Origin of the sequence: Paracoccus sp. 228 (assembly GCF_000967825.1) — a bacterium.
Classification (GTDB): domain Bacteria; phylum Pseudomonadota; class Alphaproteobacteria; order Rhodobacterales; family Rhodobacteraceae; genus Paracoccus; species Paracoccus marcusii.
Window position 1 is genome coordinate 1 of the sequence record NZ_JYGY01000009.1, and the last position, 57,129, is coordinate 57,129.

Annotated in this window: 56 protein-coding genes and 1 pseudogene (1 of these 57 only partly in view); 26 read left to right on the plus strand and 31 right to left on the minus strand. The window is 55.9% G+C overall.

The window, feature by feature from the left end:
* The first annotated feature begins 281 nt into the window (after window positions 1–281).
* From SY26_RS18930 to SY26_RS20730, 6 genes are all read left to right on the plus strand, one after another.
* Complete coding sequence (locus SY26_RS18930) at window positions 282–2,156, plus strand: ParB N-terminal domain-containing protein (RefSeq protein ID WP_046001853.1); 1,875 nt, start codon at window positions 282–284, stop codon at window positions 2,154–2,156.
* A 68-nt stretch (window positions 2,157–2,224) separates the two neighbouring features.
* Window positions 2,225–2,404, plus strand: a complete 180-nt coding sequence (locus tag SY26_RS21355; protein ID WP_127899881.1) for a hypothetical protein — start codon at window positions 2,225–2,227, stop codon at window positions 2,402–2,404.
* A gap of 289 nt (window positions 2,405–2,693) precedes the next feature.
* The gene (locus SY26_RS18935; protein WP_046001854.1) at window positions 2,694–2,912 is read left to right on the plus strand and encodes a hypothetical protein; all 219 of its coding nucleotides are present in this window, start codon (window positions 2,694–2,696) and stop codon (window positions 2,910–2,912) included.
* Window positions 2,913–3,867: 955 nt separating this feature from the next.
* Entirely contained in the window at window positions 3,868–4,674 is an 807-nt protein-coding gene (locus tag SY26_RS18940) for a hypothetical protein (RefSeq protein ID WP_157020544.1), read from the plus strand.
* A 251-nt stretch (window positions 4,675–4,925) separates the two neighbouring features.
* Window positions 4,926–6,074 (plus strand): hypothetical protein, encoded by a 1,149-nt coding sequence (locus tag SY26_RS18945; RefSeq protein ID WP_157020545.1) that lies wholly within the window; start codon window positions 4,926–4,928, stop codon window positions 6,072–6,074.
* Between the two features lie 246 nt (window positions 6,075–6,320).
* Window positions 6,321–6,833, plus strand: coding sequence for a GNAT family N-acetyltransferase (locus SY26_RS20730; RefSeq protein WP_084693965.1), 513 nt, complete (start codon window positions 6,321–6,323; stop codon window positions 6,831–6,833).
* Window positions 6,834–6,943: 110 nt separating this feature from the next.
* Here the strand turns inward: SY26_RS20730 and SY26_RS20735 are convergent, their stop codons facing one another.
* The gene (locus tag SY26_RS20735; RefSeq protein WP_198143228.1) at window positions 6,944–7,570 is read right to left on the minus strand and encodes an HAD-IA family hydrolase; all 627 of its coding nucleotides are present in this window, start codon (window positions 7,568–7,570) and stop codon (window positions 6,944–6,946) included.
* A gap of 789 nt (window positions 7,571–8,359) precedes the next feature.
* Here SY26_RS20735 and SY26_RS20740 point away from each other — a divergent pair.
* The gene (locus SY26_RS20740) at window positions 8,360–8,827 is read left to right on the plus strand and encodes a GNAT family N-acetyltransferase (RefSeq protein WP_084693954.1); all 468 of its coding nucleotides are present in this window, start codon (window positions 8,360–8,362) and stop codon (window positions 8,825–8,827) included.
* Between the two features lie 97 nt (window positions 8,828–8,924).
* Here SY26_RS20740 and SY26_RS20745 read toward each other — a convergent pair whose 3' ends face one another.
* On the minus strand, window positions 8,925–9,629 hold the full coding sequence (locus tag SY26_RS20745) for a GNAT family N-acetyltransferase (RefSeq protein WP_198143229.1): 705 nt from the start codon (window positions 9,627–9,629) through the stop codon (window positions 8,925–8,927).
* Window positions 9,630–10,110: 481 nt separating this feature from the next.
* On the opposite strand from SY26_RS20745, the gene SY26_RS18970 reads away from it, so the two are divergent.
* The 4 genes from SY26_RS18970 (at window position 10,111) to SY26_RS18990 (ending at window position 15,087) form a co-directional block, all read left to right on the plus strand.
* A complete protein-coding gene (locus SY26_RS18970; RefSeq protein WP_046001861.1) occupies window positions 10,111–11,448 on the plus strand; it encodes a DUF3560 domain-containing protein in 1,338 nt (445 codons plus the stop codon).
* Entirely contained in the window at window positions 11,445–12,050 is a 606-nt protein-coding gene (locus SY26_RS18975; RefSeq protein ID WP_046001862.1) for a methyltransferase type 11, read from the plus strand. Before SY26_RS18970 ends, SY26_RS18975 begins: the two co-directional genes overlap by 4 nt.
* A gap of 1,568 nt (window positions 12,051–13,618) precedes the next feature.
* Window positions 13,619–13,840: a hypothetical protein gene (locus SY26_RS18980; RefSeq protein ID WP_046001863.1), complete on the plus strand. Its 222-nt coding sequence runs from the start codon at window positions 13,619–13,621 to the stop codon at window positions 13,838–13,840.
* 719 nt (window positions 13,841–14,559) lie between these two features.
* The gene (locus SY26_RS18990; protein ID WP_198143230.1) at window positions 14,560–15,087 is read left to right on the plus strand and encodes a thermonuclease family protein; all 528 of its coding nucleotides are present in this window, start codon (window positions 14,560–14,562) and stop codon (window positions 15,085–15,087) included.
* A 255-nt stretch (window positions 15,088–15,342) separates the two neighbouring features.
* Here SY26_RS18990 and SY26_RS18995 read toward each other — a convergent pair whose 3' ends face one another.
* The 6 genes from SY26_RS18995 to SY26_RS19005 all read right to left on the minus strand — a co-directional run bounded on the left by SY26_RS18995 (window position 15,343) and on the right by SY26_RS19005 (window position 18,900).
* Complete coding sequence (locus tag SY26_RS18995) at window positions 15,343–15,768, minus strand: type II toxin-antitoxin system VapC family toxin (protein ID WP_046001865.1); 426 nt, start codon at window positions 15,766–15,768, stop codon at window positions 15,343–15,345.
* Window positions 15,768–16,016, minus strand: a complete 249-nt coding sequence (locus SY26_RS21725) for a type II toxin-antitoxin system VapB family antitoxin (protein ID WP_046001866.1) — start codon at window positions 16,014–16,016, stop codon at window positions 15,768–15,770. Before SY26_RS21725 ends, SY26_RS18995 begins: the two co-directional genes overlap by 1 nt.
* A gap of 112 nt (window positions 16,017–16,128) precedes the next feature.
* Window positions 16,129–17,016 carry an abortive infection family protein gene (locus SY26_RS20755; protein ID WP_084693957.1) on the minus strand — a complete coding sequence of 296 codons (888 nt, stop codon included), beginning with the start codon at window positions 17,014–17,016 and terminating at the stop codon, window positions 16,129–16,131.
* 12 nt (window positions 17,017–17,028) lie between these two features.
* Window positions 17,029–17,481 carry a hypothetical protein gene (locus SY26_RS21360; protein WP_127899870.1) on the minus strand — a complete coding sequence of 151 codons (453 nt, stop codon included), beginning with the start codon at window positions 17,479–17,481 and terminating at the stop codon, window positions 17,029–17,031.
* Entirely contained in the window at window positions 17,481–18,116 is a 636-nt protein-coding gene (locus tag SY26_RS21365) for a hypothetical protein (RefSeq protein WP_157020546.1), read from the minus strand. Before SY26_RS21365 ends, SY26_RS21360 begins: the two co-directional genes overlap by 1 nt.
* A 64-nt stretch (window positions 18,117–18,180) precedes the next feature.
* Entirely contained in the window at window positions 18,181–18,900 is a 720-nt protein-coding gene (locus SY26_RS19005; protein WP_084693958.1) for a ParA family protein, read from the minus strand.
* Between the two features lie 849 nt (window positions 18,901–19,749).
* Between SY26_RS19005 and mobC the strand changes: the two genes are divergently transcribed.
* From mobC to SY26_RS19020, 3 genes are read left to right on the plus strand one after another with little or no spacing between them, the layout of a single operon-like run.
* Window positions 19,750–20,328, plus strand: coding sequence for a plasmid mobilization relaxosome protein MobC (gene mobC, locus SY26_RS20100; protein ID WP_139599552.1), 579 nt, complete (start codon window positions 19,750–19,752; stop codon window positions 20,326–20,328).
* Complete coding sequence (locus tag SY26_RS19015; protein WP_084693959.1) at window positions 20,328–22,697, plus strand: relaxase/mobilization nuclease domain-containing protein; 2,370 nt, start codon at window positions 20,328–20,330, stop codon at window positions 22,695–22,697. Before mobC ends, SY26_RS19015 begins: the two co-directional genes overlap by 1 nt.
* 11 nt (window positions 22,698–22,708) lie before the next feature.
* A complete protein-coding gene (locus tag SY26_RS19020) occupies window positions 22,709–24,871 on the plus strand; it encodes a type IV secretory system conjugative DNA transfer family protein (RefSeq protein ID WP_052715391.1) in 2,163 nt (720 codons plus the stop codon).
* Between the two features lie 63 nt (window positions 24,872–24,934).
* On the opposite strand, the gene SY26_RS19025 is transcribed toward SY26_RS19020, so the two are convergent.
* The 14 genes from SY26_RS19025 to SY26_RS21375 form a co-directional block, all read right to left on the minus strand.
* Window positions 24,935–25,954: a type IV secretion system protein gene (locus SY26_RS19025; RefSeq protein ID WP_176695189.1), complete on the minus strand. Its 1,020-nt coding sequence runs from the start codon at window positions 25,952–25,954 to the stop codon at window positions 24,935–24,937.
* 20 nt (window positions 25,955–25,974) lie between these two features.
* Window positions 25,975–26,430 (minus strand): hypothetical protein, encoded by a 456-nt coding sequence (locus SY26_RS21370; protein ID WP_127899865.1) that lies wholly within the window; start codon window positions 26,428–26,430, stop codon window positions 25,975–25,977.
* A complete protein-coding gene (locus SY26_RS19030) occupies window positions 26,427–27,413 on the minus strand; it encodes an ATPase, T2SS/T4P/T4SS family (RefSeq protein WP_046001869.1) in 987 nt (328 codons plus the stop codon). The genes SY26_RS21370 and SY26_RS19030 overlap by 4 nt, the downstream gene beginning before the upstream one ends.
* Window positions 27,413–28,849 (minus strand): TrbI/VirB10 family protein, encoded by a 1,437-nt coding sequence (locus SY26_RS20215; RefSeq protein ID WP_046001870.1) that lies wholly within the window; start codon window positions 28,847–28,849, stop codon window positions 27,413–27,415. Before SY26_RS20215 ends, SY26_RS19030 begins: the two co-directional genes overlap by 1 nt.
* Window positions 28,846–29,541 (minus strand): TrbG/VirB9 family P-type conjugative transfer protein, encoded by a 696-nt coding sequence (locus tag SY26_RS19040; protein ID WP_046001871.1) that lies wholly within the window; start codon window positions 29,539–29,541, stop codon window positions 28,846–28,848. The genes SY26_RS20215 and SY26_RS19040 overlap by 4 nt, the downstream gene beginning before the upstream one ends.
* Complete coding sequence (locus tag SY26_RS19045; RefSeq protein WP_046001872.1) at window positions 29,538–30,194, minus strand: virB8 family protein; 657 nt, start codon at window positions 30,192–30,194, stop codon at window positions 29,538–29,540. The genes SY26_RS19040 and SY26_RS19045 overlap by 4 nt, the downstream gene beginning before the upstream one ends.
* On the minus strand, window positions 30,194–31,003 hold the full coding sequence (locus tag SY26_RS19050; protein WP_084693960.1) for a type IV secretion system protein: 810 nt from the start codon (window positions 31,001–31,003) through the stop codon (window positions 30,194–30,196). The genes SY26_RS19045 and SY26_RS19050 overlap by 1 nt, the downstream gene beginning before the upstream one ends.
* A complete protein-coding gene (locus tag SY26_RS19055) occupies window positions 31,000–32,112 on the minus strand; it encodes a lytic transglycosylase domain-containing protein (RefSeq protein ID WP_046001874.1) in 1,113 nt (370 codons plus the stop codon). Before SY26_RS19055 ends, SY26_RS19050 begins: the two co-directional genes overlap by 4 nt.
* Window positions 32,113–32,286: 174 nt before the next feature.
* Entirely contained in the window at window positions 32,287–34,683 is a 2,397-nt protein-coding gene (locus SY26_RS19060) for a VirB4 family type IV secretion system protein (RefSeq protein ID WP_046001875.1), read from the minus strand.
* The gene (locus SY26_RS19065; protein ID WP_046001876.1) at window positions 34,673–34,951 is read right to left on the minus strand and encodes a type IV secretion system protein VirB3; all 279 of its coding nucleotides are present in this window, start codon (window positions 34,949–34,951) and stop codon (window positions 34,673–34,675) included. Before SY26_RS19065 ends, SY26_RS19060 begins: the two co-directional genes overlap by 11 nt.
* A gap of 4 nt (window positions 34,952–34,955) precedes the next feature.
* On the minus strand, window positions 34,956–35,228 hold the full coding sequence (locus SY26_RS19070; protein WP_255352906.1) for a TrbC/VirB2 family protein: 273 nt from the start codon (window positions 35,226–35,228) through the stop codon (window positions 34,956–34,958).
* Between the two features lie 44 nt (window positions 35,229–35,272).
* The gene (locus tag SY26_RS20760; RefSeq protein WP_342775325.1) at window positions 35,273–35,893 is read right to left on the minus strand and encodes a lytic transglycosylase domain-containing protein; all 621 of its coding nucleotides are present in this window, start codon (window positions 35,891–35,893) and stop codon (window positions 35,273–35,275) included.
* A 515-nt stretch (window positions 35,894–36,408) separates the two neighbouring features.
* The gene (locus SY26_RS20110; protein WP_084693962.1) at window positions 36,409–37,038 is read right to left on the minus strand and encodes an acyl-homoserine-lactone synthase; all 630 of its coding nucleotides are present in this window, start codon (window positions 37,036–37,038) and stop codon (window positions 36,409–36,411) included.
* Window positions 37,004–37,258 carry a hypothetical protein gene (locus tag SY26_RS21375; RefSeq protein ID WP_046001878.1) on the minus strand — a complete coding sequence of 85 codons (255 nt, stop codon included), beginning with the start codon at window positions 37,256–37,258 and terminating at the stop codon, window positions 37,004–37,006. Before SY26_RS21375 ends, SY26_RS20110 begins: the two co-directional genes overlap by 35 nt.
* Before the next feature lie 131 nt (window positions 37,259–37,389).
* On the opposite strand from SY26_RS21375, the gene SY26_RS19090 reads away from it, so the two are divergent.
* Together SY26_RS19090 and SY26_RS19095 are read left to right on the plus strand one after the other, a co-directional pair.
* Entirely contained in the window at window positions 37,390–38,016 is a 627-nt protein-coding gene (locus SY26_RS19090; RefSeq protein WP_052715395.1) for an autoinducer binding domain-containing protein, read from the plus strand.
* A gap of 495 nt (window positions 38,017–38,511) precedes the next feature.
* On the plus strand, window positions 38,512–39,555 hold the full coding sequence (locus tag SY26_RS19095) for an IS30 family transposase (protein ID WP_046001879.1): 1,044 nt from the start codon (window positions 38,512–38,514) through the stop codon (window positions 39,553–39,555).
* A gap of 307 nt (window positions 39,556–39,862) precedes the next feature.
* Here SY26_RS19095 and SY26_RS19100 read toward each other — a convergent pair whose 3' ends face one another.
* Window positions 39,863–40,438: a hypothetical protein gene (locus tag SY26_RS19100; RefSeq protein ID WP_157020547.1), complete on the minus strand. Its 576-nt coding sequence runs from the start codon at window positions 40,436–40,438 to the stop codon at window positions 39,863–39,865.
* A gap of 192 nt (window positions 40,439–40,630) precedes the next feature.
* On the opposite strand from SY26_RS19100, the gene SY26_RS19105 reads away from it, so the two are divergent.
* Complete coding sequence (locus SY26_RS19105; RefSeq protein ID WP_046001881.1) at window positions 40,631–41,527, plus strand: GIY-YIG nuclease family protein; 897 nt, start codon at window positions 40,631–40,633, stop codon at window positions 41,525–41,527.
* Window positions 41,528–41,591: 64 nt separating this feature from the next.
* On the opposite strand, the pseudogene SY26_RS19110 reads toward SY26_RS19105, so the two are convergent.
* Window positions 41,592–42,095: pseudogene (locus tag SY26_RS19110) on the minus strand (transposase); the annotation flags it as partial.
* Window positions 42,096–42,212: 117 nt separating this feature from the next.
* Here SY26_RS19110 and SY26_RS20765 point away from each other — a divergent pair.
* Window positions 42,213–44,231 carry a site-specific DNA-methyltransferase gene (locus SY26_RS20765; protein WP_084693963.1) on the plus strand — a complete coding sequence of 673 codons (2,019 nt, stop codon included), beginning with the start codon at window positions 42,213–42,215 and terminating at the stop codon, window positions 44,229–44,231.
* A 5-nt stretch (window positions 44,232–44,236) separates the two neighbouring features.
* Entirely contained in the window at window positions 44,237–46,564 is a 2,328-nt protein-coding gene (locus SY26_RS21380) for a DEAD/DEAH box helicase family protein (RefSeq protein WP_046001882.1), read from the plus strand.
* Window positions 46,565–47,100: 536 nt separating this feature from the next.
* Here the strand turns inward: SY26_RS21380 and SY26_RS21385 are convergent.
* The 5 genes from SY26_RS21385 to SY26_RS19130 all read right to left on the minus strand — a co-directional run bounded on the left by SY26_RS21385 (window position 47,101) and on the right by SY26_RS19130 (window position 51,883).
* Entirely contained in the window at window positions 47,101–47,925 is an 825-nt protein-coding gene (locus SY26_RS21385) for a hypothetical protein (protein ID WP_157020548.1), read from the minus strand.
* Window positions 47,926–47,927: 2 nt separating this feature from the next.
* On the minus strand, window positions 47,928–48,362 hold the full coding sequence (locus SY26_RS21390) for a hypothetical protein (protein WP_157020549.1): 435 nt from the start codon (window positions 48,360–48,362) through the stop codon (window positions 47,928–47,930).
* 408 nt (window positions 48,363–48,770) lie between these two features.
* Window positions 48,771–49,076 carry a single-stranded DNA-binding protein gene (locus SY26_RS20225; RefSeq protein WP_046001883.1) on the minus strand — a complete coding sequence of 102 codons (306 nt, stop codon included), beginning with the start codon at window positions 49,074–49,076 and terminating at the stop codon, window positions 48,771–48,773.
* A gap of 132 nt (window positions 49,077–49,208) precedes the next feature.
* Entirely contained in the window at window positions 49,209–50,243 is a 1,035-nt protein-coding gene (adhP, locus tag SY26_RS19125; RefSeq protein WP_046001884.1) for an alcohol dehydrogenase AdhP, read from the minus strand.
* A gap of 284 nt (window positions 50,244–50,527) precedes the next feature.
* On the minus strand, window positions 50,528–51,883 hold the full coding sequence (locus SY26_RS19130) for an IS1380-like element ISPme1 family transposase (RefSeq protein WP_012112698.1): 1,356 nt from the start codon (window positions 51,881–51,883) through the stop codon (window positions 50,528–50,530).
* Between SY26_RS19130 and SY26_RS21395 the strand changes: the two genes are divergently transcribed.
* From SY26_RS21395 to SY26_RS19145, 3 genes are read left to right on the plus strand one after another with little or no spacing between them, the layout of a single operon-like run.
* The gene (locus tag SY26_RS21395) at window positions 51,882–52,175 is read left to right on the plus strand and encodes a hypothetical protein (RefSeq protein WP_157020550.1); all 294 of its coding nucleotides are present in this window, start codon (window positions 51,882–51,884) and stop codon (window positions 52,173–52,175) included. The genes SY26_RS19130 and SY26_RS21395 overlap by 2 nt on opposite strands.
* 35 nt (window positions 52,176–52,210) lie before the next feature.
* Complete coding sequence (locus SY26_RS19140; RefSeq protein ID WP_157020551.1) at window positions 52,211–52,399, plus strand: transposase; 189 nt, start codon at window positions 52,211–52,213, stop codon at window positions 52,397–52,399.
* 53 nt (window positions 52,400–52,452) lie between these two features.
* Complete coding sequence (locus tag SY26_RS19145; protein WP_198143233.1) at window positions 52,453–52,947, plus strand: transposase; 495 nt, start codon at window positions 52,453–52,455, stop codon at window positions 52,945–52,947.
* Between the two features lie 228 nt (window positions 52,948–53,175).
* On the opposite strand, the gene SY26_RS19150 is transcribed toward SY26_RS19145, so the two are convergent.
* Window positions 53,176–53,823 carry a hypothetical protein gene (locus SY26_RS19150; protein ID WP_232303422.1) on the minus strand — a complete coding sequence of 216 codons (648 nt, stop codon included), beginning with the start codon at window positions 53,821–53,823 and terminating at the stop codon, window positions 53,176–53,178.
* 224 nt (window positions 53,824–54,047) lie between these two features.
* Window positions 54,048–54,614 (minus strand): T4SS efffector SepA family protein, encoded by a 567-nt coding sequence (locus tag SY26_RS20780; RefSeq protein ID WP_084693964.1) that lies wholly within the window; start codon window positions 54,612–54,614, stop codon window positions 54,048–54,050.
* A 670-nt stretch (window positions 54,615–55,284) separates the two neighbouring features.
* On the opposite strand from SY26_RS20780, the gene SY26_RS19160 reads away from it, so the two are divergent.
* The 4 genes from SY26_RS19160 to SY26_RS20785 form a co-directional block, all read left to right on the plus strand.
* Window positions 55,285–55,857, plus strand: a complete 573-nt coding sequence (locus SY26_RS19160) for a recombinase family protein (protein ID WP_198143235.1) — start codon at window positions 55,285–55,287, stop codon at window positions 55,855–55,857.
* Window positions 55,854–56,141, plus strand: a complete 288-nt coding sequence (locus SY26_RS19165; RefSeq protein WP_127899896.1) for a hypothetical protein — start codon at window positions 55,854–55,856, stop codon at window positions 56,139–56,141. Before SY26_RS19160 ends, SY26_RS19165 begins: the two co-directional genes overlap by 4 nt.
* Window positions 56,142–56,208: 67 nt before the next feature.
* Window positions 56,209–56,763 carry a hypothetical protein gene (locus SY26_RS21400; protein WP_139599727.1) on the plus strand — a complete coding sequence of 185 codons (555 nt, stop codon included), beginning with the start codon at window positions 56,209–56,211 and terminating at the stop codon, window positions 56,761–56,763.
* A gap of 279 nt (window positions 56,764–57,042) precedes the next feature.
* On the plus strand, window positions 57,043–57,129 hold the beginning of the coding sequence (locus SY26_RS20785) for a helix-turn-helix domain-containing protein (protein ID WP_198143236.1). 708 nt of this gene lie beyond the right edge of the window; 87 of the gene's 795 nt are visible here — the first part of the coding sequence; it begins with the start codon at window positions 57,043–57,045; its stop codon lies off the right edge, out of view.

Below are 57,129 nucleotides of genomic sequence, written 5' to 3' on the forward strand. Positions count from 1 at the left end.
CATATCCGCCAACAGACCTGATCGGCCCTGTCAAAAGACAAGCGCCGCCTGCGGCGTCGTCTCCACCGGGGGCCGTGTCCTCGCCTTCGGCTGCGGGCCGCACCACCCCCCGGTTCCGATCCTTTGACAGAACCGCCCAGGCCCGTTTGTCGGGCTTCGCCCTCCTCACTCTGTTCCGCCGAATACATGCGTATTCGTCAGACCAGACCGACGAGGCGCAGCCCATCGGCGGAAGGAGGCACCAAGCCCCCACGCCATCGCCACGAAAAGGAAACCAGATCATGAAAACCGAAATCATCACCGCCGCCGCCATCCAGTATTTCCCGCTGGCCCAACTCTATGTGTCCGACATGAACCCCCGTCAGGATGCGGACCCGGAGGGGATCGACCTGCTGGCCGACAGCCTTGCCATGATCGGCCTGATCCAGAACCTGTCCGGCACCGTTGACGCGGATGGCCGCGTCGGCATCGTCGCCGGGGGGCGCAGGCTTCGCGCCATTGCCCGCGCGGTCGAGCGTGATCCGACCGTGACCAAGCGCCACCCGGAACTGGCCTCCGTTCCCGTCCGCATCGCAGCCGACGAGGCCACCGCGCGGGCATGGGCCAGCGCCGAGAACGCCGCCCGTGAGGACTTGGCACCCGCCGATGAAATCCGGGCCTATGGCCGGATGAAGGATGCAGGCGCAGACGTGTCCACCATCGCCCGCAGCTTCGGCAAGACCGAAGCGCATGTTTACCGCCGCCTTGCACTGGCCGCGCTGCCCGCCCCCGTTCTGGACGCGCTGAAAGCAGGCGAAATCAGCTTGGGCATGGCAAAAGCCTTCACTGTCTCGCAAGACGAAGCACTAACCCTGACAGTTCTGGCAGAGGTGAAGGGCCGCGAGACCTCGGAATACCGCATCAAGCAGGCGTTGCAGCCGGAAGCGATCAGCGGCACCGACCGCCGCGCCCTGTTTGTCGGGCTGGACGCCTACACCGCAGCGGGCGGGCGGATGAACCGCGATCTGTTCAGCGACACGACCGCGCTTCACGATGGCGATCTGCTGGCCCGCCTGTTCACCGAGAAGATGGACGAGGCAGCGGCAAAGATCGGAGAAGTCTGGAAATGGGTCGAGGCCATGCCTGACAGCTATGTGCCCTACGGCACTGCCGAGAAGCTGGACCGCATCTATCCTGTTCCGGGCGTCCTGAGCGAAGAACAGAGCGAGCGTTACGACGAACTGGCAGAGCTGGCCGAGGGCGACGTTCTGGACGAGGCGGGCCAAGCCGAATTTGCCGACCTGACGAACATCGTTGAAGGCGGCTTCACCGACGCGCAGCGCGCCGTTGCCGGGGTGTTCATCTATGTCCGCAATGATGGCACCCTGGGCGAAACGGCCGCATGGGTTCGGCCCGAAGATCGCGCCGAGGCAATCGAGGCCGAGGTTCTGACAGGACATGCCGCAATGCGCCACGGCGCGGCCAGCGTCGAGGATGCGCCCAAGTCGCCCTATTCCGGTGCGCTGGTCGAGGACATGAAGGCCGTGCGGCTGGCCGCGATCCAGACCGCGCTGCTGGACAAGCCGGAAATGATCTTTGACCTGCTGGCCTTCGGCATGTCGCTGGCATCGGGTGTCAGCACCCATGTTTTCGACCTGTCGCCGGGACACCCCAACAACTGCCCGAGCAAGCCCGAGGGGTTGGAGTTTTCCGAACGGCTGACCCATGCCCCGGCGGGACATGAGGCATGGAGCCGCCCGGAACTGCGGATTGACGATCTGACGACCGCCTTCCGCACGTTCGTCGCCGCTGGCAAGAAAGCCCGCAACGCGGCGCTGGTCGAGAGCGTGGCGCGGACCCTGCCCTACGGCGCAGGAAGCGCGGAGTTTTTCGGACTGATCGAGGCCGATGCGGGGGCCGGTATCCGCAAGGTCTGGACGCCCACAGCCGAGAACTTTTTCAGCCGCGTCAGCGCCGATTATCTGGACGCGCTGCATCTGGACCTGACGGGCTGCGATCCGCAGGGGAACGGCTTTAAGGCGCACAAGGCGCAGAAGAAGGCTGAAAAAGCGCAGTGCATGGAGCGGCTGTTCAGCGATGCCGAGTATCAGAAGGCATGGAAGATCGACGCGGAGAAGAAAGCCCGCATCGAGGCTTGGACCCCGGACTGCTTCTGATTCATACCGAACCGGAGGGGCGGCGTTAGCCGCCCCATCCCAAGCATTTTCAGACTAGAGAGATTTCAATGTCGCTGTATATCGCAACCCACTGGAACGGCACTGCATGGGTTGATCTGCATGCCGATCCCCTGCCTTTCAAAGACGCGCAGCAAAAACTGCACAGCGCAGCATGGACACATCAGAGTGTCCGCTTGCGGCCAGCCCCGGCAGCCACCGAGTTTCCCGCCGCCGATCCTGTTCAATAGACCGCAGCCATGCCCATCCTTCCGCGGCGAAGGTTCAACTAGCCCCGCATCTAGCGGGGCTTCTTTTTGGCGGGGAGTGATGACCTGGCGGGGCGGCCGTCTGCGCCGACCCCCCCGCCCGGCCCGGCCCTTCGGGCCGAGCTGCACCTGACGGCGCAGCGGAAAGTTGACGCGCGTGTCAAGAAAAAACGTGATACTGTTCTTTTGAACAGTCCTTTTGGTCTACCTCGTGGTACAAGCCGCCAAATCAAATATGTCTTCCAGCGTAGTTATTTAGAAAGGTACTTTTATGCTTTCGACACGCGAGATGGGACAGGACGCCAAGGCGGAAGTGACACGCGATATGGTGGAAAAGATGCTGGCATGTTTCGATAAGCTATCCAGCCCTGACGGCGTGCTGACGGTGGAGTTGCGCGGCAACGGCTTGTTTGTGCTGAACCCGAAAACGGGCACCTATGAGACCGTTGGAATTGCGCGCATGTCACCGGCAATGGATCATTTGCGCTAATCTCCATTTACGAGCAGAACAAATTTTTATCGCGGCGTCCCTTGGGGCGGGTGGTCTAGGGCTTCTCGCCCTAGACCACCCGCCCCAAGGGACCGCGCTCTAGGCTTGGCCGGCAAGGGCCGACCTGCGCCCCGAGCCTATGCCCCTACCCTTCCTTTGCGCCTGTTCCTGCCCGCTTGTCTCGTTCCGAGCCTGCCCGTACAGGGGCGCAATAGTCAGGGCAGCGGCATAGTCTCGGCCCTTCGGGTCACGATCGCTCGCGCAAGGCCGGACCTTCCCACAGGGCGGCTCGCTTCCCTTCGCTCTGTGATGGCGCGTCCAGCTCGCCACCCTGCAAGGCCCGCCGCGAAGCGCGGCAGGCTRDATAGCTCCGGCCAAAGATAGAGGATTRAGAAAGCCCGGCTGGTCGCCGGGCTTGTGTTTGATCCTGCGGACGGGCCGGGGGATCGACGCGGGCCAAGGCCCGCGCTCACCCCCATCCCGACGATCTTTCATTTCATATCCGCCAACAGACCTGATCGGCCCTGTCAAAAGACAAGCGCCGCCTGCGGCGTCGTCTCCACCGGGGGCCGTGTCCTCGCCTTCGGCTGCGGGCCGCACCACCCCCCGGCTCCGATCCTTTGACAGAATGTAGATTCACAGACGGGTTTGCCGCGGCAGTGCTGGAAGGGCAGGCTCACACCGCATCTTTAACCACACATTTTTACCTCGTTCGTCAGGCAATATTACCGCTTTGAGCCCATTAGCGACATTCGTCCTAGCCGAAGCGGATGCAGTTGCATCGAGCCGAACGGCCCATAGTCGTCTGTCGAGGGCGCGCCTACGCTGCGGCGCAGCTCCCCTTGTGGCCGCTCGTAGTCTGGCGCACCAAAATTTCAGTGGGTATCGCGCGAAGCGCAATCCGCGGAAGTGTGATGGCAAGAACATCGCGCGAAGCGCAATCCGAGGAAGTGTGATGGCAAGAACGAAGCGTGCATATCTGCGGGCCGTATGGGACGGCAAAATGTGCGCGCTGTGTGGCGGGCTGCGAAAAGCTGAGTCAGCTGAGCACGCGCCCCCGACCGTCCTTTTCCACGGCAAATCCCGCCCGAGAGGATTGGAGGTGCCGGCCTGTGAGCGTTGTAACGGCGGCAGTAGTGTTTTTGATCAGCTAGTGACAATGGTCGCGATGAGCTCAGATCCTGAGGCGATCATCAATCCTCGTGCCTTGTCTGACTATCAGCTGAAGATTATCGCGGGCACTGCGCACAACGCTCACCTTGTCACAAAAGGCGGATCACCCTTCATCTACCGCAGTTCGGGTCCGATCAGCGTGTTGGATCATGACGGCAGTCCGACGCATACGGCACGCGCCGTTGAACTTGATTCCCTCGTCAGCGAAGGGATCGCTCGTTGGGCCGCTAAGCAAACGCTTGCGCTCTGGTATATCCATACAAAAATGATCGCATCGCATAGATCCACTATCAATGTCGACATACTGACAAACGCCGCGAAGCCGGATGCGCGGTTCGAGGCTATGATTGCCGCTATGGGCTCGGAAATGAGTTTGGGTGTCGGCGCAAAGGCCAAGCACGACGAGTTCAGCTATCGGATCGTCACATATCCTGAGCGCGGCATTGGGGTGGTGTTTGCCCAGTATCACGGCGGCATGGCGTTCATCAGTGTCCTGAACGACAGCAAATCGTCGAAGCTGTCGCGACGGGGGCTCACGTTCAGGTTTGGGACAAATGCACAGAAGGGGATATACCTTTTGAGAGGGTAAGGGCCCCGAGAGTTCCCCTATCTATCCATCACTGTGGCTTATGGGCGGACCTTCCCATGATCGGGGGCATAGATTGGGTCATGGCGGGCAGCCTATCGGCATGGCCGGGCTCTGCTGTGGACGCGCGTTTTATGCTTGTTTGTTGTTCTGGTGGGGTCGAGGGTTAGGGGTGAAATACAAGAACGGTGCGGGCGGATTTGACGACTATCCAGATCAGGACGGAGCCGGGCGAGATTAATGACTTCCGGGAGATGGCGGGTGACGATCATTTCGAGCGCTCGATCATCGATGCGGCAACGGCACATGTTGAAAACGCTTTCCGCAGAGCGTTAGGGAGTCGCCTTCTGGCCTTTAAATTGGCAAGCTCGGGCCGGGTTGGCTGGCAAAAGACGTGGCTGGACAACCACAAGAAAACAGCCCGCACCGCGCTCGATCAGGGTGTCGTTCGCGTCACGGGTATCCGGCCGGTCATCGACGTTCCGCATGACGAGCCGGAGGCCTTCGAGTTTCTGCAAGACCCGGACGTTATGTGTTTACCCGTAACGGCGAAGATCGAGCATAACAATCCAGTTGCTACGCTTTCGATCAAAGCGAAGGTCATGAAAAATTGGAAGCGGCTGACATTCTCCCATCTGGGCGTGACGCTTCCAGTATCAGCGTTCCCATGGGCTGGCATGGATCCGCAAGCCTGCGCGTGTCCGGAATATGCGATTATCCCGCATCTCCACGGCACCGTCCCGACATACGTCTGCGCGATCTGCGGCCGGCGATCGTGGTGCGAGTGCATGTCGGACGTCGTGGAGATCCTTAGGACGCGTGAGAACTACGACACAAAGCCAATCCTTGACCTAATCAAGGCCGCCGATGGGCCACGAGTGAAGGCGTGTCACCTATGCAGAGGTGTTCCAGTGACTTCCACTCCCGACCATGGCGAAAAAGGCATCAAAGGATTGATGCTGCAGTATCGAACGTATCATCACATGGCGGCCATCGCGAATGGCTGGGACTGGAAAGAGGCAGAGAACTCTGTCCGTGAACGTCTTTCGATCCCTCGAATTGGCGAGGGATGGATCGGTGAGGCCATGCTGTTGAAGCGCGTGAGGGCTCTCTTTCCGGATGAGGAAGTCGTTCATCAGGGGGCGCCGGATTGGCTCGGTCGGCAAAGGTTCGACATCTGGATGCCTGTGCGAAAGGTTGCAATCGAATACAATGGGCAGCAGCATTATGAAGCCGTGTCGGCGTTTGGCGGGGAGGAGGCCTTTGAGCGGACTAAAATACGCGACGAATTGAAGCGCAAACTTTGCCTCGATAACGATGCAGCTCTGATTGAGCTTCCTTATTATCAAGTCCCTGAGGATTCAGCCTTATTAGATCTGATTGTCGCCATGACCCGTCCATAAACTTGCCGCACTTTTTTGTTTTTGCCGGTCCAAGGCCGCCACAATGCGGCGTCGCCTTCAGATGGCTTTCCTCATATCGGATGATCTGACCGCTAAGGAGGACGATGAGGCTGCATGCGCTGCGAAAGGGCGAAAGATCCTTCAGAGCAGACGGTCCAGGGTGACGTGCAAGCGTGCGGGACAAAGCTGCCGGTGAGCAATACCCTTGGAAACCACCTAAATCCGCAGAACTCTGGAATCCAAAGTATGAAATTTCGCCTCGCGCGTGTGTCTGATGCCCCTGCCCTTGCCGCCATTTCAATCGAGGTTTGGCTGGGGACCTATATCCGGAAAGGCGTGAATTCCTTCTTCGCAAAATTTGCGCTAAGCGAGTTCACATCGCCCAAGCTTGCGGCTCTGCTAGAAGATCCAAACGAGCATGTAATCGTGTCAGAAAACGAAGACGGCCTTGATGGGTTCATCCGCATTAGCCACGGAAAGTCAGCTCCTGTCGCAGGTTGCTCCACCATGGAGATATCGACCCTTTACGTTCAGCCACGCCATCACGGCAAAGGACTTGGAAGGGCGCTGCTGGAACAAGGGTTGAACTACGCATTAGATGCAGGTGCACCCTCGGTCTGGCTGACAACCAATTCCGAGAACGCCCCCGCCATCGCCTTCTATCTGAGGCAGGGCTTTGAAAAGGTTGGAACCACACACTTCCACATCCATGAACAGGCATACCTGAATGATGTGTTTAGACGTTTGATCTCCCCGTAGATAAAAAGCGCCCGACTGTCCGCGAAGGGATCTCATGCAGCGGCCGTCGCGGCCCGGCGGCGGCAGCTATGCGGGACGAAGCGGTCATCCGCAAAAACTGAGGTATTCCGCTAGCGTGATCGTCTAGATATTTCAGCCTCAAGCATCGACTGCAGGTCGGAGTAGTTCTGAAAATTTAGGCGCGATGCATGGCAGTCATGAGCGGAGCCAAAAAGAAAAGGGGTCATGCCAGCCGCTTCGGCAGCTTGGATACCTACGAAACTATCCTCAATGACAAAGCAATTTTCTGGCGCATAGCCCATGCGCTCTGCGGCATTCAAGAAAAGCCGTGGATCAGGCTTCCAATGACCAACTTCGTAGGAGCTGAACAAATGCGGCCCAAAAACCTCTAATAGCCCAACTGCATGCAGGGCGGTTTCGATCTTACTTTTGGGTGCACTAGAGGCAACGCATTTCGGATAAGTAAGCGCCTGCAATGCCGTTTTTACGCCATCGAAAGCCCGAAGATCGGTAGTAAAAAGCGCTTCAACTGCTGCGTGGTAGTGATCCTGTGCTCCAGGGCGCGCAATTTCTCCAAACCGCTTTTCGATATCCGCAACAATGGTTGCCAACTTCCAACCTCGGTAGTCGCAAACAAGTTCTTCGACTGTAATCGGAAGCTTTTCATAGAGGGCGATCAGAGCTTTGGCATTGATGCTCTCGCTATCGACCAGCGTTCCGTCCAGATCAAATATCAAACATATTTCCTTGGACGACTTCAAATCAAACCTCATCGTGAAAGCTCCACGGTTGGCGATAGCATGGAGATATGCTGAGGGATACGAAGATAGAGGGATTGATGCCCTGCGAACCCCGCACCCATGACCGGCAGCTAAGGGCTCTTCGCGTCGATGCGACCAAGCCCCCAAGAGGCTGCTTTTTCAGAGATATGGTGATCGCGGGCACCGCGATCGCTGATCCAGGAGACAGCCGCGCCTCCGCTTCGCTCTGGCACCGCTGACGATCTTTCATTTCTTTTTCCGCCTGCCATCCGGCCGGCGATCCGAACACGGGCTCTGGTGCCGCTGCGCGTCAGCCTCCACGGAGAAATCCGGTTCCTCCCACGCGCAAGCGCGCGGGTCCCTCCCAATTTCACCGCTCCGGCCCCGTGTGTCAGATCACCGTCCGGCCGCAGGTCGGGCTGCGCCCACCCTGCTTTGCCCTTCGGATGACATGAGGTCATCCAAAGTGAAAAGCAGGGATGGCTTCGCCACTGGCGGAACAGGAAGGAGMGGGCGGAGATGTTGGGTCACCTAAAAGGCAAAGCCGTGACGCAAACGGCAATTTTGCTTGGTGTTCACAAAAAGTGTAGATTCACAGACGGGTTTGCCGCGGCCGTGCTGGAAGTACAGGCTCACACCGCATCTTTCAGCACACATTTTTACCTCGTTCGTCAGGCAATATTGCCGCTTTGAGCCCTTACTTGCCCTTCTAGGATCTGGCCCTAAGAATGGTCTCTAAGCTACCAAGTAAATGCGACCGGACCATTGATCACCATCGTAAAGCTAGCTTTTGCCCCTGAATTTGCGCCAGAGTGTGCCTCTTGGCTTTATAACGAATGGGGTCATCGCTACCCCGCCGCCACGTTGGCTGACGTAACCAAAAGATTTCTCGCCCGCGCAAACATAGATGAAGTGCCTATCGCTTTCGTAGCCCATCAAGGGGGGAAGCCAGTAGGAACAGCAAGTTTGATAGCAAAAGAAGACCTTTCAGACACGTATGGACCGTGGGTAGCAAGCGTGTTTGTGCCTGAAGCGTATAGAGGGATGGGGATTGCTCGCCGGCTTATCGAAATGACGGAGACAGAGGCTGCTAGATTGGGTTTTCCACAGGTCTGGCTCTCTGCGGCTGCCCCGATGATGTATGAAAAGCTTGGCTACCAGCCTACGGACCATGAGAAACATGGCGAGCCGGTCATGGTGAAGCGGCTTTCTATTCCAAAGTTGCAAGACTAACGGCAGCTTAGTCCCGCATAGCGGACAGGCCAACGTGGCGATCGACGGTCTGCTTTGCGAGACAAAGCGGAAGCTCAGGCCGGTTAATTGCCGGAAATCATGCTTTAACCAAAGGGCGAGGCCGTCGAAGGAGAAAACGCGGCCTGTCAGGAAGGTATCGCTCTTCCACAAATCCAGCTTTCTCCAGCACTCGTTTTGAAGCGGGGTTGCTGGGGTGGGCCATAGCCCAGACCTCTGCAAGCTTTAGCCGTTCGTCAGCTTCCACCAGAGCGCGCGCAACCAGCTCGGAAGCGAAGCCACGACCCCAAGCATCAGGGTGGAAGTAGTAGCCAACTTCGTATCCCCACCCTCGTTCAAAAGGGTCTTGATAAAGCCCGCCCCAACCGATGACGCGCCCGTCGGCACGGTTAACGACCACCCAAGGCGCAGCGCCATCTTTGCGGCGGAACCATTCGTGGACGAGCACCCGTTTGCGACAGTCTCTCCATGTCGCATCCCGGTGGGTGTAGGCCATGGCCTCGGCATCACCCAGAAACTCAAACAGATCGTCTATGTCCGACGAGCACGGTTTCCTCAAAGTGAGGTGGTCGGTCTGGATCATGCTGAACACCCTTAAATCAGGGCGCAGGTTCTTTTGGGCAATGTGCCGTGTCAATGTCGGCTGTGGGCTCTTCGCGTCGATGCTGCCTTGGCAGTCGAGAGGCTGCTTTTTCAGAGATATGGTGATCGCGGGCACCGCGATCGCTGATCCAGAAGACAGCCGCGCCTCCGCTTCGCTCTGGCACGGCTGACGATCTTTCATTTCTTTTTCCGCCTGCCATCCGGCCGGCGATCCGAACACGGGCTCTGGTGCCGCTGCGCGTCAGCCTCCACGGAGAAATCCGGTTCCTCCCACGCGCAAGCGCGCGGGCCCCTCCCAATTTCACCGCTGCGGCCCCGTGTGTCAGATCACCGTCCGGCCGCAGGTCGGGCTGCGCCCACCCTGCTTTGCCCTTCGGATGACATGAGGTCATCCAAAGTGAAAAGCAGGGATGGCTTCGCCACTGGCGGAACAGGAAGGAGAGGGCGGAGATGTTGGGTCACCTAAAAGGCAAAGCCGTGACGCAAACGGCAATTTTGCTTGGTGTTCACACAGAACCGCCCAGGCCCGTTTGTCGGGCTTCGCCCTCCTCACTCTGTTCCGCCGAATACATGCGTATTCGTCAGACCAGACCGACGAGGCGCAGCCCATCGGCGGAAGGAGGCACCAAGCCCCCACGCCATCGCCACGAAAAGGAAACGACATGACCACCATTTCCGCGACCTACTCGCCCGAAGACAACAAAATCCGCCTATATCCGTCCACCCGTCTTGATGCCGAAACCTATCAGCGCGTGAAGGCCGCAGGCTTCAAATGGGCACCCAAACAGGAGCTTTTCGTTGCCCCCGCATGGTCCTGCGCCCGTGAGGATTTGGCTCTGGAGCTGACTGGCGAGATTGAGCCGGAGGAAATGACCCTGGCGGAACGGGCGCAGATGAAGGCTGATCGACTGGACGCCATCGCGGACAAACGGGCCACGCAGGCCAGCGCGTATTCCCGCGCGGCTGACGAACTGTCGCGCGCGTTCGAGTTTGGGCAGCCTATCCTTGTCGGCCATCATTCCGAGCGGAAGGCCCGCAAGACGCAGGAGCGGATGCACAACGCAATGGACAAGGCTGTAAAGGCGCACAAAGCCATCGGATACTGGCAGTATCGCGCCGAAGGCGTCGAGCGTCACGCCAACCGCAAGAACGATCCGAAAGTGCGCGCGGGCCGCATCAAGACGCTTCTAGCCGAACTGCGAGACCTACAGCGCAAATTGAACACTGCGCACAAGGCGCTTGAAGTGTGGTGCAAGCTGACGACAGACAACCTGATCCGCCTTGGCTTGGGTCGCGGCGATCTGCATTCCTATAACCTTTATTCCGCCGTTGAGAGTGGCGAGATAACCCCGCAGGAGGCCCGCGAAAAGGCAATGGCTGGAGCGCGCGCCACCATCGAGAGCGACAACCTGGGCCGTTGGATTTCGCACACCTTGAACCGGCTTGCTTATGAGCGGGACATGCTAGGCGACGTGCCGCGCTATCAAGGCGAGATTAGCCCGACCCTGTTGCAGATGTTCGTCCGAGAGCATGGCGCGGACAAGCCAAAGGGCGCGAAGGTCGATGCCGACCTATTCACCGTGGAATGTGCCGCCCCCCTGCCCGCCCATATCGCCCAAGGATGCAGCGTCGAACTTTCCGCCGACGAGTGGCGCGACCTGATGCAATCCTGCGGCTACCTGCCCCCGGCCAGCAAGCCCGCCAAGCCGCCGATCCTGAATTTCAAAGCCGGGAGCGGCACAGTTTCTGTCGTGAACCCGTGGCGCAGGGAAGCCGAGAACCTGCCACAAGTGGAAATGACCAAGGCAGATTATGCCAAGATCCACACCGAGCAGCGCGGCACCCGCCTTTCGACCTGCGGCAATTTCCGCGTGAGGATCGCCCCGAACCCGAAGCACGAAGGCCCCCGCTATATGGCCGGATGGGCTGCAATCCTGATCACAGACCAGAAGCAGCACGACGCCCCGGCCAGCGTTCAAGACATGGAGGCAGCAGAGTGAAGCGCCCCGCGATCTATACCCGTCCCGCCAAGCCCCTGACCATTCCGGTCAGGGCACGGCGGGACGCGCCCGCCCTCGCAATGGCCGAAGCGCCCGAAGTCATCGCAGTTGACCGCGCCACGGAATGCCACGTCACGCCCGAGGACGTAGCGCGGCGCATGGTGGGCTATCTTGGCCCCGTTGGAGACTATCTCACGCTGGAGCCAAGCGCGGGGACCGGCCAGCTCGCGCGCGCGCTGATCGCCTCCGGCCATAGCCCGCGCGAATTGACGATGATCGAGCGGCATCACAAACTTGCCGCATCGCTTCGCGGCATCGGCCCGACTATCAACCGTTGTTTTCTGGAATACGCCGACGAGGTGAAAGGCCGGGTCGAGTTTCCGCGCATTCTAATGAACCCGCCTTTTCGCGATGTGAGAAAGCACGTTGCAGCAGCGTTGACGCTGCTTGGCCGGGGCGGGCACGTCGAGGCCGCAACGCTGGTGGCCCTGGTGCCGGTCACGTTTGAGCATCCCGAGGCCGAGCATCTGGAAACCTTGCTGCCTGACACGTTCAGTACGGCCCGAGTGCATACCAAGATTGTCAGAGTGCGCCGCGTATAAGAAGCGCCAGCGGGGCCGGGATCGGCCCCCTTTCGTCGCGGGGGTTGTGTCCGGTCGCGGAGGCACCTGCGGCGCCTCCGCGACCGGACCTTGCGCTATCCGCGCAGGAGGCCGGTTCCGGCCAAGAACAGAAAGGCGCGGCGATGCCGCGCCTTGTGTTTTTTTATAAGGTCGAGGTTCCGAACAGAGCCCGGTTGTCCAGCCCGCAAGGGAACGACCTTGGGAGTGGACGCAGAGGGCCGGAGCAGGCTGTAAGCGAGACCAAAGGGATCGAGCGTCAGACTGTGGGCAACCGGGCGAGAGGTTGCGTCAGTTAGTAAATCTGACAAATCCACCTTAGTTAAAGATTGTCCTCATTAAGCCGAAAGCTGCGCCCATTACTGAGAGCATGGAAAGTACTGACAGAATTCCAAAGAGAGCAAATATTAAACTGTGATTGGTTGCGTTTATCTTGGCCTCAATATTAAGAACCAATATTATCAACATACTTACACTAAAGAAGCCGAGGATGGGAGACGCAATAAACATTGACAATATAACTACGTATTCAATAAGACTATCCAAGGAAAAGGCTGGCAGTTGGTCCCAAGTGTCTTTAGCGATTTTGAAAAGAGCGCCACATAGTGCTGCAATAGTGGAAGCCCTTATTAGATGTTCAGCAATCAAACCGGACTCATGGGCCAAATGGTTCAGTTTCAGCTTTATAGGGCTATTAGTCACGCTCATGTCTCACTTTGTAAATTGTAAATTTCGCAATATGGTTTTTGCCCATATGACGCATAACGATATTCCGTCTTATGGCTCCTCTAGTATAGATGCCATGGTTTTATCATGGAATTTTTTGTTGTCATTGTGGCCGCATCCCGTCCTGTGGCCGGGACCGCGCTCTCTAGGCTTGGCCGGCAAGAGCCGGCCTGCGCCCCGAGCCTATGCCCCTGCCCTTCCTTTGCGCCTGGTCCTGCCCGCTTGTCTCGTTCCGAGCCTGCCCGTGCAGGGGCGCAATAGTCAGGGCAGCGGCATAGTCTCGGCCCTTCGGGTCACGATCGCTCGCGCAAGGCCGGACCTTCCCACAGGGCGGCTCGCTTCCCTTCGCTCTGTGATGGCGCGTCCAGCTCGCCACCCTGCAAGGCCCGCCGCGAAGCGCGGCAGGCTGTATAGCTCCGGCCAAAGATAGAGGATTGAGAAAGCCCGGCTGGTCGCCGGGCTTGTGTTTGATCCTGCGGACGGGCCGGGGGATCGACGCGGGCCAAGGCCCGCGCTCACCCCCATCCCGACGATCTTTCATTTCATATCCGCCAACAGACCTGATCGGCCCTGTCAAAAGACAAGCGCCGCCTGCGGCGTCGTCTCCACCGGGGGCCGTGTCCTCGCCTTCGGCTGCGGGCCGCACCACCCCCCGGTTCCGATCCTTTGACAGAACCGCCCAGGCCCGTTTGTCGGGCTTCGCCCTCCTCACTCTGTTCCGCCGAATACATGCGTATTCGTCAGACCAGACCGACGAGGCGCAGCCCATCGGCGGAAGGAGGCACCAAGCCCCCACGCCATCGCCACGAAAAGGAAACCAGATCATGACCACTTATCGCTTGGGTTCTTCGCCCGCCGTCCACACCCCCGGCATTCTTGCATGGGCCATCAACGGCTATGCGTTTCAACAGGATCGTCAGCGGCTGCTCGATCTGTTCTGCGTGACCTTTTCGAGCGTCCCGTCCGACGCCTTCGAAAGCCTGTTGAGCAAGGCCGTGCCGTACACGGTCGATGGTGAAACTGTCGTTTTCACCGTGGAGGGCTGAAGATATGTCCGCACAGCCCTACAAGACATGGCGTTTGTTCGATTGTTCCGCAGACGCCATTGCCTTCCGCGGAGAGCATGGCACCGGAGGCTGGATCTTTGTCATTTCCGATAGTGACGAAGCCGTGCTGTTTCCTTGGCAGATGACCCCGAAAGACATTTTCGAGTCCGTCTTTGTCGCACATCGCGAGGGGTGGTTGATCGGAGCTGACAACAAGCGTCGGCCTGACCGTGAAATGCGGGACCTTCCGAACGCCACGCCTCTGTTGGGTCGGATTGTGCGCCGCAGTCCGCAAGCCACTGCCTCCTAGTCATTCAGGCAATCCAGTCAGCCCGCAAAAGGCGCGGGCTGACGCTTCCCGAAATGGGGCCGCAAGAGGATAAACACATGAGCAAAATGATTTTGGAACAGCGTCTTGCAGAAGCGTGGGCGCTTGTCAGGAAGGGCGATACCTTTGGTATCGGACGCCGCTTCCTGACGCAGCATGGGGCCGGTTGACCCCCCCCCCCCCGCCTCGTCCTGCCCTCACAGCCGGGCGAGGCATCTAACACCTAAGTACCCGTGCAGGGTTGAGCAAGCCGAGCGGTTGCCCCTTTCGCACAGGATCATGTAATTCCCGCGAACCCTATTTTTGTGTTCGTTATTCAGAAGTCTGTTGGCCCCTTATGCGAAAACGCCCCATCCGTAATCCCCTGCGCCGTCGTTTGCGCCGGTCTGCCTTGCCGATCCTGGCCGCACTGGCTGCGCTGGCCGTCATGTCTGAGGGTGACTATGGCGATTTGCTGGACGATCTGACCGGCAAGGCAGACCGGCGCAGCGCCCCTTCTACTGACGGATCGCGAGTAATCGAGGGCATTCCGCGCATTGTGGATGCAGATACCTTTGTCATCAGCCTCAAAACTATCCGACTGCATGGAGTTGACGCGCCGGAGGGCGATCAGCTTTGCCGGGATCGTTCTAGCCGGTCATACCGCTGCGGCGACATGGCGACACGCTGGCTAACAGAGTGGATTGGCGATCAGCCCGTCCGATGTGAACAGCGTGATATGGATCGCTACGGGCGGGTGATTGGGCAGTGCTTTGTCGGGGAGGAAGATATGAACGCCGCGCTCGTTTACTCAGGCCAAGCCGTCGCCTATCGCCAATATAGCGGCGAATACATTGCCGCCGAGAATGCTGCCCGCAGAGCCAGGCGCGGCATTTGGGAGGGGAGTTTTGACATGCCGTGGGACTGGCGGCGCAGGTAGCGCGTGTCCCGCGAGGTTGACGCATTGCGACAAATCACGCATTGCTGACACCAGACAGTTTTCCTCGTGGCGAGGAAACAACTTGCCGCCCCTTACGGGGCGGCTTTTTTTTGGGTGCCAGTGTTCTTACCAGTGCGAGGGCGGTTTTCCACCCTGGCCCTTGGGCCAGGGCTTGCAGCCGCCGAGCCGGACGCGCCTTCATGGAGCGAAGGGAGGCGAGGCGGCTGTGGTAAACCGCTGGCGCGGCCGATGTAGTTAGGCAAGATCCGTGTGGGAGAAGTCGTTGCCTTTGTAGAGCAAGGGCACGGCATGGGACTTGGCACACGCGTAAGACAGTGCGTCACCCATGTTTAGCTGCGCCGAATGCCCTACTAGCTTCCCATAGGTCGCAAGCGCCTCGATCGCCGCATTTCCCATGGCTGACGAAATCATCATTTCCTGTGCTTGGATGGCTTCAAGCAAATCGTTGACCAGCTCTGCGGCAATCTTAAAATCTTCGGCCGTCGCCGGGCCTGCGCTTCGCGCATCCCGGCGTATCCGGGCAACGGCAAGAGTCGCTTCAAGCCGAACGACTGGCGACACACGGAGCTTCCCACGCGCCGCCTCCATCGCCTTCAGCAGAGCTGGAGCGTCTGGTTCATTTTTTAGGACGGCGACAAGGGCACTTGCATCAACGAACATCAGTCTTCATCGCCCCATATAGCGTCCATGAAAGCTTTGTCATCGGCACTGTCAGCCACGATGCCCAAGGCCGCTGCGCGGTTCTGGATACTGGCGACTCGATCAGCGAGGCTTTCCTTTTGCGACAATGCAGAAATTTGGGCGGCCAGTGCTTGGCGCACGGCTTCGCTCTTGTTCCTCACCCCAGTTAAAGCGCAGTATTTCGCCACAAGGTCGTCAATTTCATCGCCTTTGATGAGCATTGTCATAAGTATATCCCTGCCTGTGTTACCTATATATACAATGCGGTATATACTAGTGCAAGACAGGCTATAACCCTGTTGGCTTACAGCATCGTCAATGCACGTTGCTCTTGGACGGTCATGGGTTCTCTGCCCTGGGAAGTGGGCGAGATGGGAATTTGCGTTGCCATGTCTCGATAAGGAATAGGGCAGCGGTGCTTGCTGCATGGATTGATAATCTGGCAATCCGCGCATCTATTCGGGCAAAGCCTTTTTCTCTGCCGTGTGCATCCCCGCCATGCGTGCGAAGCGCCCCTACCCCTGCAATAACCGTGGCAAGCCCTGACAGAATTTGCCGTACATCGCCTGCTATCAGAGGGTCTATGTCTGAACGATCAGGAGACAAGCCAAGAGGTTGCTTCACCGCGTTATAAAGTCCCTGCACGTCTTTTTTCGCAGGTAGTGGTTGCTCTAGCTCGATGAGAATGGATCGACATACGCTTTCCACAGTGCTGCAGGCTGCAGTGACGGCATCCTCTGGGTCAGTCTGGCTGCTGACTAGCGCGCGATCTAGATCCCGGCTCACCGTGTCGAAGTCGATTACTCCGGACAGTCCGGCCAGTTCTGCAATGACGGCCCCGCCCTTACCAGCTTCGATAAGACGCATCCGCCCGCCATGTTGTTGAACCTCATAGCCGTCGAAGCCTAGCGCGCGGTTGAGAAATTCGAGAACAAAGGCATGCCGCTCTGGGTCATGAAAGAAGTCACGGGGATCAGCTGATGCTTCAATGATCCTGGAAAGCTTTAGCTGGGCCTCCGGGCTGTTGTTAAGCTCGGTAAGGCATTGGACAAGGGAAGGTACGCGAGAGCCATCAACCTCAAACGTGACGTTGCAGCTCCGCATAAATTTCTCAATCTTAGCGGCGCTGCGATAGATGCCAATTGGGGGTGTTCCGTCGCCAGATACGCCCCCGCTTATTACGTCAGCAATTGCATCAATACTCTGAATTGACAGCGGAAACGGCATGGGGGAAACCTCCTATCTGGCTGTGCAGACATTTGCGAGGCTTTCTGCTTGAAGTTGGGCAGCCACGTCACCTACAGCGACGTTGACCCCCCTGCCCCCGAACAGCATGTCCATAGCTGTATTCCAGTTCTCAACATTGCCAGTTGGAACGGCGGCGGCCCCGATGATCGGAAGGTTCACCGTATCATCACCCTCCGAAACTGTCAGTTGTCCGGTTTCGACACGTTGGCCGCGACGTTCGACAAAGAGGTAGTTTTGCGGCGGTGAAAATGCCCCCTCGGGGTCGCATACGACTGTCATGCGAAGATCAGTGGCAGCAAGACGATGGACTACGAGGCTCTTGTCCTTTGTCACGTCCCATTGTTCGGCGCCCGCTGGCACGGCGGCTGCAGCAAATAGTGCGGCAATGGCAATCAGGGCCGAGTTTGACATTTTTCTTCGCTCCTTGAGGGATACGGCAAGCATCACTGAGCTTTTGTCAGCTCAGAAATGATGCGTCGGGCACTGCGATTAAATGCGTGTTGAACAGCATTATAGGCGATTTCACCGGGCTGTTTTACACCGAGGGGATCAAGTTTCTTCGACCATTTGTTGAGCAAGGACGAGGACAGCTTGCACTTCACCCGCAGAGTATAGTCGATCGGGCGTGAGCGAGTAGGCGCAGGCCATAGCGGTTTGGCTTCAAAATCAGCATCCGTGACGATCATCTTGCGGGCTGCAACGCCGACCAAATCAGGAAGAGCGGCCCCCGTTGCTTGGCAACATTTTTCCGCCAGTTCCCTCACCTTGGGCTCAAAACCCAATCGGATTGTGACGAACTGCGTGTCCGCTGCCGCCGAGGGGGCGGCATGACGCGTCGTTTCTTCGGGCGCTAATGGGGTATCCCCCTGCCCTCTCGTGAGATTGCGCCTTGAGCCGGTCTGTTCAGTCTTACGGGTCTGCTTGTCTTGCGGCCCTTCAGCCGCTGCTGGCGCATGTTCTGGTTTCTGTTCGACGGCTTCTGCTTTCTCTTGCTCTGGCAAGGGTCGAGTAGAAGCATTGGCTTCACCGTCTATCTCGCTCTTTGTGCTGACCTTCTCGAAGCTAGGTGGGTCAGGCAACTTAGTGCCTTCTTTGAGCTGCAAGCCACGTCGAGGGGAGCGATCCGTGCGGGGGGGCGGCAGACTAGCCATTGACGGTAACCTCCTCAACTGCGGTTAGTAGCTCTTTCGCCTCGTCCATTGCCTGCGTCATGTATTTTGGCATGACTTTTCCAACCGACGTTGCTTCGACGCGTTTAGCGTATTCCCCTAAAAGAATGCCCTGATCGGTCTGGTTATACACATTGCGCTCTTGCAGGTAGAAGCGCAGCATTCTGTCATGACTTGCAATTTCATCAAACAAGTCACGAAGCGAAGCAGGATATTTGACGCCTGGCTTAATCTGATTCAGTAGGAACATAATTGGCGGCAACTTGGACGGGTCAACTACGGCATCACGCAAAGCGACGTATCGTTTGTAGGTTTCCAACTGCACTGTAAAATCGGTTTCAGAAACCTTGACGGGTATGATTACCCTATTAGAAAGCTCAATCACATCATCTACCCAATTCACAAGGTCGCCTTGGGTGTCAATGATGCAGTAGTCTATATTTCCCGTTTCATCGGCCTCGATGATATGACGTTCCATTTCTTCAGTGTTGGCACAGTGAAAGGCAGTCACGCTTTCTGCCGAGGTCGGATCGTTCCGCATCAGCTTTTGATAAAAGGAGTAAGTGCTTTTGTTTGGGTCGCAGTCGAGCATCAAAACGCGCTTACCTTCGAGAACGGCTGCGGATGCAAGAACGCGGGCGACAGTGCTTTTTCCTGCGCCCCCTTTTTGCCCGATCAGTGAAATTACTTTCATCTTCTGTCCCTCACGTCGCTATTTGGTGGCGTTGCGTGATGCCACATCGCCACATTACCGCTTTACCATATCACCACTTCGCCATGTTGCCATGATGCCGCGTCGCCATGATGCTGCTTCGCCATATGACCATATCGCCATAATGCCGGATAGCCATCAAGCCGGAAAACCGCATCGCCGCATCGCCACTATGCCATGTTGTCATATCGCCACAATGTCGTATCGCCGGAATGCCACTGCGCCACTTCGCCTAAATGCCACATAGCCGCTAAGCCGCTATACCGTAGCGCCGCAATACCGCTACGCCATAGGACCATATAGCCGCAATGCCGCTGCGCCGCTTTGCCGGAATGCCGCAATGCCGCAGCGCCACTTTACCGGATTGCCGGAATGTCGCTAAGCCATGTTGCCACTGTGCCACTTCACCATATCGCCATATCACCATGTTTAGGCTGTTTCTGTTGGCGTGGAGCCCGCAATCTGTTGTTGGTTCGGATCGCCAATCCAACCCATAGCCTATACGCGCCGTGTGGGCGGAAAGAACCCCTGGCCGCACCCACCCTAGCTGGCAGGTCCGGTATGGGTACTCAGCGGCCCTCCTGTGGCCTCTGAGAAGGCTCTGCGCCTGTTGGGAAGGGTGCGGATGGGCAATAGCATGGCTCACCCGAGAGGCTGCAAGCCGCGATCTGCGATGCATATCGCGGCTTCGGGCTGATCGCCCGAACCTGTCCGCCCTGGGGGCGGCCACCGAAACGGACTTCAACCATAGGGCCTTTCCGCGGGCATTTTCTTGCCAGCGGTGCGGAAACGCCCTATGGTTGAAGGGAAGAATATGGCGGGAAATGTATCATGTTAACTTCGCCACCATCTAAACGGCCTCAAAGGCGTTTAAATGCTGACGAAAAGCGGCGACTGGTGCAGGATTTGGCGAAGAACATCTCGACAGATGAGCTTGCCAAAACCTACGGGATCAGCCGCCGCGCCGTTCAGATGATTGCGGCCAGGCTGCATCGCGATCCGATAGCAAGGATCGAGACAAAGGTTCTTGGTGTTCGCTTGGAAAGCGACGAAATGCGCGCCCTTGATGTTCAAGCGGGGCGGTTCGGCATGACCCGAGCAGCATTTGCAAAGAAGGCTCTGCGTCGTGCATCGGGCTTTTTTGATCCAGACGATGACCTGATTGAGATCGGAGCCGAGCTATCTAAGGAGGTTCGCCGCGTTGGCAACAACCTAAATCAGCTTGCCTATCACGCTAATCGTAAGGCGCTTGTCTCCGGCAGCGCAGAAATTTCGCCACATGATCTGGCTACAATCGTCGCCATGAGGGATGAGCTTAAGGCTGTATCTGACCTCGTTTCAAAGCTAATTGTGACGAAAGCCCGCCGCCGCAAAGCTCGCCTTGATCAAATTTTGAAGGCGCTGGACTGATGGCACAGCGAAGCAGCATCGTCACCAATTTCCTTGATGATCACCATGTCCGGTCTGGTCGGCGGGTCAAATCTGGGGGTGGGGGCGGCTCCGTCACGCGGCTTCTTAGCAATGTTCGCAAGGCAAACACTCCCCAGGCTGTGTTCAAGATCATCCGCAGCGGAGGATGCTACAACCGTGCCGACATAAAGGCTCAGATGAATTACGTCTTGGGAAAGTCGGATCACGTTATCGACCCCAGTTACCGGCACGATGGCGGCAAGGAGCTGACAGGTCGCCAGGTTTCACGACTTGCTACCGATTGGTCTGAGGGTTGGCGCGGTAAGATCGAGAACGGGAACTCGATGCACTTGATGATGTCATTTCCCAAAGGGACTGACACCGAGAAGGTTAAAGCCATCACGCGTGGAGTATGTGATGAGCTCATAGGGCAAGGATATGGCCGTTGGAATTATATCGCTGGCATACATACGGATCGTGATCATCCGCACGCCCACATTATTGTAGACCGGCGCAATCAAGAAAATGAGCTTTTCTATCTAGAAAAAGACGGAGAGCTTTCTTATGACCGCTTTAAAGATGCGATGGTCGAATGGGGGCGGGCGGCTGGAGTTGAAATGATCAACACTAGTCGGTTTTCGCGTGGCATTACCGAGGACGCGCTTAGCTCGATAGATTTACGAAAGAGTTTGCGCGGTGAATTGATCGAGCATGGCAAGTCCCCTTATGGTCATGACCCTAAGAATACACCAAGTTATTACGTTAAGCTGGCTACTGAAAATGGTATTAAGGAAATGTGGGGCAGTGGCTTGGGTCGGGCAATGGCCGAGGCAAATGTCGACACAGGACAAACCATTGCAATCACCAATCGAGGGAAAGAAGTTACCAGCTTTACTAATCGTGCCGGTAAGGACGTGGCCTTTACTCGCACGCAATGGGAGGTCCGTGCGATTGGACCTAGCCAGACCCAAGATCGCGCGGCCGAGGGCGTGGACAGCGATTTTATCAAGCAAAGACTGTCCGAGGTTGCAGACACATATCGCAGCCTTGGCAGCATAGCTGACCGACTTGGGAATACCCTTACGGCAAACGCATTGGAGCGCATGGCGCAGCAAATTGAGAAAGGTGAAGACATGAGCGATAGGGCAGGGGCCATTGAGGCCAACCCGGCATTGGAGCGGGACGTCGATCAATTCGAGGCAAAGCTAATAGCATTGCGCTCTACGATCAAAGAAATCGACCGCAGCATTGATCGAGCGCCACCTGAGCAACGGGCGCAAATGGATAAGGACGTGGATGACATGCTGCGCAGCGTCCGAGAGTTGAATCCTCTTGGGGAGCAGACCCGCACCCTGACTAGCCCTGCATCTGACAGCATCTATGCCGAAAAGGTGGCGCGCGACATGCAACGTGATCTGGCGCCGGACAGGCTGGAAGCTGCCCTGGAAGGTAGTGGCATTGACCCGCGGGAGGTTTCAGCGCGCATTGAAATGACTGCCACCACGGCGGCGCTGGAAAGCCGGTGGGTTGAACGAGACTTGCATGCCGTCGCTGACAAGAACGGCTATGACCTCGCGACCAGTGAGGGGCTGGAGAAGGCTCGTGATCATGTCAGCGATATTTATGACAGGGTTGAAGACGCGCTACGCGATCAGAGCATTGACCGCACTGAGGCAGTCGATGTGCATTCGACTGGCGAGCGTCAGGACTTTAGACGCCTTGTCCAGCAGTTCGAACGGACTGATTTCAACTGGCCTTATTCAGAAGACAGCCAAACGAGACAGCAGGGGCAGAACGAGGTCGCAGCAGCCAGCGACGCGTTCACTGATTTTGCTGACAGGTCGCGGGATCATGCGGAGCTTGCCTCCGAGGCATGGGACCGGAACGCAAATGACGCGCGCGGTCCCGAAGGCTATGTGCCTGCGACAGAACGCAGGATGCCTGACGAGGATATTCAGCGAGCGTTCACAGCTATCCAGATGGATCGTGTGCGAGAGCAAGAGGAACGTGCAGCACAGAGTCAGGAGCGCGATAAAGCCGCCGCACTCGATGAAGCCAAGCAACTTGCGGCGAGAGGTGGCAACATGACTTTTGACGAGTCGCGCCGGCTTGTCGATGCAGTCGAACGTGCGCTTGGGCAGGATGCAGTTCGTGACATGCAGAACGGAAGAGCGCCAGACATTCCAGGAATGGGCACGGCTCAGCGGCATGACTTTGCCATTGCTTACCTGAAGGCTGACCAGAATATCGGTAGCAGCCGTGATCACTCCCACGCAATCGCGCAACACAATGTTGCGGCCGTCAAGCATGAGCAAGCCCTCCGTCATGAGCGGCGTGGTCATGAGCAAGACGGTCACGATTTTGGATAAGGAGTAATCCCATGACCAGACTTGAAGGCAGGCTGCGCCAACTAGTAGGGGTTCTCCTTATTGGTTTCTTCGCTTTTCTGATTGGCTACGTGCTGGCGTCGGGTCTCGCCCAGTACCGCTACGACTTGGCCGAACTCGATCTCTTTTTTATCGCTACGCAGTACAGTGACATCCAAGCGCGTGATCCACGCGGCTATGTCCTAATAAACTTTGTGGTCATTGCAACCACCCTGGCGGGCTTCATGCTGGCTGCTAAGGTGACGACAGAAGACCTTACACGCTTTGGGAAGACGAGCTGGCAGACGAAACGGCAAATGAAGCGCAAACGCTTCTTAACCAATCCCGCCAAAGGCTTTGTTTTGGGAAAGACGGGTGACCCAGGCTCAAACCAACCCTTTATTGTATCTGCCGAGCATCCACATGCCCTAATCGTTGCGCCTACGGGACGTGGTAAGGGCGTGGGCTTCGTTATTCCCAACTGCCTAACCTATGCAGGCAGCAGCGTAGTGCTGGATGTGAAAGGCGAAAACTTCGAGCTAACATCACGCCACCGGAAAGCGCGGGGCGATACGGTCTATCGCTTTGCACCGACCGATTGGGAGTCGCCGTCGCACCGATACAACCCCCTCAAACGCGTCGGCAAGATGAAGAACCCTGCGCAGCGCATGATGGAGCTTCAAAAGATCGCCAAGCTGTTCCTGCAAGCCGGGCAGGGGGCAGAGGAGTTTCTACCGGGCGCGACGGATATTTTTGTCGCTTGCGGGATGCTGGCTTATGAGAAAACCCGCGTCACGTTGGGGGAGATTTACCGCTATGCGGTTCAAGGCGGGGAGACAAAGACGCAGTACGCTTACTATGCCCGAATAGCGGAAGATCCTGCCACTAAGATGATGTTCAACAAGCTCGCGAATATCACCGAACGCACCCTGTCGGCATACCTCTCAGTTCTCAGCAGCTCGGGCCTTGGAACGTGGGCAAACCCGCGCATTTGCGCTCTGACTGATGATAGTGATTTTGAGTTTGTGACCTTCCGCAAAAAACCTCAGACTGTTTATCTGGTTGTGCCGCCAGATGACGTTGCTGCAATCGCACCGCTGATCAGATTGTTTTTTTCCGATCTCATTTCTTCATTGCAGGGGGCTGGCGAGCCAGGTCCGGACGAACCCTGGCCGGTCCTAATCATGCTGGATGAGTTCGACAAACTTGGAAAAATGCCGATCGTAGCTGAGTCGATCAAAACTCTGCGGTCATACGGCGGCAACTTGGCAATTGTTACGCAGACGGTTCCAGCGCTGGACGAGATCTATGGGCAGAATGTCCGCCTGTCGCTCCAAGGTGGCGCAGGGATAAAATTATATCTGACGCCTTCTGAGGAAAAAACGGTGTCTGACCTGTCTCGTGCCACAGGCATGACGACGCGGCGGGTCGTCAGCAAGAGTCGGACTATTGGTCAAGGTGCTTTCAATGGCGTCAATGTCAGCGAACGAACAGAAGAACGGCCTTTGTTGTCAGAGGATGAAGCGCGCCGGCTGCCCAAGGATGACGTGATTATCATTGTTGATGCCGACATGCCGATCCGGGCAAAGCGTATCAAATACTTCAGTGATGCAAAGTTGAAGCCAATGTTCGAGGCTCAAACCGGTCCTATGCCGATGCCTCCGCATAACCCTGCTATGGATAAGTACGTTTTCCCCGACATTGGCTTGATGGAAGCGGACGCCGCCCGCGCGGCAGAAAAAGCTAGGGTACGCTTGTTGCCACCCCCGGAGAAGGTGGATGCCGAGGCGTCACCTGAAATCGTTGAGCCTGTTGCGGTCGGGAAGGATGCCAGCGTTGAAACCGCTGACAGAACGATCGTTCAGGACGTCGAAATTGCAGCGCCTCAGATCGTAGAGCAAAACGATCCGGCTCCGGATGATAGGCCCAGATCATCACGCAGGTTGGCTCGAAAAGCGCCTTCAGCTGACACTTCCGTTTCCGCTGTTCGCTCGACACGGAGGCCACAACGAAAAGCGGTGGCAACTGCACAATTAGATTTGGCCTTAAAGGACGTGCCCGACACTCCAGAAGCCCGCGCGGTCGTTGACCGCACGTTGAAGAAGGGGCGGTCAATGCTGGACGATCTGCGAGACAAATTCACTGATATGGACGTAATATCTCAGGTTGAGGTTTGACGTATCAAGTACCTACCCGAACAAAAAAAGCCCGCCGTTAAGGCGGGCTTTTCTGTTATGGGATCAGGAACGGTCCCGGAACCTATTTGGCATGTTAAGTTGTCGCTGCACGCTTGGCTGTGCCTGATGCGGGGAGGCGGGGCTTGCCCCCGTACCCGGTCCGGGCCCAGGTGCGGGAGGTGATGACCCTGCATTGCCGCCGCTACCGGCACCGCGGAACGATCTCGACAGAGCTGCAGGGCCTGCCATCGACCCGGACAGGTTGCGATACACGCCAGCAGTAACCGCAGCCGCCGCTAAAGGACCAACGGCCGCAACCATCCCGCTTAGGCCGCTCACAATCATCGGTATCAGAACAATGGTGAAAATCATCATAAAGAGGATCGTCAGAAACGGGACCAAGCCAGCGATGGATTCGATGTTTGTTGGATCAAGGTTATCAACAACACCTTGCGTAAGCCTGATCATTGAACCCAGCACAGCGGCGATGACGATAGGATAAAGAACGTAACTTAGAGTCGAGCGAAGCCACTGAAAAAAGAAGTCGGACGTCGCTTTGAAGACTGAAAGACCAATAAAAATGGGCGCGAGGCCAAGATGGATCGTGATCATGACTAGGGCGAAAATCAAGATCAGTCCCGCCACTGCCGCCGTGAGGGAATGTAGGATGAAGAAAATGCCGCTCATTACGGCACGGCTCATGTAACTGAGGTTGTCCATTGTCGTATTGGCGCTGGTTGCGAGGCGGTCCAGCATATCATCGAATGAGGCTGCAAGACCCATGTTCGGATTAGAGCTGCCTGACAGCATGGCACCTGCAATTGAATCCATGCCGTTTATGACCGCACTGGCTATGGCATTGAATTGGCTCCACACTGTCGCGAACTGGAAAATTAAAAGCAACTTTACGACCAGTATCAACAGATCTCCGACAGGCTGTGGCCGAATTTGCAGGAGCGCATTGATAAATACGAGGATGATAGCCAGCGATGCTGCTACTTGGAGTGTGTCACCGATAGCTGCGGCGGTAAGGCCAAACTGCGATTGCGCGGCGTCACTGAGTTGCTGCTGTCCAATTTCCACCAGTTCCGAAACTATAGGCATTATAGGACACCACTTTCTTTGCAGATTGTCCGCACTTCGGAGGATAGGGCATTCGTGGCCCTGCTGTTTTCAAGCCGAACGCTTGCCCACTCATCGAAGTGTAGCCCCTCAAAAACGGCCATCATTTCATCGAGCGCGCTGTCCCAATCCGAGAAATACATGTCGCACGAGCAGGCTTGCTCAGACACAATCCGCTCTGCGTTCTGGCGCCTGTAGACTGATAGCAGGACAGAATTCGCTTGATCCGGGTTGGCATTGACTGGCGCGTTTCTTGGATTTGGAAGAACAGGACGTGGTGGGATTGAGCAGCCGCGTTCTGAAATTTCTGGATTTCCTGCGCTCTGCGTGTCGAAGCGCAGAAACTTACGTTCCTGATCTTCCGTCACCTTGTCTGCGTGGGCAGTAGCGGCAGTAGCGGCAACTGCGATAGCAGCGAGAACAATAGACTTCATCATCCCGCTGTTCCCTTCGCTGTCGGAAGGTAAAACTCGGCAATGCCGCGCTTTCCGTCTTTCCGACCTGTCTGAATGATGACGTCGATAGATCGGGTGATGTATTCACGAATTTCCGAATAGCTCATGGGCACATCTGATCGGCCCGCTTTCATGGCAAGGGCATCTAAGGCCAAGGTTGGCGTTTCGGCATGAACGGTAGTCGCTGAGCCGCCATGCCCTGTGTTGATAGCTTCAAGGAATGTCATCGCTTCCTTGCCGCGCACTTCGCCAACGATCACTCTGTCAGGCCGCATTCGGAGCGAAGAAATCAGAAGCGCGTCAGGCGATCGCACGTCGCTGTTCCTGTCGGCAATCAAGGACACTGTATTAGGTTGGCTAGGCAGCAACTCAGCGGCGTCCTCAATAGTGATGACCCGTTCAGTTGGAGGAATGAAGGTCATGATTTTGCGAAGGGCTACAGTCTTGCCCGTCGAGGTTCCGCCTGACAGGACCATGTTCAGCTTTTCACCGACACAGAACTCTAGGGCTTCATCGAGGGTGCCCTTTTCTGCGATTTCTTTGAGCTGCAGGTTTCGTGCAGCGCGCTCCTCATCCAATGATCGCTGTTCTCCATAGAGATAGTCTAGTTTGACCTCATCGAGGGGCAGGGACGAGAAGAAGCGCATTGCGATAGCATGGCCTGAGAGTGCCGCAGGTGGTGCGACGACCTGGACCCTGATCGGACGGCCGAGATACTCAATAGAAGCCGAGATAAGGGGTTTGGCTTTGCTGATGGTCGCTTGGGCCTGGCCGACGATACTAGCGGCTAAGTCAGCCAGCACATTTCTTGACAGATGCGCCTCACACTTCCGCATGAAGTGGTCACCACGAGTTTCTGCCCAAACTGTTCCATCAGGGTTGATGCACAGCTCCACAAGGTCATCGCGCGTGACTACATCGCCTAGCGCGGCCATCGCCTGATTAAAGTAGCTGTCATCTTGCATCAGAAAATCTCCAGATCACGGTCAACCATGATCGTCACACGGGCGCCTTGGGCGACACGGATAGTTGGCTTGATGCGTAGGGACTCACTCAGCACGGAGGTTGTTGCGTTGGTTAGGTTCTGCCCTACGCTATCCGCCATGTCATTTGCGCGGTCATCATCCGTGTTTTCCGTCGCGAGTGCCGGAAGGATCGTCAGGAAGCTAACGAGAGCCGCCGAACCAAAACGCTGACCGAAATGATTGTTAACCCGTCCCGTAAGCCCGGACTGTCCTATTTCATCGCCACCATAGGCTGAAATTGTGACGGACTGATTGTCCGGCATGATGATGCGTTCCCATGCCACCAGCGCGCGGCGCTGGCCCAATTCCACGCCTTCAGAGTATCGTCCGATCACTTGCGATCCCCGAGGGATCAAAATGCGCGTCCCGTCATAGGAATGCACATCCTCGCTTACGACCCCCCTAATCGCACCGGGAAGCTCCGAATTAATCGCAGTTTCCAAAATAGCTTGGATCATCGTTCCTTGCGTTACAGTGTTTGCGGGGTTCACTATTACGGAAGCCCGCTCGACCTGCGCCGGCCTTCCTGCATCGCGCACGAACGCCTCGTTATCTGACAGCCGCGCTTCACGCTGTTCAGCAGCACCGGAGGCTTCGCCACCGCCTCCACCGCTTCCCCCAAAGGCAAGCATACCCGAAGAACGGCGACGTTCCTGTTGCTCTTGGGCTAGGCGTCGTGCTTCTTCGGTTTGTCGGGCACGATCATCTAGCGCGGCATTGCCGGACTGGTCGTAATTGTCACCCCCACCAGACAGCCGGGCAAGATCCAGCTCGCTTTGCAGTCGTTGCATTTCACGCGCATGGTCCTGCGCGATCCGCGCCGCTTCCGAGTCACGTTCCGCATCGCGAAGACGCAGTGCTTCAAGTTCCTCTGCAAGCTTCGATAGCCGGTCATCATCCACAGGGGTTTCCGTGACGACTTCGGCATTATCTGTTTCGCTGGCTGCATCCCGCGCCGCAATCTCAGCCCGCAACGCTGCAAGTTGTTGCTGCATTTCTTCATAGCGAGGATCAGGTTCTGGCTGCTGCGGCTCCTCCGGCTCCGGCTGCAGGTCTGGTTCAGCGCCTTGGGCTACCCGCAGATGGCCGTAGGCGCTTGTACCAATATTCTGGAAAGGGTCAGACTGTCCTGTGCGAAGGCTGGAACCATCCGTTGAAGACTGTGAAACTGTATAAGCAGCCAAGCCTAGCCCGCAGATCGCAATCAGTCCCGTGACCAAGATCGCAGGTGACCGTTTGCTCTCAGTTTTTTTTGCACCCTGACTCTCAGCCTCAAGCGCCTGAAGGCGCTCATTGAGCTGTTCTTCGGGATCGCCCTCAGTGCCTTGCGCGCCTTGCTGTTGATCGACTTTTGCGTTGCTCGTGTCGTCAGTCATTTGCTGCCTCCAAGCCTCGCAATCGTGTTTTCGGTTTCCCCGGCCCGCAGCACCCAATACTGCGAGACACCCGAAACCCTGATTGTGCCATCGTCCAAAGTTTGGCTGTTCACAGTGCGCTCCCGACCGCCCGAAACGCGGAAGATTGCGGGCAGCGAGGCATTCCGCGCGAAACGGAAATACGTGAACGTCCCATCATCGAATACTTCGCGGGGCGTGATTTCAGTCAGCCGGTTCGCGCCGTATGTGTCGTACGGGGCAGTTGCGACAACTTGCTTGTTGGCAGGAGGCGCAGAGCGAGTGCGTGGGCCATCGAACCGAACAACATAGTGCGTCGCAGAATTGGTTTCTGTGACCGCAAAGTAGTATGCCCGCTGATTGGTATAGACGATGATGTTCGTGGTGACGCCCGACATCATGGGTTTGACGAGCATTGCATGGCCGCCAGGAACCGCGTCGAACTGGAATCCTTCGGTATCACCCGCAGCGATTGATATGATTTCCTCGCCCGAGCCAAACTCGATTGAGGTGACTTTCATGATCGTTGTATTGATCCGGTAAACCTGGCCATCGACATACTGAGCTAAGCGCACCCGACTATCATGTGCGCCCGCGCGGGGGGTAACCTCGGCTTGAGCCACAGTCGAAAAACCGGCGAGGCAGAGTGCGGCGAGGAAGCTAGTTTTTTTCATTCCATGAACCTTTCCGACGAGACCACGTATTCCCGCACCGAAAAACCGAATGGGTTTTGCCACAGGGCTTCGAGAGTGCGCTGTTCTTGAGGCTGGAAGTTGAAGACAAGCGACACAGTGAATGTCCCTTCGGTCGTGCCGTTGGGCGTCACGAGCCGCTTCACAATCCGGGCCGTTGCCCTGTCATTGCTGAGAGGGGTGACGCTGATAACCTCCACATCCATACGGGAGTTCTCACCGTAGAGCGTCGGGGGGAAATCTGGATTATCCGCTGTCCACTGTTCGACTAGGGAGCCGCGTGCATTACCTTCAGAGCGATTGAGGAGCGTCTGAACGCGCTGATCGTTATCGATCCGATTGTAGGTTTCCCGGTCGCGCACATAGGCGAAAACAAGAGATTGCACGACTGCCTGCTGTTCATTCAGGCTGATGGTTCCCACGCTTGCCATTGGCAGCGCCATTCCAGTTGCAGGGTCAAATGGCACGAGGGCGGGTGCAGGTCGCTCGGTAAAGACTGCGACTGCGGCAGCAGACAAGCACCCTATGATGCCAAAGCCCCAACCCGTGAGGGCCAGCTTGCGCCAGAAAGTTTCGCGCTTGCGCGCACCGAAAATCAGCTCTTCTTCGATAATTTCCTTTTTTTCACGTGCCATTATTCGATGTTCCCGAACGTGAGGAACGCGCGCTCTTCGGCCATCGTGGCAGCATCCATCATCCCTGCCATGCCCGAATTTACTGCGGTTACAGCTTCAAGTTCGATGAGCTGCGACAGCGCAATGACGACTTCCGCATTTACGCGCGTGTTAAGGTCAATCGACGCCTTTAGATCCTCTGTCTCGCCAATCATATCGACCAGTGCACCTACGCGGCCGAGGCTTTGTGCGGTGTTTGCATGGGCGCTTTCGCCCGCTGCGGCGACGACAGCTCCTCCGGTTGCCGCGGATGCGACACGCCGAGCGCCTGGCACACTTGATCCTGCCAGTTCCTCAACGGTGCCCTCTCCAAACCCTGCGCTTTCCAGGGCTGCGGTCATAGTGGTCCGCATGTTCACCGATCGCGGGCCAGTCAGCCCGCTCCAGTCACCGTTCATTCCGGCCAGGATCGTCCCGAGGACGCCGCTCATGTTTCCTTCCAGCAGGTCATTCAGATCGCCGTCCATGGTCAGCCCGACAATGTCGCGGGCGCCAGTCAGGGAGGCATAGAGATTGTTGGCGGTCTCTAGGTGCCCTTGAAGAAGGGTCACTTGAGAAAGAAGCTGGTCGAGCTGCGCGTTTTGGAGTCCGGCATCTTCAAGCATGTTTTGAAGTTGCCGGATGGACTGAGCGATATTCTGAGTATCTACCGTCGGAACGCCTTGCGCGTAGGCTGCATTCGAGTGTGCGTAGGGCAGAACCGTTGCAGCCACGACAGCAATAGCAAAAGCTTTTGGACGGGCGAACTTTCTGAGGTCACGCATGGTCATTCTCCAAATCTTAGGAAACGGCGCTCTGAAGCCTGTTCGGCTGCGAACTGCATTGCTTCAGCACTAATAGGTTGTGAGTTCGCTGCCCGCAGACGGGTCAGCAGAACCATGACGCGCGCGGTTTCGGCGCGCATGTATGCATTGAGGGCCATCGCCTCATGCGGTGTGTCTGTAGCCTCAATCCGCTCTATTATGGCGCGGACGCGTACGGCTGACTGACGCACCATTTCATAAGCATTGTCGCCATAGAGCATCGCGCCATCGCTCATCATGGCAGTGTGCGCGCCAGCCGCTAGAACAGGCTCGATCGTGCCAAGAGCATCAACACCGCCGATTTGCGCCAGATACTCGTTATACTTGGCCGGGATGACCTCGACGTAGTGCCGCGTCTCGTTGAATGGCGGGACGCCGTTGTGACGCCGAACATTTCCAGGGCCTGAATTGTATGCTGCCAGTGCCAGAACAATGTCGCCATCAAACGTATCAAGCTGGGTTGATAGATAACGTGCGCCACCTTCCGCCTGCACGTAAGGATCACCGCGATAGGTTTCACCAATCCCTAGATCGACTGCAGTAAGCGGCATAATCTGCGTGAGGCCATAGGCCCCGACAGGTGACTCAGCGTGAGGGTTGAACCGGCTTTCCTGCCAGATCATGGCTTGCAGCAGTGCGCGCCATTGGACCGGCGACAGACCTGCTTTAGCCACACCGGGACGACTGTAGGTGGCTTGGGCAGCCCGGATGATGACTTGCTCTACAGTCACCTGAGCATCACCAAAAAGTTCCGGTGTGGCTGTATTGGCATCCTCGGCGGAATAAAGATTGGGCGCTGCTGAGGAAGGAGTTTCCCCTTCTTCCAGATCAGCAATCATGTCTTCTGAACTGCCTGTCGGACGAGTGCTGCCAATGATGGCATCAAGCGCGGCAAGCTGTTCTTCATGCAGCTGTTCAATTTCCTCAAGCCGCCCTTGTTTATTGCGCTGGCGTTCGAGGTCAGCAAACTGCTCCGTCAGGATTAGGAGGTTCTGCTGTAGCTGGTTGACGTCAATTACGGGAACGCCTTGACCCACGGCGATCGTGCTTGTGCACGATATTGCCGTTGCCAGCATGACTTTACGGAGCCGACTAGACACTGACTCCACCCTTTGCGTGCAGCTCAGGCAGCGGCGTAAAGTTGCAGGTCGGACGGCCGGAGGATGAGAAGCATTCCGATGAAACTGGACGCGTTTCACCAGCGCAGGCCGATAGTAGGCCGGACAAAGTAAGGGCGAAAATCACACGCTTCATTTCAGGGCTCTCCAGAATTCAGGATCATAATCAGGTGCGGCCAGTGCTGCGCGGCCTGCGGTGCTGTTGCCGATCGACATGAGGAGTTGGCCCAGGTCCGTGAGGTCCGTATCCAGTAGAACAGACCCTTGATCGTCTCGAACCAAGGCCACGCGCTTGCCCGGAGGGGTTTCAAGCATGATGGTCAGCTCTTTTGCGTTTAGATTGAGGGCCGCAAAGTCCTGTGCCGATGCGTCATCGTTCGGCAGAAGAATTTGCGTTTGGACGCCCTGCAAAATGGACGCGCCCGCCTTTGAGTTGGCAATTTGGGTGGCGAACTGTGTCACGAGTAGGACAACACAATTGAGCTTGCGCAGCGTGACTAGCCAACCTTGCAGCTTGTCCGCAAAGTAGTCTGTGTCGAGCGCCCGCCATGCTTCATCCACAACAATGATTGTGGGGCGGCGATCTTGCATGGCCCGCTCTAGGCGTCGGAAAATATAGCCAAGAACCGCTGCGCGCTCTTTGTCATTTCCGTTGTCTAAGACGCTTGTCAGATCGAAGCCAACTAGGTCGCCGTTCAGGGAGAAAGTGTCTTCGCGGTTTCCGCCGAAGATCCAACCATAACGGCCAGAAGGAGCCCACTCGCGTATGCGGCTTTCCAGATCACCGTCATCATCGAGGGGGGCGAAAAGGCTCGCAAATTGTGACCAATGGCGCAGCCCTTGCGGTGCTTCCGCATTTCTACGAATAGCATCTTGAAGAAACTGAGACTGTTGCGCCGTCAAAGGACGCTCGGCCCGTTCGATCAGCGCCGTTATCCATTCCGAAAGCCACTGCTGGCCCTCTGGATCAGTTTCGGACCACAGCGGGTTTAGCCCTGTTGGGCGGTTGGCTGTGATTTCGCTATACTCAGCCCCAAGCGCACGAAGAGGAACTTCAAGCCCGCGCCGATAATCGAAGGCAAACACCCGTGCGTTCATGCGCTGCGCCTGTGCAATGAGGAACGCAATAAGCACGGATTTTCCGCCGCCGGACGGACCGAGGATTAGAGTGTGGCCTGCGGGCGGTTCCGCATCCACGTTGCCGCGCGACAGTTTGCGATGAAAGCTAAACTGGTACCCGCTTCCTTCGGGGGTCGGAAATACGGTGATCGGGTCTTTCCACGGAACCTCGTCTCCATTTTTTCCGAGAGGTGTCCGATGCAGTGATGCCAAACCCGCAAAGTTTCGATTTGTGATGGTGCCGATCCGGGACCGGAAAGCGGCGTTGCCAGGAAATTGTGCGAAGTAATGTGCCCGTGATGCAAAGGCTTCGGTGATGACCTTGACGCCGGCTTCCTGGGCGACCTGCTGAATATCTGCCGCTGCCTCTGCAAGCTCACGCTCATTGCTGCTGTAGATCGCTGCTGTCATGTGATGCCCACCAAACACCAGTTTGCCTGTCACCAGCCCATCAGCCGCAGAGGCCAGTAGTTCGCGATCCGACACCCCTGCATCATTCATCGACGCCATCATCTTTTGAGCGCGACGAATACGCTCTTCCATTACATCGTTTGGAATAGGCGTGAAGCTGTGGGTGATGACCATGTCATGGGGCAGGTTCAGGCTGTCGAACATGCCGTGTTCGGTTTGATTAGGATAATTTTTGATCGTGAAGATCAGACCGCTCTTGCGACCGGTATTTCCGCCCGACAAGGTGATCCGGTTGCTCGCGAATGTCGGGCGAAAGTTGGCTATGCTACGGGCAAGAATACCAATCTCCGAAAGAGGATAGGTCGGAACCTCCGTGCCAGAGCCGATAGCTTCGAGGAAGCCTAGCAGCTCGCCGGAGGATGCGGTCAACGCACGACCGGACATGCCTTCTGTAGCAGACAGGAGGATCGAGACGACTTCACGCAGGCTGGCAAGCCGCCGCTCGCGAAGTTGCTTCTGATCCTCAACCTTGTCTTTGGCAAATCGCGCCCGCACTTTCTCAAAGGCAGATACTGAGCGACTAGCAGCGGGCCGACGCAAGACTGTAATGGTCAGTGTCTTGTCGCGAAGTCCGTAGGACGAAAGAGCCGACTGCCAACGCCTATCGACTTCGGCGGCGAACCCATCACCGCGAACAGGTGATATTTCCGGCGAAAGCCGCTTGCTGATCTTGTGGATATAGAAGCTAAACCGACCTTCGGTTTGCGCAATGATAGTGGCGATCCGTTTTTTCAAACGGATAAGCGCCTCATCGTTTGCTGTCATGCTGTTGAGGCCATTGACGCGAATGCACTGCATGTATTCGCCGCCGCGTGTCAGGATGGTTTCGTCATCGACAAGGCTGACAAAGGGCAAATAATCTTCGAATTGCTCTTCGCGGAAGGCAACTGATGAAATCAGGCTTGCTGCGCCCTCACCACTCAATTCCTTACGGCTCATAGCTGTTTCCATTCCAAAGGTTTTTATTCCGCGATGGTCGCGTTTTCTGAAGGACGGTCATGATTACGTCCAAAAAGTTTGGGTCCCACTGGGCCGCGGCATAAAGGGCCGGGTAGGTAGCTGCCGCCCAAGCCAGCACCCAGAAAGATTTGATCCAGATGAAAAGCAGGACGCCGGAAAAGACCCACACCATCCCGTAAATTACGGGCAAGCCGAGAAACTTTGGCGCGCGAAGCAGACCTTTAAAAACGACATCCTGCTTTGTCATGACATCAAGCCCACAGCGCCTCGACCATCGTCGTCGCGCCGCCAATACCTGCGATAGCGATGACAACCCACATGGCTTGGCGGAAGTCGATGATGCCGAAGAACCATGTGATGAACACGCCGATGAGCGCGAGCGTAGCGATGATCATCCCCAAGGGACCGGTCAGCGCATCCACCAGTCCTTGCAGAAAGTTTTGAATGGGATCGAGGTTAATATCCTGTGCCATCGCCGGTTCTGCGATCATCAGAACCATGACAGCGAGTGCGGCCAACAGCACCCAATTACGGGAAGCAGGACCGCCCACCCGGTTAAAGATTTGCGTCACAGTTGTTCTCCTTTGAGACGTTGGTAAACGGCCATAACCTTGCGGACATGGCCTTGCGTTTCGCGGTAGGGCGGGATGCCTCCATGACGCGAAACGGCTTCCGGGCCAGCATTATAGCCAGCCAGTGCCAGCTCCTTCGATCCGAAGCGGTCGAGAAGAAGAAGCAGGTAACGGGCAGAACCATCGAGGTTCTGGTGCATGTCATGTGGGTTTACGCCGAGTGTGGCGGCGGTCGCGGGCATGAGTTGGCCGAGGCCGATCGCACCGACATGGCTTAGAGCGCGAGGGTTGTACGCACTCTCGATTTCGATGTTAGCTCTGTAGAAGTCGCGCCAGTCCGTGACCGACATTCCAGCTTTGCGCAGGGCACCATGGCCTCCATAGCGCAATGCTGTCTGATGAATTGCATCGAGTACTTCAGGGCTTCCCGAGGCAGCGCGTGGTGCCATGAAACCATTGTCCGGCTCTGCTAGAAAGGACATGGAATTTTCGGGAACAGAAGCCTGACGTTCGGCTTCTGGGATTATCGGCTGCCCACCTGATCCGTAATGGCGGGCAAAGCCGTTGCTTTGTTCTCTAAATTCGAAGGCTCCGTCAGAACCTGGAACAAGGACCAAACCCTGTCCGAGACATGCAGTCGCGTTAAGAGTCAGACCTCCAATCGACCAAATAACGGCCGTCTTTAAATATTTCAAAACACTGTCCTTTTTCGAAGGGCATTATCAATCCGGGGAAGCCCCAGAGCATAAGTTTTGAAGCAACGCCCGACACGGTGAGCGATGTTTCTGGTTTGTTTCTGACTTTGTAGACCAATAACCGTTTGGATTTTTTATCGGCCGAAACGACCTCGTAAATCCATTTGCCGACTGCAGACGTTCCTTTTTTGGAAACGCTCTCTTGGCAAATTATGATTACCGATCCGCCCTCGTTTACGACCTGCGCAACGTCCTCGCTGATTATCACTGGCGGTATGGCTAGACTCATTGGGGGCTCCTGCTCACTGACAGGTGCCTTGATGCACTATGTTGGGTTGCCCGCACTAGTTGGATTTAACTAGATCACCACCTTCATACACAACATTTCAACAAACCTCAACATAAATAAATTGTTTGTTTAACATTGTTGAATGGTTTTAGCCCAGTTCACGCACAGGACACTCGAAGACCTGGAACGATCCTTCGGAGTTGCTGGCGACAGGTCCAAGCTGCTTGACCGGCCACGACAGGGAGTTTGCCATGCGCTGGAACGCTGGCGATCCGAGGAACAGAACAGTGTCAGCTCCTTCCTCGCCCAAGAACGTGTTGATCTTGGCAAGGATCATCCGAGACACATCGCGCGACCCGGTGACTACCATACGCGTAATCTCCCAGACCTTTTCATTCATAGGCGGGACCGCGTGGCACAGCTCCTGCGGCAAGCCGGGCAGTACGCCCAGGCAGGCATCGCGGATCATGTAGCTATACTGGATTTGCCCGGTGCCGCTGATCTGGTCGGTGCGGCGCAGTCTTGCCCCTCCGACGACAACACCGTTCAGCGTTGCCACAACATAGATCGTGTTGAAGGAGTCATACTGTTCGAACTCCAGATCTTCCGCGTGAAACAGCGGCCATTCCAGACGATCCACGAAAATCTGCTTGCGCAGTTTCAGGTAGTCATTGACCAGATGCCACCTGTCCAAGTCCTCCGGGCAGCGGATGACCTCGACCTGATAGCCGTCACGGGCCGCGTCACTGAACATGCGGCTTGGCTGCATCTTGACCATTGGTACCTACCTCGAAAACTTCTGTTGAGCCGATGAACAGGCGGATGCCTTCCGGCGTAACGGCCCACACACCCTTATTTGAGAACTTGACGGTGATCTCTTGGCCTTCCTGTAGATGGGCAAACATCGACACCAGGTTCTGAGCCATGTCGGCAGTAAAGTTAGCCTCGGCGGAGATAACCACGCCCCTTGGGCGTACCCTTGCGGTTAAGTCGGTCATCTGTCCCTCCTATGGCTTTCTGCCGGTTTGCTTAAGACGGTACTTACGGCTCAAAATTAACCATTGACACCAACATGTCCTTTTGGTCAGTTCATTAGTGCAAATTGCGTTTTTTACTTGACAGGTCTGAAATGATTGAACTCGTGATCCCGAATCATGAAGACGAACTTGCCGTTCTTGATAAGATCGGCAACGGGGGCTTCATCCTTGGCCTTGGCTTGAAATTTGGAAAACCTGATTTCTGCCTCAATCGCTATCCCGATGCGTGGACAAAAAAATACGAACAGGAGAACTATTTTTTTGGCGACCCCATGACCGTTTGGACCATGGCCCGCACGGGAATGATCCGCTGGTCGGAGTCCAGCCTTCCTGACCTACGCGGCGTGATGGCTGACGCTGCCACCCATGGGCTCGTCTATGGTGCTACCTTTGTCGAAGTAGTGAAAGGCAAACGGTCGTTCCTTTCCATCGCCCGCAACGACCGGGAGTTGACTGATGCGGAGATGGAATTGCTCATGGGCCGTGTAAAGGCGTGGGCAAACCTCTTCACGAGCTATTGGAAAACCATTGGGCTAACCCAAGGCGAGATTGACGCACTGGCCTCGATCAAGGGGGGAGCCAACCAAGATGACGCTGCTGAGACCTTGCACATCAGCCGGTCGGCACTGAGACAGCGATTGGCTACGGCGCAAGTCAAACTTCGGGCACCAAATTCCGTCAGTGCAGTCGCACGGGCCGCTCAAATGGGAATTATCTGAAATCCAGTAGAATTAGTCATGTGTGATGAGAAGGGTAGGGGGGAGGCATTGCGCTAGCCTCAGCTCAGAAAGTGATGTGGAGGCGCACTATGGGTCTCCATACACATCCAATAGTCGTCATACCCGCGAACCACGAAGTTTGGCAGATCGCAATGGTGTAGGCTCGGTACTTGGTGATCCGGCACATTGCGGCTGCGATTGGCAATTGATGCCTGTGCGATAGCGGCTGAAAGCTGACCCCATACCTTTGCCTTGTCCGGGGTCGGCACTACCTTCGTGGGACTTTTCCAGAAGCCGCGGCGGTGTGGATCGTAGATGACGTACTGCATGGCAAAGGTCGGCGCTGTGATGAACGATGCCAATCCGCAGCTGCGCCAAACGGTTCCCGATGCATAATTACCATTACTAGGTATTATGGCACCGCAACGGCACGCGCTATCCTGAAATGCGACTTTCTGTGCTCAACAATGGGTTGAGCCATGAAAGGATCATAGAATGAAGGTTCGGTTCTCTCACCTTTCCCTTTCCGAGCGCCGCAAGATCGAGCGCTGGCGGCAGATGAAGCTGAGCCCTGACGAGATGGCGCGCAGGCTTGGCCGGCACCGCTCGACGATCTTCCGCGAGCTGCGGCGCAATCACTTCCATGACGGCGAGATCCCGAAGCTCAGCGGCTATTGGTGCGTCGTAGCGCAAAGCTATTCGGATGGACGACGGACCCGGCAGCGCAAGCTGGTGCGTGATCCCGGGCTCCGTGACCAAGTCGAGCGCTGCCTGAGGTCCGGCTGGACCCCCGAGCAGATTGCCGGCCGGATGCGATATGAGAGTGCCCCGCGCCGGGTCTGCCAAGAGACGATCTATCAGCACATCTATTCCGAGGACGGTCGTCGAGGTGAGCTCTGGCGCCACCTGCCCTCTGGCCGCCGGCGCCGTCGGGGCTACCGGCTTCGCAAGCGCCCGCCACCGAGATTTGCGCCTGAACTCAGCATCTTGTTCCGCCCGGACATCATCGCGCATCGCAAGCAGTTCGGTCACTGGGAGGCTGACCTGGTGCTGTTCCGGCAGAAGTACGGGCCGGCCAATGTCACCACCATGATCGAGCGCACAAGTCGCTTCCTGGTCGCGTTGAAGAACACCGAAAAGCGCACCAAGCCGATCATGGCGCAGATCGCCCAAGCATTGACGCCCCTGCCCCGGCATGCCTGCCGATCGATCACCTTTGACCGTGGTTCCGAGTTCATCGATTGGCCGCATCTGCAGGCGGAGGTGGGCGCCCAAACCTGGTTCTGCGAGGCGCAGTCACCGTGGCAGAAAGGCGCCGTCGAGAACGCCAACAAGCGTCTCAGACGATGGCTCTGCCGCGACACCGATCCGAACACGCTTTCCCAGGAGGAGCTCCGTCAGCTCTGCGCGGGCCTCAATGCCACGCCGCGCAAGTGCCTCGGCTTCCGAACGCCTGCCGAGGTGTTCAAGGCTAACATACTCGGACGCGGCTACAGACGGGAGAAACTCTCCCGGCAACCATTGTCGCATTTGGGCTAGCGCTTCCAACAGAAACAGCCTCTCTGGTTTTTCAAACAACTTTCCTGCACCAAATAGATGCCGCTACTGCTACGCTACCGACCGACCAAGGTAGGGCCTATGGCGACGTTTAAGCCGCCCACAACTAATGCACATGTAGTGTGAGCGTTCGGCTCAGTGCCGACCCGCAGCCATAGTGCAGGATGCTGCAGCGGCAGGGCATTTGTGGTGGGAGAGATTATCTAGAATAACCACATCACAGGACTAGAGTGTCGGGACCAACTGGGTTTTGGTGTAGAGACGGAACATCGATGACGACAAGTGCAAACTAATCTTTGACCGACAGCGCATGCACCTCCCCCAGGACATGCACGTATCTATATCCATGCCGCTCTGCATAAGTCTTGGCCTTTTCCAGCGCCTCCTGCGCAGGAATGTTATGATGCAGGATGTGGCGCACCTTCCCTATCCTGTCACGAGCGACATCGACAGCGTCGATGCTCGCAACGGCATGTCCGTCCACTTCGACAGATACCTTGACCTCGATCCTGCGCGGCACCCCTTCAATCGGTGATCGCCTGACTTCCACATCCGGTTTCGAAGACCATACGGCTCCCGTCTTGAACGGCGCGTTATTCACCCGGCCTCGCTTGTTGATGATCTTGTATCCCAAACCACGCATGATTTGACCCACTTGCCAGCCTACAAACTGGTTCGCGAGGTCCCGCTCAGTCTTCCCTGGCAGGCCTTCGATCACTTCAGCGACGTCGGAGGCTATTGCCTGGACAGCCGGCTTCCCGATCCGGCTCATCGCCACATACTCTGCGATCATCTCAGACATCGACACGATCTCTGAAAGCTGCCTGCCCGTCTCGCTCCGGCCATAACTCTCGAAATGCGACATCGACATCTCCCCTATTCCCCTATCCCAGATTAACTGCACATATTGCGTAGTCATGCAGTTTCGTCAATACCATGAGGGCAGGTCGACGGACTGTGCCTCAACTGTCACCAAGAACAGAGAGCGGACTTGCGGTACAGGCCAAGCTTCCTGCATCATCTCAATGCCGTTTCAACATTCTCTGGGAGATCAAGCATGGCCCCGGATATCTTCTACACCTATGTTTGGGGCACCGATCCGATGGCCGGCCGCCCGGTGATCTTCACGTCCAAGGCCAACAGGACGTTGGCATTGAGATCATCCAAGGAAGGAGACTTGGTGATCGGGGTCGCCAGTACCAATCCGGGCAATCCCGATGTCATTATCCCCGAAGATATCAAGGGTCGTGTCGTCGTCGCCTGGCAAATCAGCCACATTAGCGCGGATACGACGTCCTATGGCATCGGTGTCGCGAACAGCTGGGATCTCGACGAGGCTGGCCAATACCGATGGCCATACGCGATGCATGCGTTCCGCGTCTGGTTTATTGAGAACGCCCCGCGTTTCAAGGACCTTCCGGGATACACCAACCAGACCCACAGCCAACGCGCGATCACATCAATTCAGCGGGTAGAGGGCGAACTTTCCGGGAGCATTCGTGATCTCATCCACAGCAACGGCAAACCGCTCGAAATTATAATGCCTTCTAACATGACCTTGCGCGCCCGAATGAAGTTACTCGCGCAGAAACACCCCTTCGCCCGAAACCAATACACCGTTACGCCGGACCCGGACGCGCTCTACTTCATCTATGCCGCCGAACTCGGCAAAGGCAGCAACATCTTCAAGATAGGGCATGCCCAGAACGGATATGCCCGTGTCCAGGAGTTCAACAAGTATCGACTCCGACGCGAAGCCCAGTGGGAACTCCGCGTCAATCAGCCCATCGGCTCCGTTGAGGAAGCCATCGAGGTCGAAAAACATCTAGGAACAGTTTTTGCTAATTGCCGGACCGAAGATAACCAAGAGATCTTCGTTGGCTTGAAAGAAGGCGATGTTCTGAGCCATCTTAGCAAGCTCAGTATTAAAGCCAAAACTGCTTCATTGGGTTAACATCGTATAATGACCTCCTTGATACGTCGAAGAGTGGGTCGATACGCTAGTCCAGCCAGTGTCAGTCGTCTCGAAGGCTGGTTAGAACCCCGCGTATACGGGGCGATATCTCGTCCTGACGCTGCTCGAGCATCGCATCGAACGAAGTGTTTGATGCACGAAGGCCCGTCAGCACCGCGATCCCCTGTCCGATCAGGCAGGCGCGGATCTGGTTTGACGGTGGCGGTACGCCACGACACCAGCCTTGAACGCACACGATGCAGCGCTTGCAGATCGAGCTAGTTTTGGTTCTTTTCCGGACGGCTATAAGGTTTGGGCGCAGGGCGGCTTCGGCGATGGCCTCGGCATCGTTGTAGTCGTTCTTCTGGCCTTCGTTGAGAGGCTTCACGTAGATCGCAGGGATGATCCGCGGCTCGAAACCCATCCCACGCAAGGTGTGGCTGACGAAATAGGCACTGAGGCAGGCCGCCATCCCGACAATGCACCGTGGAAGCATGCTGAACGGTTTCTGCACTGAGAGACGTTTGATCTTCCTTTGCATAACGACATAGCCTGATCGATCAAAACCATATGTCTATGATCTGGTCGCTTTAAGGGTGCAATTTTGGTTTCGCTCCCTATACCTTTCAACTAAGAATGGTCAGAACGTTTAGTGAACATTCTGCTAATTAAGTAGGGGCTGGTCATGGAATTTAATGTTGACGCGGAGCTTTCAAAGCTTAGCCGTGAGGAGCTTGAGCGCCTTGCTCGGGGGATGATGACCAGCGGAGTGGCGCTCAGCTTTCACGGAAAGCGGTCCGCTATGCAGATTGCGAAGCAGGTCAAAGCTCGTCAGACCCGGAGGGAGCCAAAGCTGAATGTAGGGTCGCCAGAAGGTCAGGCTAAAAATATGCTGATAGAAGGTGAGAACCTTCAAGCGATGGTCACGCTTTATAAATATCGTGGTCAAGTTGACCTGATCGTAACTGACCCCCCCTATAATACCGGGCAATATTTCCGCTACAATGATCGTTGGGATAACGACCCTAACGATCCAGACCTAGGCACAATTGTTTCTGCAGACGACGGCTCGCGGCATACGAAATGGATAAAGGCAATGATGCCTCGCCTACAGATTATGAAGGCCATGTTGCGACCGTCAGGTGTGATTGCGATCTGCATTGATGACAATGAGCTCTACCATCTAGGTATGATGATGGATGAAGTCTTCGGGGAAAAGAACCGTCTTGCCATCCTCAATTGGCAAAAGACATATTCTCCAAAAAAGGCTAACCACGTCGCCAGCGCTACAGAGTACGTTCTTATTTACGCCAAAGATCAAGGGCTCGCGCGCACCTCTAAGTTAGATCGCGACGAGGCCGCTAATGCGCGTTTCACCAATGGCGATAATGATCCGGACGGCCCTTGGAGGCCTGGGGATCTTGCCGCTAAAGACAAGCGGGACCGGACTATCTACGCTATGCAGTCCCCGTTCACTGGCCGCTTGCATTATCCGGAGACAGAGCATGACTTTGCGGGAACTGTCAGCATCCCTACCCGACATTGGTCTGGGTACACCAAGGCAGAGTTCCAAAGCATGCTTGAGCAATGGGGTTCCAGTTATATGGAAAAGGATCTGGGAGACGGCCGCGGAAGAGCTCTGATCTTAAAAGGTAGCACTGTTGCGTTAAGCGGTTATGACCCTAAAGGCGACAAGGCGGTTATAGCTGCCCAAGAAAAAGCTAAGCGCATTCTTGATGCTGGTAATCAGGGTGAAAAACCATTGCCAAAATTGGTTTTCTCTGATGACCGTTCAGGAAACCCGGGCGCTGGCCGACCGGCAATCAAGCGACACCTTGAGCTTATCTCCCAAGGGCGAATCCCATGGACGTTTTGGGCTGATGAGCAATACGAGGACATTCCGGAACCGGTGGAGATCGGATCTGTATCCTGGAGGCATGCCGTATCCGGCCACTCGCAAGCAGGAATAAATGAGCTAGATGCTATTTATGGGAAGGGACATGGCTTCCAGACTGTAAAACCACTGAAGCTTATAAAGAAGATCATTCAGCTTTGGGCGCCGTGGAGCGGACTTGTTTTGGACCCTTATGCGGGATCAGGCACTACTGGACATGCAGTCTTAGAACTTAACCATGAAGTTGGATCAGACCGACGCTTTATTCTTATTGAACAAGGCGCGCCTGAGAACGGGGATAAATATGCTCGGACGTTAACTTGGCAACGTCTAAAAAACGCAGTAACGGGCGAACGCCCGAATGGCAAAACGGCTGAGCCCTTGGGAGGGGGCTTCGAATACCGGTTACTTACGAAGGCCATCGACGCCAAGGCCGTTTTGGAAATGCAACGAGACGAACTGATCGACGTAGTGCTGACTTCACATTGGGAGACACATAAGCGTTCCGCACCTAGCGTCACCCGGATTGATGGAATTGATTACCAATATCTTATCGGTAAAGATTCTGCAGGAGAGGGATATTTCTTAATCTGGGACAATGGCGGTCCAGTGGGTTCTTTAAACAGAGACACCTACAAGAGAGTTTTGGGAGAAGCCAAAAAAGCAGGGCTCGAACCGCCGTTCCATGTCTATGCGCGTTACGAGTTGTTTCAATCTTCAAATGTCAGATTCTGGAAGATCCCGGATAAGATCCTTGCAGATCTCGGTTTGACCGATAACGATAACTTCAACAATTCTAACGAAGAATAGATTACATGGATCCAGTAGCATTCCAGAGCTTTGCCGCGGAGCAGATTGCACAGCGCTTCGTAAATTATATGTCCAATCCGTTGATGGTAGATCGAATTACCCCGGTGCCGTTTCTTCAAACGTTGATCGCTATCACGGGAAGCGGCAAGACGCTTATGCTGGCAGAGGTAGTAGAGCGCATCGCAGAGGCACTACCCCTCCCTCCGGTTGTCCTTTGGATTTCAAAGGGCCGAGTAGTAGTCTCGCAAACTTTTGAGAACCTATCAGTAGGGAAATATGCTGAAAATTTACCCGGGTTTCGCGTCCTACCGCTCCTTGAGGTGGCTGCAGAAAACCTGAGCAGTTCAGAGGTGCCGCTTCTCCTACTTGCGACGGTCGGCAAATTTGCAGTCGAAGATGGGGCAAGCGAAGAACGGAAAGTCTACCGCGCACAGCTTGACCTTGCCGAAGAATCCCTCTGGGACTTGCTAAAGAAGAGGCGCACAGAGAGGGGCCTTAAGAGGCCGCTGATCATCATCTATGATGAGGGCCATAACCTATCTAATTTACAGACAGAGCGACTTCTGGAGCTTTCTCCAGATGCGCTGATTGTAGCAAGTGCAACTATGTCGCTGCCGCAGGGGCTAAATGGTATAATTAATCGACTTCGGAACGATCGGAAGTGGTCGGATGCAGACTTTTCTACGGCCGTTTCAAGCCCCGAAGTGGTTGATGCCCAGCTGGTGAAGGAGAGAATATCCATTGACGGATACATGACTCCGATGGAAACCGCGCTGGACAATATGCTTTCTGATCTGGCCGCCGCACAAACGTCAGCAACTTCCCTTAATCTGCCTTACACTCCAAAAGCCATATACGTCTGCTCAACGAACACCGTCGACGGCATGCTTACTTCAGAGGACATAAAGCGCCCCCTTGCGTTGCGGCAGGCCCGCCCTATCCTAATCTGGCGCCACTTAGTTGAAGTGGCGAAAATCGATCCAGATAAAATAGCTGTATATTGTCAGCTAAAATTTTCAAAGGAATATCCTAAACCTCAGAACATGCAGCTCTTCGACGGTGCGGAAAAAGACTATGCAAACTTCATTGAGGGCGACTATGAACACATCATATTCAATCTAGGACTTCAGGAGGGGTGGGATGATCCGGCCGCTTCCTTCGCTTACATTGACAAGGAGATGGCTTCTGCTCGCCAGATCACGCAGGTAATTGGGCGTGTGTTGCGCCAACCTGGCGCTAAACATTACAACGACCCTATCCTCAACACTGCGCATTTTCATATTCGGACAGACGAGAAGAGGGTGTTTGATGATATCCTGCGCGAGATTAGGGCTGATCTGATCTCGAAACATCCTTCCATTGCGATAGTGGTCCGTGATGAGAAAAGCCGTGGCAAGAAGGATAGTCTAGATCCCGACCCCTCGAAAACTGTACCTAAGGTAGCGATCGAGAGCAGCGATGCGCTAGAACCGATCAAAGGTATCGTGGAAGGCATGATGGACTTCCGCGAGGGCGGTAGCAACACAGTGGGCCAAGGCAGCCGGATGCAGGTTCTTCAACTCATAGGCGAGGATACAGATGCCTCGTATGAATGGGTGGAAGCTGAGCATAGTAACCGAGTATTGGCCCGTCACGTCTTCCGCAGGGAGATTCAGCGCAACTATCCTGGTGCTCTGCAACGTACAGGTGGGCCAATCAACTTAGTAGATATCGAGGACCCGAAATTCGATGCACCGATAGAGGCCAGCAGCCCGGCAGCGGAGCACATTCGATCGAAGGCCCGTGATGTAGTACAAGCCTACAAGCAGCACTCAATTATTTTTCAAGATGACGATAGCCACCCCTATGTAGTAGGTCCTATAGCTGTAGACCCGGAAGGCGGTGAGGTGTTCAAGCGCTCCCTCCATGAGCGGTACAGCGGCTTAAATAATTTCGAACTAGATTTCGCCCGCGCGCTAGACAAGACACAACGCGTTTGGGCTAGGAACCCCTCTGCCGGTGGATACCACATCCCGCTGCTCAATGAAGGCAAAGCATATTTTCCGGATTTTTTAGTATGGGTAGATAAGGGGATCGTGGCGGTCGATACAAAGGGCACACACCTCTTAACTGATGCCGCGGCATCAAAGCTGTTTGAGATAGATGGTCCGTCAACCGGCCGGCGTATCGCACTGCGGCTAATTTCTGAAGGGCATCAAGAGCTTTCTGGAGGAGTACTGCAGACTAGACGGGCTAATGGATATACAGTCTGGACGTGGAGGAATGGCCGGGCAAACGGAGCCTTCTTCGATACGGTAAAGGCCGCGGCAGAAGCGGCCATCAAGCTTGACTAATCTGGAACTATTTAGTCCCTGCTGCGCTGGCGGCGGGCACTCCGTATATTTAGCTTAACGCACCGATATCGAGAGAAGAAGAGCGAAGAGCCTGGCTGTAAGGTTCGGGCCTTGCGTGAGCGGGTCGTCACACGCAGGGTGAAGACTGAGCGCAACCTCAACTATTGTGCCCTGGGCCCCATTCCAGCCGGCTGAAAATGGCAAAGCAGAACTACACTCGAAAGCGTGCCTAACGGTACTAATCTGAGTGTTATATGCTTGCAAATGCGCTTTGGAGACCTCTGTGCTTCATCTTCTACTATGACCCGACAGATGACGTTTCGGTTTATGATTGACTTCTAGGGGTAAGATACATAAGTATACGGCTATCTATTGAGCCTACATGTGCTTTGAGAGCCGCGAGCCTGAAAGCGCCAAGCGATCGTACGGATGAGTCGAAAAATTAGGGTTAACCCTTGATCCACTCAGACCGCTTTCGGTGAGAGTGCCTCGTAGATGCATCTTAGGGAGATACACTGTACTTCCTGATGCCACTTTCAGAAGAAGTCATTAGTGAACATATTGATATGGGAGTCTTTGCGATGCTCCCGGACGTTTCCATGACAGTCTGTATAGTTACCCCTCATAGATGCGTCTTTATTGCGACTGACATTGTAATGCGTCGCTCCGTCAAATTTGTGACCAAAGCGCATGTTATTTGAAACAATACATAGTACATTATGTGGTGGCATGCTTGTGTCGGCCTGTGCATGGCGCTCCGGCCCTATCTTAAAATGCTTATCCTCGTCATCCACAAGATAGATGTCAGGATAGTCGGAAGCTTTTTTAGGCTTTTGCCGCTTACGCATCTCCCTGAGGAGAGCGTCTATTTCGCGTCCGTAGTTGCGACGCGTCATGTCGCGACAGATTTCACGCATCGTAATAATCTCATGGGCATTAAAATTACTAAGAGGTAGCCGAAATATCTGCTGGTATTTTTTATCAGTAAAGCGTGTTGCAAAAAAGCGGAAGGCGCGTAAACACCGTGTCAGCACCGAAGTGAGAAAATTATCAATATTTTTGCCATATAACGGGGCGTCAAACCGATGGACGCTGAAGTGGTCACCAAGCAGTTCGACCAGTCTGGGCATGCTATCATCTGTAATGACAACAATTCCCGACGCATTCTCCCAATTCAGCCAATTTAGAAAATCGTTAATATTGTTGCTAATCTTTGTGTCAAATGCGGTCAGCACTACCTCATCAACGCCAAGCGCTGCATAACCCCCTGCGCGCAAGTCAGGGGGTACAAGAGAAATTTTTTTTGCTGTAATAGCTTCAATTACTGCCGCTTCAGCGGTCACGAATACTACGATGAGCATAATTAGCTTCTGAGGAGTGCAATAAGAACCTTTGCGGGAACCATCAGCTCGGCGGAAGCCACTTCTGGCATTGCAGCAAGCGATTCGATAAATTTCACCAATTCTTGTCCTCTCTGGCCACTTGGGCGCTGTCGACAAGAAGCTTGGTCAACCGTCGGCTCACTCAAAAAGTCATAGTCAACATCCGCAGGAATAAGCCCCACCTTGGCCTTAATTGTTGGATGGGCAATGAGCTTAGTTCCTGGTATGGCTTCTCTTGATACCCATTGCACAAGTCGAAGTGGCCCGGTGAACGTGCGATAATCCACGCCCATACGTTTCAAATCTGTCGCCACAAGGCTTAAGTAATAAGGAATACCTCTTTCGTCCCAAGTTTCCTGCGCGCGTTTTCGCAGGAAATCTTTAAAGCCCGGAACATCATTTATTGAAGTGGTCATGTTTTCGCATTCCTAAAGCTCAGCAAGTTTTTCAATCCCTATTGTATACAAATTTGAGTATTAGCTCCTGTTTCAGGAAGGAACTACCTACAATTTCCGAGCAATGGATCCTGTGTAGTCACGACTTTTGCATAGAAGAATGCTTCGATAGAGTCGATGATCGCTCTGCGTTTCTATACGCCGTCAGTTGATGCTGAACAGCTCATCAACGTCAAGGTGTTTAGCTCCATAATAAAAGCACCTTTTGTAAATTCCGTCTATTAGCCGGCCTAAGGTCGCCACGTTCCGTGTAGCTTACCTGATAGGGCGTCAAAGCCGCGTTACACCACGAGGATCAGCGAGCTACCAACCCTAAAGGTTTGATTCCTTTTTCGTCAGGGGGCCGCAGCCCCCTGTTCTGCCGGGCGATTACTCGCCCTTGCCCGTGGGGATGATGGCGACCAGATCGGCTGCTAGGCTCGTTTCGTAAACGGCCTGACCGTCCTTGTCGTAGCTGGTTTCAGAGATCCTGCCCTCGGCCGTCACCAGGTCGCCTTTGCGCAGGTTTTCCTTGATATAGGCGAAGCCGGGCGTGCGCTCGAACATGGTGACGGTGTTCCAGGATTCGCGATCCCGCCGCTCGCCGGTCTCCCGGTCCTTCCAGCTTTCCTTGGTGCTGATGCGGATTTTCAGGGTCTTGCCAACTTCACGGATAGCGCCGACGTAGCCTTGGATGCTGAATTTGGCGTGGGTGTAAGAGGCATTCGCAGCCTTCTCGCAAGCAGAAACGTTGTAACTATATCGAACCGAAGGCGTCGCGTGACTTGCGGTCGGCCCGGAAACATGAAGGCCGACCGCAACGCAAGATCAGCTGGTGAGGTCAAGGACCATCCGGCCTTCGATCTTGCCGCTCCTCATCCGGTCAAGGATCGCGTTGATCTCGTCCAGGGGTGCTGTTTCGATCGTGGCCTTCACCCTGCCATCACTGGCGAACGCGAGCGATTCCTGCAAATCAAGCCGCGTCCCGACGATCGAGCCGCGCACCGTCACGCCGTTGAGCACCATCCCGAAGATGTTGAGCGGGAAATTACCCGGGGGAAGACCATTCAGCGCAACCGTGCCGCCGCGATCAACCATGCCGATGGCCTGCTCGAATGCCTTTTCGCCGACGGCGGTGACGAGGACGCCCTGAACCCCGCCGCCGGTTTCCTTCACCACCCTGGCAGCCGGATCGTCCTCGGTCCGGGCGTTCACGGTCACCTTGGCCCCAAGGCGCCGGGCAAGCTCGAGCTTGGCATCGTCGATATCGACGGCCACAACGTTCAGCCCCATCGCGACGGCGTATTGCACCGCCATATGACCCAGACCGCCGATCCCCGAAATGGCCACGGTGTCGCCCGGCCTGGTGTCGGTCATCCTCAGACCCTTGTAGACCGTCACACCCGCGCAGAGCACCGGAGCGATTTCGTTGAAGCCGACGTTATCGGGAAGGTGGCCGATATAGTTGGGGTCGGCGAGCACGAATTCGGCAAAACCGCCATTCACGGAATAGCCAGTGTTCTTCTGGCTCTTGCAGAGCGTCTCCCACCCGCCGAGGCAGTGCCGGCAATGTCCGCACGCGGTGTAGAGCCATGGCACGCCGACGCGGTCACCCTCTTTCACATTAGTCACGCCCTTGCCAACAGCAGAGACGTATCCCACGCCTTCATGTCCGGGAATGAAGGGCGGCTGAGGCTTGACCGGCCAGTCGCCCTCGGCGGCGTGCAGATCGGTATGGCATACGCCGGACGCGTGGATGGCGACCTGGATCATGCCCGGCTCGACTTCCGGGATGGGGACCTCTTCGATCTGAAGTGGTGCCCCGAATTCGCGGACAACGGCTGCTTTCATTGTCTTGGTCATCTTTTTTCCTCCCTAGAAAAAACCAAGTTTGTTGGGGTTGTAGCTGACCAGCATGTTCTTGGTCCGACATTCCCCAAGTGGCCTGCCGCTTGACTTCAAGATCGCCTGATTTTGCTCGCTGGGCAAGCGTTTTTCGCCCCGAGCGGTGTCTGTCGTCGCGCAAACGGCCGAAGTCGGGTGGATCAAGCCTCGAACCCGCAGCATTCTGGCCCGGCAGAGCCGCTTTTCCGCGCGGCAGACGGACCTGTCCTGCCGCTTTCGTTCAGCTTGGGCATGGATCGTGGTCATGCGCATGACGGAGGCGTTCGAAGACGGCGGATGGCGGCAAGGACGGCCCGCACCATCGGGCCGGTGACGGCGACCTCGGCCAACTGGAAGGTAATGGCGCGGGCGTGGCGGACGACGCGGGCGCCGATCTTGATCAGCTTGAGTTGCAGGCTGGTCAACGACCAGTCCGCCATGGCCTCGGGCAGTTCGATGCAGCGCAGGAAGGTTGCCAGGTTGTAGGCCAGCGCGTGCAGTTGCAGCCGCACCTCGTTGTGCCGGAACTTCCGGCATGACAGCCGCGTCCAGCGAAAGGCATATTTGCCTTCCTTGATGTGCTGCTCTGCGGTGCCGCGCTGGTTGTAGAACCTCACCACCCAGTCTGGCTCCATCGGCAGGTTGGTGACGATGAAGCCGACTTTGGGGAACAGCTCGCCCGGATGCCATTCGATCTTGGCGATGACGCGGCGCGGCTTGTCCCAGGACGCCGCCTGATACTCGAAGTCCTCGAAGAACCGTTTGACCTTGGTCAGCGAAGGCCGTCCCACGGGCCGTGTCAGCCGATGCGCGATCTTCTCGCGCAAGACGGCGTTGGCGGGCAGACGGATGGCGTAGAAGAACCTGGCTTCTTCCAGCCGCATATAGATCGCGGGGATCGCGTAGGCAGCGTCGGCCCGGAAGAAGCGTCCACCAAGGTCGCGGCCAGCATATCGGGCAATGACGGGATCAAGGACATCCCGCCAGCCATCGGCGCTGTGGACATTGCCGTTACGCAGGGCGCAGCGCTCCAGCATGCCAAACTGGTTGAACAAGAAGATGGGGTGATAGCAGGTGCAGTCGAAATGCCCGTTCCAGGCAGCACCTTCCTGATCGCCGTGGGTGGGGCTGACCGAGCTGTCCATGTCCAGCACGATGTATTTCAACCCGTTGCGGTCATGAAACCGGTCGATCCATTGGCCGTTCAGATCGGCCAGCGCCGCCCGGTTCGCGGCCAGAGCCAGCGTCTCGGTCTCGAACCGTCCCATCTGCGATGCCGAAGCAGCTTGCGCCTCGACGGCCCTGCCGCCAACGACCTGACGCATCACGGGATCGAGGGCCAAGCGGTCGGCATCGTTCACATCCTCGTATCCGGCCAGTCGTCCGAACACCGATTGCCGGAACAATCCGTCAAGCCGATGGAGCGTGTTCTTCCCGGTGCGGCTGTCTCGCAGCGCCTCCGACGCCAGATTGGACAGGCCGAGCACGTCATCAAGCTCGCGCATCACCAGCAGGCCACCGTCTGAACTGATCTGCGCACCACGGAACTCCAGACGCACACGGCGGTCGAAATCAACCCGATCTCCCCGCGCCAAGCCCGCACCCTCCAGGTGATCCATGAAACGCGCCCCTCGCAGCCGTCAACGCCATGATTTATATGCGAAATATCACGATTACGACAGCGAAATCAGCGACTTACTTGGAGAATGTGGGCAAAGACGTCTCCTTATGGTAGCCAAGGTGGTGCTAAGCAACCGCCATGTAACGGCCTTCTTGTTGATCAGCGAAGATCACCCTATCTTGGACCACTGCGGCGCACGCATCCCTGTTATCATTATCATATTGGCTCATGAAACCGCATCGACTGAGCTACTCCCCGAAAATCGGACAGTGACGGAAGCTACGATCTGACGTCTGCTGGTCTTCAAGAGCGAGGAGATCAGGACATGAATAAACGCAGGAACCATGACACGGGATTCAAGGCCCGTGTTGCGCTGGAAGCCTTGAAGGGCGAGCGCAAGGTGTCTGAGTTGGCCGCCGAATATGGCGTGCATCCGACGATGATCCATCAGTGGAAGAAGTCTCTGCTCTATGGTGCTGCTGACATCTTCGAGCGGGGCGGCAAGACGGCTTGAACTGGCCCCCTTTTCGACCGGACATTTGGGCATAGCCATGGAGGCTTAGGTATATGCCTGAGCACGTGCTTATGTCTGAGATTGAGATCATCACCGATGGCGGTCGTCGGCGCCGCTGGACTGCTGCCGAAAAGCTGCGGATCGTCGAGGAGACGCTRGAGGATCACGCCAGCATTTCCATCGTTGCGCGGCGCAATGGCGTTGCACCCAACCTGCTGTATCGTTGGCGAAGGCTCATGCTCGAAGGGGGGAGTGTCGCCGTGACCGAGGATGATGACATCACCAGCAACAAGGTCGTGCGGCAGCTCGAGGATCGCATCCGCGAACTTGAACGGCATCTCGGCCGCAAGACGCTTGAGGCCGAGATCCTGCGCGAGGCCCTGAACGAGGCGATCCACAAGTTCGGCCCGCCCGAGATCATGAACTCCGATCAGGGATCGCAGTTCACGTCCTTCGCCTGGACCGACCGCCTGAAACGGGTCGGCACCCGGATCTCGATGGATGGCAAGGGCCGGTGCATCGACAACATCTTCATCGAACGCCTCTAGCGGTCCCTGAATTATGAATGCCTCTACCTGCACGCTTGGGAGACCGGCTCTTAGGCTAAGGCTGGCATCGGGGCCTGGATCACCTTCTACAACCACCAGTGGCCTCACGCCGCCCTTGGCGGTCAACCACCCGCCGTGGTCTACTTCAACACCATCGAAACCGATCAGCAGGTGCAGAGTAGCTTAAAGCTGCCGGAAATCTGTCCAAGAGTTGGGGAGTAGCTCAGATTAGCCGTTGACGGTGATGCTGATGTCGTCTTCTCGAACGCCAAACGTGGCCGCTAGGCGGCGTTTAGCTTCAGCAATAGTTAGCGACCCTGCGTTACTCTCTGGTACCTTTGGCTCGCTCTCTGCAGCTACAAGTTCCGACTTATCACTCTCCATGTCGAGTAGCTTACGTTTGAGCAAAGGTGGGTTGGCAAGTCCGGCTCCTGCGCCAACATAGTACACTGGGTCAGAAACCTCTCGGCCATAGAGAGAAATCCAAACACCGCGTCCGATTGGAAGGGTGTGCCCTGCCTCCTGACGCGCCTTGTAGAGACGATCAAAACGAGCTCGCATATCGTCGGCTTCAATGATGTGCACTTGGCCAAACTTTGGATTTTCTTTATCGTTGACCGAACTCGCGATTACGACGTCTGCATCCTCCAAAGTTGCCCACGCTGAGCCATCATCCGTTCGCGGAAAGGCAATCCAGGTGTCTTGCGAAGTTCGAATGGTTGCGACCCGCTCAATTCCGTCCTTAGTGATTTTGCGAATGCTCGACTTTCCAGAGCCGGGGATCTTCTCGACTTTCCAGTCATCCGCCTCAAGCGCCTCTATCGCCAGTTCAAAGAGCCATTTCCTAATGCTGACTTTCTCGAGCGTCGCTGACACGTTAGTCACTTCTCTCACCTCCCTTAGTCTTCCTTTCAGGCCTATGCTCCCCTACTGATGAATAGTCAAGAAGGATATAAGAGAGCGATGAGAGGGGTGTAAGAGGGATAAAGGAAGAGGACGTTCGAGCGCTATGGGGCGGACGCAAACGATCAGAAACGTATGCGTTTTTTCTTTTACATTGACGCTGCGGGTGCAGTATCAGCAACCCCCCTGCCCCGAGTTTAAGAGCTTCCTGACCGAAGGATGCCCACCTTGCCGGGATGTTGAGCCTTGGGGTTATGTCTCCAAGAGAATTCGACGTTAACCGGGACTCGCCACTTTTTAGCGAGCCGATCAACTTCCTTCCAAACATCTGCTGCGGACTGTCCCTGCACGGAGATGCCCAGTTCGGGGAAGTACCTATAGCCGTCATCGTCGTAGCTGGCAGCCTTGGAAGGAACGCCCAGTTCTCGGACCAGTTTTTCACCCTCAATCCCTTTAGCTTTAACCTGTGCGATCATCACATGCAGAATTGACGCCCAGTTGGGATTCTGGATTGGCTTGCCATTGATTGTTGCTTTTATTGGCTTGGTGAAAGTGAGGCTGGGTGCGGTATCAAATACCAGAGCACCATCTGTTAAGGTAGCGGTTGCACTCTTCATTTCATCATCGCGTTCGATTCCAAGTTGATCCATCGCTTCCTTAACAATGTGGTCGATGGTTTCGCTCGGCGACTTGGTCCCGAACCAAGTCTTGAGCGTGCTGATATCTGCAAAAGTTGCATCGTTGATCCTGACTACGGGCATCATGGCTTTCTCCTATCGCCGCCTTATAGAGGATATGTAACATCATATGGGGCGATTCGATGCAAGGTTTGATGTTACATATCCTCTATATTTTATTGGAAGTTCGAACTTATGCTTGCGGTAAAAGGCAATAGATTTACGTACAGAGGTCAAAGCGGGCGGTTTCATCACCTCGCGAGGCTCGGCCAAAATCGTTGAAAAACTTGCGACCCATGGCAAAATCATACCAATTTCTGCCATGGTCTTAACCGGCACATCAAACGCTGCTGTTCGTGCACTCCACAGCATCTGGGACTTTGGGCTGTTCATTACGATGCTGCGCCGACTCTCAACAGTTCACTTTGAGGCAAGCTGGCAAGCCAGTGAAGCAAATTGCCTCACTTGGAGGGCAAGTCTAGCCCGCCGATGCCGAGTCAAGCACAAACGCAAAATTAACCAATCTGCCTGACCAAAAAGCCATTCTGCTTTCTTGGACAGTCGAATCCGCCCAGACCCCCGGCCTAAGAGACCTATCGCGGATCAATGGATGCCCTCCCTTCTACCCACATGCCAGCCATGTTCAAAAACGATCGTTGATGCAGCAACGCCAAACGTGTTGCAAAATCCGTCAAATAAGCGAGTTTTGCGACATGCCCAGTATGGGGTGACTTCTGCAGCATTGATGAGGCCACACGTGGCGACAGTTGGCTATTCCCGAGTATCGACAAGCGGCCAAGATCATCGTCTACAGAACGATGCCCTTGAGGCGGCCGGGTGTGACTACATCGTGTCTGAGGTGGGCAGCGGGGCAAATGAGAATGGCCGGCCGCAACTGCAGAACCTTTTGGCGAAGCTTTCTCCTAACGATACGCTGGTTGTCTGGCGCCTGGATCGGCTCGCGCGCAGCGTTAAAGAGCTGATCGCGATAGCAAATAATCTTTCTGACCGAGACATCAGCCTCCGATCGCTGAACGAATTGATCGACACGACGACCCCGCAGGGCAGAATGATCTTCCACGTCTTTGCGATGATTGCTCAGTTTGAGCGAGATCTGATTGCGGAGCGAACAAAAGCTGGCCTTGAAGCCGCGCGAAGCCGAGGCAGCCAGTTCGGGCGCAAACGCCTTTTGACCCCGGCACAGATACGTCAGGCCCAAGACTGGCTGGCCTCAAAGAAAATGACACAGGCTCAAGCAGCGAAGGCACTTGGAGTTAGCCGTGCTACCCTTATGCGTGCCATCGCACTGAAATTGGACGCCTCAAAATGATCGCATCATTGGCGATCCTTGCGCTTGCTCAGATGACTGCGCCGGGCCTTGAACCCTCAATGCAGCAGGTGCTTCATCTGTGTGTAACGCCGAATGATCCCATCGAGGACGCACAGGCACTCACCCATTACGGTCTATCTGTCAGGGACGAGTATGACCGTTATTTCAACGACCTGAATGCCTATTTGCTGTGTTTGCAGCAGTCTCAGGCCGACATAATCCAACAGGGCAACCGGTGGCATGAACGATACAAAAGCGCGATAGCTGGAAACATTGTTGAATGATTAAACATTTCATTTATGTTGTAACCTGTCGTTTGCCTATGGTAGCTCGCTCGAACGGAGGTCTGTGATGCGACTGAAATACCTAGCTGCAGCAGCTTTCGCGTCGGCCTCTCTGGCGTCAGCGCCGATAGCGGATGCTTACCCCATCGACTGCGCGATCCTCTTGTGCATGGCCGGTGGGTTTCCTCCGTCAGCTGAATGCACAGCCGCCCAGGTCGAGGTGATCCGACGAGTGACGCCGTGGCCGATTGAGCCGCCGTTGCAGCTCTGGAACTGTCCGATGAGCGGCGGCGGGTCAGTACCTGTTCCTAATCTGGGCTCAGACGGTCTCACCCCAGAAATACGGCAGTATCGTGATGCCGTTGAGGTTTGGGAGCTTTCTAAGCGAAGCCAAAGTGGCAGTGGTGGCCGTGAAGTCTCTACAACCGCGATCCGCAATTTCTACAATCGCGAGGGTGACTTTGTCCGGCAGGCACAAAGCAATGTCCCGAGCTGGGTCAGTGCTGCGGTAACCACGCATACAGGCAATGCCTTTAGCTCAGAATTTGGTAACTTCCGGGCCATCCTCTTGCGGATGCAGGACCATACCGGTGCGTATACCACCGAGTGGGTCAGATACTGATGCGTGTAGAGAGCCGCCGACGGCTACACAAAGAATTGCCGCTAACCCCTTGCATGCGTAAGGTGATCGGCAAAATGCCCGCAAACGGGAAAGGGACGAGCAGAATCAGATAAAAGACCGGCCCAAAAGCAAAACCCCCCGCGCGGGGGTCCGCACGAGGGGGCTTAAGGTTGATAACACAGGTTTGGCGACCTGAATTAGCACTTGTTCACCTGCTATAGTTATCTCCCCGTCCCCGAAAATCAAGAGCAAAAGCGCATCTGTGCGAGCGGATGAGACTTGCCTGCGGACACCGCGCTTCTTGAATTCGAGGAGCAGGATATGTCTACGACTACAGCCGCGACAGGCGGCACTTTTTTCAAACGC

What these genes read in the sequence shown, in the direction of transcription:
- SY26_RS20110 (WP_084693962.1), bottom strand. Translation starts at nt 37,038, where the DNA reads ATGGTCAAGATGCAGCCAAGCCGCATGTTCAGTGACGCGGCCCGTGAC.
- SY26_RS21400 (WP_139599727.1), top strand. Translation starts at nt 56,209, where the DNA reads ATGCGACTGAAATACCTAGCTGCAGCAGCTTTCGCGTCGGCCTCTCTG.
- SY26_RS19095 (WP_046001879.1), top strand. Translation starts at nt 38,512, where the DNA reads ATGAAGGTTCGGTTCTCTCACCTTTCCCTTTCCGAGCGCCGCAAGATC.
- SY26_RS19065 (WP_046001876.1), bottom strand. Translation starts at nt 34,951, where the DNA reads ATGACAAAGCAGGATGTCGTTTTTAAAGGTCTGCTTCGCGCGCCAAAG.
- SY26_RS19105 (WP_046001881.1), top strand. Translation starts at nt 40,631, where the DNA reads ATGGCCCCGGATATCTTCTACACCTATGTTTGGGGCACCGATCCGATG.
- SY26_RS19100 (WP_157020547.1), bottom strand. Translation starts at nt 40,438, where the DNA reads ATGTCGCATTTCGAGAGTTATGGCCGGAGCGAGACGGGCAGGCAGCTT.
- SY26_RS19015 (WP_084693959.1), top strand. Translation starts at nt 20,328, where the DNA reads ATGGCACAGCGAAGCAGCATCGTCACCAATTTCCTTGATGATCACCAT.
- SY26_RS19060 (WP_046001875.1), bottom strand. Translation starts at nt 34,683, where the DNA reads ATGAGCCGTAAGGAATTGAGTGGTGAGGGCGCAGCAAGCCTGATTTCA.
- SY26_RS20745 (WP_198143229.1), bottom strand. Translation starts at nt 9,629, where the DNA reads ATGAAAGATCGTCAGCCGTGCCAGAGCGAAGCGGAGGCGCGGCTGTCT.
- SY26_RS21390 (WP_157020549.1), bottom strand. Translation starts at nt 48,362, where the DNA reads ATGACCACTTCAATAAATGATGTTCCGGGCTTTAAAGATTTCCTGCGA.
- mobC (WP_139599552.1), top strand. Translation starts at nt 19,750, where the DNA reads ATGTTAACTTCGCCACCATCTAAACGGCCTCAAAGGCGTTTAAATGCT.
- SY26_RS19030 (WP_046001869.1), bottom strand. Translation starts at nt 27,413, where the DNA reads ATGCAAGATGACAGCTACTTTAATCAGGCGATGGCCGCGCTAGGCGAT.
- SY26_RS19055 (WP_046001874.1), bottom strand. Translation starts at nt 32,112, where the DNA reads ATGCTGGCAACGGCAATATCGTGCACAAGCACGATCGCCGTGGGTCAA.
- adhP (WP_046001884.1), bottom strand. Translation starts at nt 50,243, where the DNA reads ATGACCAAGACAATGAAAGCAGCCGTTGTCCGCGAATTCGGGGCACCA.
- SY26_RS18940 (WP_157020544.1), top strand. Translation starts at nt 3,868, where the DNA reads ATGGCAAGAACGAAGCGTGCATATCTGCGGGCCGTATGGGACGGCAAA.
- SY26_RS19050 (WP_084693960.1), bottom strand. Translation starts at nt 31,003, where the DNA reads ATGACCATGCGTGACCTCAGAAAGTTCGCCCGTCCAAAAGCTTTTGCT.
- SY26_RS21395 (WP_157020550.1), top strand. Translation starts at nt 51,882, where the DNA reads ATGAAACGCGCCCCTCGCAGCCGTCAACGCCATGATTTATATGCGAAA.
- SY26_RS19005 (WP_084693958.1), bottom strand. Translation starts at nt 18,900, where the DNA reads ATGAAAGTAATTTCACTGATCGGGCAAAAAGGGGGCGCAGGAAAAAGC.
- SY26_RS18930 (WP_046001853.1), top strand. Translation starts at nt 282, where the DNA reads ATGAAAACCGAAATCATCACCGCCGCCGCCATCCAGTATTTCCCGCTG.
- SY26_RS20780 (WP_084693964.1), bottom strand. Translation starts at nt 54,614, where the DNA reads ATGATGCCCGTAGTCAGGATCAACGATGCAACTTTTGCAGATATCAGC.
- SY26_RS21725 (WP_046001866.1), bottom strand. Translation starts at nt 16,016, where the DNA reads ATGACAATGCTCATCAAAGGCGATGAAATTGACGACCTTGTGGCGAAA.
- SY26_RS18980 (WP_046001863.1), top strand. Translation starts at nt 13,619, where the DNA reads ATGACCACTTATCGCTTGGGTTCTTCGCCCGCCGTCCACACCCCCGGC.
- SY26_RS18970 (WP_046001861.1), top strand. Translation starts at nt 10,111, where the DNA reads ATGACCACCATTTCCGCGACCTACTCGCCCGAAGACAACAAAATCCGC.
- SY26_RS19020 (WP_052715391.1), top strand. Translation starts at nt 22,709, where the DNA reads ATGACCAGACTTGAAGGCAGGCTGCGCCAACTAGTAGGGGTTCTCCTT.
- SY26_RS19040 (WP_046001871.1), bottom strand. Translation starts at nt 29,541, where the DNA reads ATGAAAAAAACTAGCTTCCTCGCCGCACTCTGCCTCGCCGGTTTTTCG.
- SY26_RS18995 (WP_046001865.1), bottom strand. Translation starts at nt 15,768, where the DNA reads ATGTTCGTTGATGCAAGTGCCCTTGTCGCCGTCCTAAAAAATGAACCA.
- SY26_RS20755 (WP_084693957.1), bottom strand. Translation starts at nt 17,016, where the DNA reads ATGCCGTTTCCGCTGTCAATTCAGAGTATTGATGCAATTGCTGACGTA.
- SY26_RS19090 (WP_052715395.1), top strand. Translation starts at nt 37,390, where the DNA reads ATGATTGAACTCGTGATCCCGAATCATGAAGACGAACTTGCCGTTCTT.
- SY26_RS19130 (WP_012112698.1), bottom strand. Translation starts at nt 51,883, where the DNA reads ATGGATCACCTGGAGGGTGCGGGCTTGGCGCGGGGAGATCGGGTTGAT.
- SY26_RS19140 (WP_157020551.1), top strand. Translation starts at nt 52,211, where the DNA reads ATGAATAAACGCAGGAACCATGACACGGGATTCAAGGCCCGTGTTGCG.
- SY26_RS18945 (WP_157020545.1), top strand. Translation starts at nt 4,926, where the DNA reads ATGGCGGGTGACGATCATTTCGAGCGCTCGATCATCGATGCGGCAACG.
- SY26_RS21355 (WP_127899881.1), top strand. Translation starts at nt 2,225, where the DNA reads ATGTCGCTGTATATCGCAACCCACTGGAACGGCACTGCATGGGTTGAT.
- SY26_RS21385 (WP_157020548.1), bottom strand. Translation starts at nt 47,925, where the DNA reads ATGCTCATCGTAGTATTCGTGACCGCTGAAGCGGCAGTAATTGAAGCT.
- SY26_RS19165 (WP_127899896.1), top strand. Translation starts at nt 55,854, where the DNA reads ATGATCGCATCATTGGCGATCCTTGCGCTTGCTCAGATGACTGCGCCG.
- SY26_RS18935 (WP_046001854.1), top strand. Translation starts at nt 2,694, where the DNA reads ATGCTTTCGACACGCGAGATGGGACAGGACGCCAAGGCGGAAGTGACA.
- SY26_RS20765 (WP_084693963.1), top strand. Translation starts at nt 42,213, where the DNA reads ATGGAATTTAATGTTGACGCGGAGCTTTCAAAGCTTAGCCGTGAGGAG.
- SY26_RS21380 (WP_046001882.1), top strand. Translation starts at nt 44,237, where the DNA reads ATGGATCCAGTAGCATTCCAGAGCTTTGCCGCGGAGCAGATTGCACAG.
- SY26_RS19045 (WP_046001872.1), bottom strand. Translation starts at nt 30,194, where the DNA reads ATGGCACGTGAAAAAAAGGAAATTATCGAAGAAGAGCTGATTTTCGGT.
- SY26_RS21375 (WP_046001878.1), bottom strand. Translation starts at nt 37,258, where the DNA reads ATGACCGACTTAACCGCAAGGGTACGCCCAAGGGGCGTGGTTATCTCC.
- SY26_RS20215 (WP_046001870.1), bottom strand. Translation starts at nt 28,849, where the DNA reads ATGACTGACGACACGAGCAACGCAAAAGTCGATCAACAGCAAGGCGCG.
- SY26_RS20730 (WP_084693965.1), top strand. Translation starts at nt 6,321, where the DNA reads ATGAAATTTCGCCTCGCGCGTGTGTCTGATGCCCCTGCCCTTGCCGCC.
- SY26_RS21370 (WP_127899865.1), bottom strand. Translation starts at nt 26,430, where the DNA reads ATGATGAAGTCTATTGTTCTCGCTGCTATCGCAGTTGCCGCTACTGCC.
- SY26_RS21360 (WP_127899870.1), bottom strand. Translation starts at nt 17,481, where the DNA reads ATGCTTGCCGTATCCCTCAAGGAGCGAAGAAAAATGTCAAACTCGGCC.